This window comes from Rahnella sp. AN3-3W3, assembly GCF_003263545.1.
Taxonomy (GTDB): Bacteria; Pseudomonadota; Gammaproteobacteria; order Enterobacterales; family Enterobacteriaceae; genus Rahnella; species Rahnella variigena.
The window spans coordinates 1-42,301 of record NZ_JYDG01000066.1 but is presented as its reverse complement, the minus strand read 5'-3'; the positions used below and the strand labels follow the sequence as shown (position 1 = coordinate 42,301).

Genomic DNA, 42,301 nt, shown 5'->3' with positions numbered 1-42,301 from the left:
AAATCTGCTTAAGCTCCGGGAGCAAAAAATTATTTAAACTGTGCCTGATTAAAAATCAGCGAGCCGTCGGCCAGCATATAGACGCCGGAAAGGTCTTTGCTTTTGCCGACCAGATTGTCCGGTACGCCGAGATAGGCCACCGGTGCATCCGCCCACAACAATTTCTGGGCATCGGCATACGCCGCTTTGCGTTTTTCGACGTCAGCGGTTTGCAGACCGGCGGTGATCGCCGCATCCACCTGTTTGTTGCTGTAATAAGAGACGTTATACGCCGACGGGATCCAAGATTCGGTGGCAAACAGCGGACGCAACGCCCAGTCTGCATCGCCGGTCGAGGCCGACCAGGCGCCGTAATACATTTCTACTTTCGCCTCTGCCGGTTTCGGTGTGCTCCAAAGACGCTGCGTCAGCGTACCGGAATCCATCGGCACCAGTTTCACCCGCACGCCAATCAGGGAAAGCTGTTGTTTCAGGAACTGCGCGCTGCGGATACGGTCGGTCTTGTTCGAGCTCCACATTTCAACGTCAAAGCCCTTTTCATATCCGGCTTCTTTCATCAGCGCTTTGGCTTTGGCAATGTTATAGCTGTAATCCGGCGTGGTTTGTTTCTGATAGAACTGGACATTTTTCGGCAGCGGCGAAGTGGACGGCGATCCCAGACCGGCGAAACCGACTTTCAGCCACAGATTGCGGTCGATGGCGTAGTTAATCGCCTGACGGACGCGCACATCCGAGAACTCTTTTTTCTGCGTATTAAAGGCGATGTAATACAGATAGATGCCCGGATCCTGCGCGATATCCAGCTTCGGATCGCTTTTCACCGTATCCACCAGATCGGACGGCAACGGATAGACCGCGTCCACGCCGCCGGATTTCAGTTTTGCCACCTGTGTGGAATCTTCCGGCGTCGGATACAGCGTGACGGAATCCACTTTCGGCCAGCCTTTCTGCCAGTAGTTGTCGTATTTCACCAGCTTGACGTCTTTACCCTGCTGCCATTCCACAAACTTGAACGGGCCGGTGCCGACCGGATGCACACTCAGATCCTGCTCATTCGGATATTGTTTCAGGGATGCCGGGCTGTGCATGACCGCAGAAGGATGCGCGAGGGTGTTGATCATCGCGCCGAACGGTTTGTTGAGGGTGATTTTCACCTGGTACGGGCTGACGGCTTCGACGGATTTAATCATGCTGAACAGCGAGTTACGTTTCAGGTGACTGGCCGGATTAGCCAGACGATCTAGGTTAGCTTTTACCGCGTCGGCGTTGAAGGGCGTACCGTCCTGGAAGGTCACGTCGTGGCGCAGATTGATGATAAATTCGGTGGCATCGCTGTTACTGGTGTAATCGGTCGCCAGCACCGGCACGACGGCCATCTTGCTGTCGAACTGGAACAGGCGTTCAAAGATGCCGCTCTGAATGGAATAACTCAGCGTATCGGTGGTGTCGTGCGGGTCGAAACCAGTCACGTCCGCATACATGGAAATACGCAAATCTTTGGCCTGAGCGGACGCCGCAAAGCAAAGCGCCAGTCCGGCGGCAAGCAGGCTCTTACGCAGTAAAGTCGAATGCATGGTGTTCTCCTGTGTGTCCCAAAAAAGAAAGTTGAGTTATCCCTGTGCGACCCAGTGATGTTCACTGACGCGGGAATATTTGAGTTTTTCTATCTGTACACCCGCCGGATGCACCGGCGATTTCACTTCCACATCATCGAACTGACGCAACGCACGCTGCGTCGGATCCGCCACCGGCACCGAACTGAGCAGGCGTCGGGTATAGGAATGTTGAGGATTACTAAACACCGCATCGCGGGGACCAATCTCCACAATCTGTCCGCTGTACATCACCGCTACGCGGTTGGCGATACGCTCCACGACGGCCATGTCGTGCGAAATAAACAACCACGCCACGCCGGTATCGCGCTGTAAATCCATCATCAGGTTGACTACCTGCGCCTGAATCGACACATCCAGCGCCGACACCGCTTCGTCAGCAATAATCACCTGCGGCTGCAACGCCATCGCGCGGGCAATGGCGATACGCTGACGCTGTCCGCCGGAGAATTCGTGCGGATAACGCCGCGCATGGGAAGGTTCAAGACCGACGCTTTTCAGCAACTGATTCACTACAGGCGTGGCATCAGCCAGTGACTTTTTCAGGCCGTGCAGTAACAAGGGTTCGGCAATGGAAAAGCCGACGGTCAGACGCGGATTGAGTGAAGCGTAGGGATCCTGAAACACCATCTGGATCTGACGGCGCACCGCCTGAAACGGCGTGTCGCGCATCAGGGTAATTTCTTTGCCTTCGAGATGAATGCTTTCGGATTCACTGCCGACCAGCCGTAAGATTGCGCGGCCTGTGGTGGATTTCCCGCAGCCACTCTCGCCCACCAGCGCCAGCGTTTCGCCCGGCCAGATGGAGAAATCAATTTGCTCAACGGCATGGACTTCTTTGGTCACGCGTGACAATACGCCGGAACGGATCGGATAGCAGACGCGCAACCCGCACACGTCGAGCAGCGGTGGCGCAGCATAATCAGCGGTTTTCTGGTCGTCTTCCGCTGGCGGAATGTGAGGCAGATCACCTGCAACCGATTGCTTTTCGGGCGAAATATTTTGACCGGTTTTGGCGGCTAACAGCGGGAAGCGACGCGGCCATTTCAGCCCCTGCATATCACCCAGTTTCGGTACGGCGGCCAGCAATGCGCGGGTATACGGATGCTGGGCGTTGGCGAAAATCTCGGTCACGCTGCCCTGCTCCACGACTTTGCCCTGATACATCACCACCACACGATCGGCGATTTCCGCCACCACGCCCATGTCATGCGTAATGAACAGAACCGACATCTCGGTGCCCTGTTGCAGGTCGCGCAGAATTTGCAGAATGCGCGCCTGCACCGTGACATCCAGCGCGGTTGTTGGTTCGTCGGCAATCAGCAATGCCGGATCACAGGCCAGCGCCTGCGCAATCATCACCCGCTGACGCATACCGCCGGAAAGTTCGTGCGGATAACATCTGAGGATGCGTTCGACGTCAGGAATGCGAACCTGTTTCAGCAATTCACGGGCTTTATTCAGCGCCGTGGCTTTACTGGCGATGCCATGATCCAGCAGCCCTTCGGTCAGCTGATCGCCAACGCGCAGCACCGGATTGAGCGAGGTCATCGGCTCCTGAAAGATCATCGACATTTCCTGACCGCGCAGCTTCCGGCGTGATTCTGCGGACATCGACGTCAGCGCATGACGCGTGCCGTTACGGCCAAAAAATTCGATACTGCCCGCGTCAATGTGCGCCGAATCCGGCAGCAGCCCCATGACGCTCAGTGAGGTGACGGACTTACCAGATCCGCTTTCGCCGACCACCGCCACCACTTCACCTTTATTCACCGAGAAGGAAACGCCTTTCAGCGCCTGCGTTTTGCCTTGCCGGCCGGAAAACGTCACCGACAAATCGTTAATCTGCAAAATGGGCACTGTCATCAATAAACGCCTCCTTTATAGGCTGAACTGTTAAAGCCAGACTTCACCGTTTTCATAACGCAATGCCGGTTCGGCATCCTGCGACAGCCAGATTGGCCCGTCGAGATCGACACGTTCCGCCTGCACCGCCACCGGCAGCGCGGCTTCCATGGCGATGGAAGAACCGAGCATGCAACCGACCATAATCCGCAAACCGAACTGCCGCGCCACGCCGGTCATCGCCAGCGCTTCTGTCAGGCCACCGCATTTGTCGAGCTTGATGTTGATCATCTCGTAGCGGTCGCGCAGCCCTTCAATATCGGCACGCTCATGACAGCTTTCATCGGCGCAGACAGGAATGGGATGCAAACAACGCACCAGATCGTGGTCATTACCGGCAGGAAGTGGCTGTTCGATCATCGCCACGTTCAATTCATGCAGCGCCTCAAACACACTGCCTAGATCTAAACCCGACCAGGCCTCATTCGCGTCTACCACCAGCGTGGCGTGTGGCGCAGCGGCGCGGATTGCCGCCACTTTCTCTATTATCTGCTCGCGGTCGAGTTTGATTTTCAGCAACTGCGCGCCACCGGCAACGGCCACTTCTGCCGCTTTCGCCATATTTCCCAGTGAATCCAGGCTCAGTGTTTCCGCGGTAATCACGGAAACAGGCTTCGGCATATCAAGCAGTTGCCACAGGTCTTTGCCCTGTTTTGCCGCATCAAGACGCCACATTGCACAATCGAGGGCATTACGCGCCGATCCCATTGGCAACGCCTGCTGTAATGCGTCGCGGCTCAGCCCCTGTTCCACCTGCGGGCGGATAAGCTCAAGTTGTTCGCACACGCTTTGTGGCGATTCCTGATAACGGGCGGTCGGCGTGCATTCTCCGACGGCGGTAAATTCGCCGTCGGTCAGGGAAACGCGCACCACCGTGACAGCGGTGCGTGTACCACGGGAAATCGCAAACGGCTTTGCCAGCGGCAGTTCGACGGACTGGAAAGTCATCTGAGTCATCAGCCGTTGTCCTTAATCCATTGCGCGATATTTTTGATGCCAAAACGCACCGGGTCAGTGGCAGGCACGCCGAATTCTTCGCTGATTTCAGCCAGCGCGATTTTCGCTTCTTCTTCGCTGACAGCCGACGTATTCAGCGAGAAACCGGCGATTTTGACATCCGGGCTGGTGAGGCTGGCAGCCGCCAGATTGGTATCAAGGCACTGACGCAGCGTTGGCATAAACTGGTGTGGCAGATGGCGCATATGCTGGCGACCAAGCTCATGACACATCACCAATAAATGCGCCTGCGCGCCGTGGATAAGCCCCATGCTGACACCGGCAAAAGACGGGTGATACAGCGAGCCCTGACCTTCGATGATGTCCCAGTGATCGTCGTCATTGGCCGGAGACAGCGCTTCAACCGCGCCGGAAATAAAATCGGCAATCACTGCATCAATCGCAATGCCCGCCCCCGCCACCAGCACACCGGTCTGGCCGGTTGCGCGGAAATCGGCTTTTAAATCCAGTTCACGCATGGCCGCTTCCAGCGCCAGCGAGGTGTACATTTTGCCGACCGAACAATCGGTACCGACGGTGAGAATACGTTTACCGCTGCGTTTTTTGCCGGTGCCGGTATCGAGTTCCGGTTGCATGTGACGCACGTCAAACAGCGCTACATGATGCTCTTTAGCCAGTTCAACCAGCTCAGGAATGTCGTTCAGCCCCTGATGCAGGCCGTTGGCGACGTTAAGCCCGGCGCGGATCGCCGCTTTGATCGAATCCAGCCAGTGTGTCGGTAATTTACCGCCGGAGTTCGCGGTGCCCAGCACCATGGTTTTCGCGCCCTGCGCTTTGGCCGTTTCGATGTCGAGTTCGGGCAATCCCAGTGACACAGAATCCGTCGCCAGACGAATTTGCCCGACGCAGGCTTCAGGACGCCAGACGTGAATGCCACGCGCGGTTTTCGCGGCCAGCGGATCCATCACATCACCAAGGAATAAAAGATACGGCTTTGGAATTTGCTGCATGTCAGTTTCTCCGGGATTCTTTTTTTAATGGGTTTTAATAAGACCCGGTCAATATTCCACGGGAGAAAGCAGCTGACGAATACTTGTTTGGCCTTGGGGTATAACCTGCGGCTATAGGTTTAGCTGCATGAATTTATTATGGTTATTTGAAAATGAGGAACGCGGTCAGGGAGGGAGAAATGACAGGCACAAAAAAAGGCAGAGCCAATGAAACTCTGCCTTTGCGATTACCTTTTTCAGACACAGAATGGGGTAATAATTTAGTTCACTAAGTTAGAAGCGGTAAGTCAGTGCTACAGCAACGATGTCATCAGAGCTTACGCCCAGTTTGTTGTTGTCATCGATCTGGTTGATCATGTAGTCAACATAGGTGTACATGTTTTTGTTGAAGTAGTAAGTCGCCCCGATTTCGAAGTATTTAACCAGATCAGCGTCGCCAACGCCTTCAACATCTTTCGCTTTGGACTGTACGTAACCGATTGACGGACGCAGACCGTTTTCGAACTGGTACTGTGCCACTAACTCATAACCCTGAGTTTTGTTCGCGTAGCCGCCTGGGATTGGTGCCAGGTTACGGGTTTCGTTATACATCGCAGACAGATAAATCTGGTTAGCATCGTATTTCAGAGCCGTTGCCCATGCAGACGCTTTATCACCGCCGCCGATAGCGGAGTCACTTTGTGCGTTAGTACGGTCAGATGAAGAACCTGCGATAACAGCACCGATGCCGGAACCTGCGATATCTTCATAATCGATGGATGCGCCGTAACCGTCGCCGTTAGCTTTAGTAGATGCACGACCGTCGCCTTCGTTTTTACCCTGGTATTGCAGGGCAATGTTCAGGCCAGTGACCAGACCGAAGAAGTCCTGGTTACGGTAAGTGGCCAGGCCGCCTGAACGACCTACCATGTAGTTATCGGAGTTAGCGGTATCACCACCAAACTCTGGCAGCATATCGGTGAAGCCCAGTGCGTCGTAAACCACACCGTAGTTACGGCCGTAGTCGAAAGAACCGAAATCTTTCACTTTCAGGCCAGCAAAGCCCAGACGGGTTTTGTTACCCAGGTCGCCCTGAGATTCTGCATGGTTAGCCTGAATGTTATATTCCCACTGGCCATAACCGGTCAGTGTGTCGTTAATTTGAGTTTCGCCTTTAAAGCCCAGACGCGCATAAGTCATGTCGCCGTCAGAACTTTTGTCATCGGAGAAATAATGCTTAGCGGTTACGCGACCGTAGAGGTCCAGTTTGTTACCGTCTTTATTATAAATCTCAGCTGCATTCGCGGTAGAACCCACTGCAATTAAAGAGACCGCTAAGGCCAACACACTGCGCTTCATCATTATTTAAGTTTCCTTGATTTTTTTATAAAGGATTTCTCATGCCCGTTCTTTTATAGGACTGAAATATCGGGCTGTGAGTATTTGTACATGTTTTAAAATACGTCTGTCTGTAAAACGATTTGAACCTTAACACTGAGCACGAAAAGTTAAAATGGAAAAGTTCGCCTCGATAAGTCTTTTTTGAGTAAAGAGTTGTAACACAATATTTCTATCATAAGGCGCTAAGCCCCTGATTATATGCGGTTTTCGCATAACAATTTGCACCATCACAGTGCATTGCACCATTAATGTGCAAGTAGTTTGTAAATTTGTAAAGTAGTTGCAAGCGGGATCACCTTTATCCAAAGGTTTTTTTCTGTTAACAATCGTTAAGGAATTAGTGCTATCTGAAAAGGCGTTGCATTTAAATAGTGCATAGCATGGTAATCATTTTGATGTGAACTTCATTATCTAATTAATAGAAAAAGCAGCCATAAGATTTTTGTACTACGCAATTTTTTGCCGATTAGGATTTTTAATAAGGATGCTGAACAAAATAAAGCCAAAATCAGAGAGGCAATAATTACCTGAGTGATTAAATTGAACGAAGTTGAATATTTCCCGTTGCCCATATTGGGTTATTTTTATTCAAAACGGGCTTTTGTTTACAACGGGCATATTAAAAGAAAGAGCATATCTCAGGCGGATCAGGAAATTTTCGGGGAACATTTTGCTGTTGAGTGGCGAGAAATCCGTAAGACGGCCCTCCCCGTTACCAGGGAGGACGCTGAAGATTAGCGGAACTGCGCGGCGTGAAGTTGTGCGTAACGACCCTGTTGAGCAAGCAGAGACTCATGCGTGCCCTGCTCAATAATACCTTCTTTATCGACCACAATAATGCGGTCGGCATTCTGAATAGTTGCCAGACGATGAGCAATCACCAGCGTGGTGCGGCCTTCAGAAAGTTCCGCCAGTGACTGCTGGATGGCCTGTTCGGTCGCCGTATCCAGTGCGGACGTCGCTTCATCGAGGATCAGGATCGGGGGGTTTTTGAGGAATATCCGCGCGATCGACAAACGCTGTTTCTGACCGCCGGAAAGCTTCACGCCCCGCTCACCAATTACGGTGTCCATGCCCAGCGGCAACGCGTCAATCACGTCATCAAGACGTGCGCGACTGGCGGCCAGGCGAATTTCCGCTTCGCTGGCATCGAGCTTACCGTAAGCAATGTTCTCGCGGATTGTCCCGCCAAACAGGAAAACATCCTGCTGCACGATGCCGATGTTATGACGCAGCGAAGTCTGGGTCATGTCACGGATATCAATGCCATCGATGGTAATGCTGCCGCTGTCCAGCTCATAAAAACGGGGCAGCAGCGAACATAAGGTGGTTTTCCCCGCACCGGAAGGCCCGACGAACGCCAGCGTTTCTCCGGCATTAATAGAAAGCGTGATGCCGTTGAGAATTTTGCTCACCGGCGTGTAGCCGAAGACGACATTGTCGTAATGAATGTCACCGCGTAAGTGACTGACCACCTGTGCGCCCGGCCGGTCAGTGATATCCGGTGAGGTATCGATAAGCTGCGTGAAGCGTTTAAAACCGGCAATCCCTTTCGGATAGCTTTCCAGTACTGAGCTGATTTTCGCCACTGGTCGGAAAAACACTTCCACCAGCAACAGGAAACCGACAAATCCGCCATACGTTAGCTGGTCATTAATCACATACCAGGTTCCGGCGATCATCACGATGATCTGCACCAGACGGGTACTGAGGTAACTCAGCGTCAGACTTGCGGTCATGATTTTGTAGGCTTTCAGCTTAGTGATGCGGTAGTTATTGTTATCCGACGCAAACAGCTTTTGCTCATGATCTTCGTTGGCAAAGGCTTTCACCACGCGAATACCACCGATGCTTTCTTCTATACGTGCGTTGAAATTACCCACCATCCCGAACAGGCGTCGCCAGGTGTCGGTCATCTGCGCGCCATAACGGCTGACCATCCAGGTCATTGCCGGAACAATAATGATGGTCATCAGCGCCAGCTCGACATGTACCGTCGCCATCAGGATAAACGCACCGATAAAGGTCATCACTGCGATGAACACATCTTCAGGACCGTGATGCGCAATCTCCCCCACTTCTTCCAGATCTTTGGTGACGTGGGTAATGATGTGACCGGTTTTGGTGTTGTCGTAATAACGGAAAGACAGTTTCTGTAAATGGCTGAACGCCTGAGCACGCATGTCAGTTTCAATCCCGACGCCCAGCGCGTGTCCCCAGTAGTTCACAATCGCCATCAGTAAGGTGTTGATCACATAAATCAGCAGTAAACCGACGGTCGCGCCAATGATCAGCACCCAGTCGTGTGCGGGCAGCAACTTATCAATAAAGGTTTTGATCGCCATCGGGAAACCCAGTTCCAGTAACCCGGCCAGAATGGCGCATCCGAAATCCAGGAAGAACAGCTTTTTATAAGGAACGTAATAAGAGAAGAAACGGCGGAGCATCAGGCATCCTCATAGAAACGACCCGAAGGCGGGCAAGTCCGTCAGTCTAAATGAAAATGGTTATCGATAAAGATAATTTTAGACCCGCCCCGCCGGAAGACCGTTTTCACAGAAGTTTGCGTACACCGTTTAAAATCACGGCAAAGGCCGCATTCAGTGCCTGCCAGGCGATCTCCTCGGTGATCGCTTCATAGGTCGCCAGCACCGCCACAAAGGTGGATTTCTGTGTCGCCAGCAAAGATTCATATTCTCCCGACCGGAAACTGCCTTTACCTTTTTCAATCTCCCAGGTCAGCTGAAGTAAGGCTTCAATCTGCGGGACGGCACTGTTTGCCACCGTATTCCAGTTTGTCCCCAGTGAAGCTTTTGCGGCCGCAATAGCCCTGTCTTTAACATCAAAAATATCACTCATCGTATTCACCTTTATTATTTATTGACTGCTTCTGTACCATTTTTTAATACCAGCTCATAGGTCAGCATCGACTGCATAATCACAGCAACCTGTTTACGCTGAAGAGTGATATACGCCGGAGAATCCTGTTGCGAACAATGCTGCCTTTTATATTTAATCTGATAGAAGATATTTCTCAGGCCAGACATCTGCTGTTCAATAGCAGGATTGTTATTTAAGATTTTGGTGCGGGATTCAATCAGTGCTAAATCCGTTTCAGCGGAATTAAAGAACGCACTGTCGGGTTCCGAAAGGGGGGAAATCAGCAAAAGCGGTTGCCCTGCGACCACGGGCGCCGCATGGCAGGCGACAACCGGCGAGGCGGGTTGCGTATTGTCAGTCATTGCCTGCGCAGTCCAGGCCACAAATTGACGGTCGGCTTTAACCTGGAAGTCAGTAATTTGTTTATCTAAAGCGGGATCATACTGATGCGTGGAACAACCGGTGATCGTCATTACGACAATAAAAATCGCGATCCCGGTTTTCATTATTGATTTCAAAATGCCTCTCCTGTGACTGATTCCGAAGGTGGACATTATTCCATTGTCCCTGCCATCAAAAATTAGTCACAAGAGAAGACCGGCGCAACCGGTCAGTTAATCATTTCCCATCAAATGCTAAGGTCATTTTTATCATTAAAATAAAAAACATGCGGATGATTATTTTAATTTCTGGCTGGCTTGCCATCGCGTACCATTATCATTGATAACGTCGTATTCCACTTTATCTGACAGGTTTTTCCCTGCCGGAATTTCCACCCGCTCTGAAGTGAAAGGCGCCACCATCACACCGGGTAAATCCGTCTCTCCCGAACGAAGTGAAGAAAGCGTCAGGTGCCACGGCATCGGATTTTGTATCAAGAGTGTTTTACTGCCCGACTCACGGTCGATGCTGAACTGCAATTTCTGTGCATCACTTTCCTTAAGCTCCCCCACTTTTTCTGGCCTGATAAACACCTTCATGCGGATTTTTAACGGCAGCACGACGCGTTTTTCATCTTTATGCTGTGTTTCGGTATTTGGCGGAATTTGATAAATATTCAGCCAGTAAAGACTTTCGCGATCCTGTGGCAGACTTCCGGCTGAAACCATCAACAGCCGGATATTGCGCATTTCCCCCGGTTTCATTTTAAATACCGGCGGATTGATCACAACCGGCGTATGGACCTTATCCGGGCTCACCGTAGGGTCTCCGTTATCTGTCCAGACCTGCACCACTACCGGTTCTTTCTCGGAATTCACTAATGACAGTGATTCCGCGATACTTCCCGAGTTGAACACCACGCGGGTCTTTTCCGCATTAACCACCGCGCTGGCGTGAAACGCCGTGCAACCGAGCATAATCCCCGCCGCAACGGTGACTTTATTGAAAACTGACCACCACTTGTAACTGCGCATTGACGCTCCCCGCTGTCACTGTTTCGCCACTGATTGCCTCCAGAGACGCCGTAAAATTTCCGGTGTACGTGGTGACACCGTCCGTAGAGTCGCCCTGACTGGTAGTCAGATCTTTATAGGCGTACCAGCCGCCCGCATTTCCAGTCGCGGTAGTTGTTTTCGACAACAGATTCAATGCCGTGCCACTTTCGTTATAAATACGAATCCCCACACCGGATGCAACACCAGAGCTACCATAATTGGTATCAAGTAAATAAGTCACACCGTTAGTTGACGTCAGGCCTAAATTACTCGCGGCTGTAACCGCTGTAGCCTCATTAACTAAGAATCCCATCGCAACATTGGCTGATGTCGTTGTAGATGCACTCACACTGGATACGGCTGTATCTTCACAGCTTAAAGTTATACTAAATGACTGTTGGCTGACCTCACCATTAACTATTTCCGGGACACTGATTGAGGGCAATATAACTATGGTTGGATAATCTTTAACAGAACACATTGCTCCCCTGACAAATGTAACCCCCCGATAGAGTGAAAAGGCACCAGGCCAATTTGCATACCATCCGGAAGTTCCACTGCCGCCATCGGATGAGAGACCATCAGCAAGTGAAGCGCTAATCCCTGGCCCTTGAAATGCAATATATCCAGCCGGGCCAGCATAACTATAATAATACGCATTTCGGGAGTTAGTAGAATTCCTATAGTAAGTTGTATCGTTGATTTTAAATAGTTCAGCGTATACATCACTGAAAGCACTGGCTGGAATATAAATATAAGTACTATCTTGCACCCAGTCGTCGGACGTCAACGTTCTTGACTGCCAATATTTTGAGAAGTAATTTCCAGTTTTAACGTTAGTCAGACGAATTGCAACATTTGCCATGGCTGTATAATAAGCCCCCTCAACTTCTTCCGTTTCGTATCGACCGCCAGTGTCATCATCACCATTCGTTGCGTAGAATTCCAGCAGGGAACCTGCATCGGCAAGTGCACAGCGATATAATATTTGGTTGGCAGCATATCCCGTACTGTAGCCACCGGTGAGGAACGTTGCCGTACTACTTGCGAGCAGTGTTCCGGAAGGCGTGAAGGATGAAGTACTTAAACTAATCGTTGCGGGGAATCCCAGATTGCCTGAATTAGCATCTGATCCCCCGGACCAACTCGTGGCAGTATATCCCGCAGCAATAATTTCACTGGATAACCATGAGGTGCTTGTAACTCTGTAACAGGTAGCATTAGATGGAATGGATACCGTTAACAGCATAAGCATAAAAAAAATTTTTAATTTAAGCATAAGTTTATTCCAGAATCACATTTCACATGGCAAGGTTAACTGAACAAATTCATTATCTTCAGTTGCTGCTGGCAGCTGATAATTAATACGACATTGTTCTAAATCACTTTCCCCCCAGGAAACAAATAACACTCCTGAACGCTCGTTAATTCGTGCATAAATTTGCCCTGCCTGTCCGACCATGCCTAAATTCGTACCGTCCTTATCAGTTACATCTGCACCCATCGGGATCATTCGATTATTTTTCAGCGTTGAATTAATCAATACCTGCTGGCCAAACACGGTTTCAAAATTAATCTGCACGATGGCTCCGGCATAGGGTACAACACGCTGGCTTCCTCCCTGAATATCCACTTTGGAATCTAAGCCTTTAGGATCCAGACTTACCTGGTTATAACGGTAAGGGGATAAAGACGGCATAATGGCATATCCAAAACTGTCTATTTTTGCGCCCTGCCCGTTTTTAATCTCTGCCCCTTTGGCGCCTTTGGCTTTCACCAGCGCAAACGTATCACTGACATAAGGTCCGTAGGTTACTCCCCCCGGATGAATAAGCAGCGTACCCGATGTACCCAATCCATACTGTTTATAACCCGTGCCCTGCGAATAAGATCCACGGAACGTTCCTTTAGAGGTATTTTGTTGCAGTGAACCACCCCAGGTCATTTTATTACCGTTTTCCTGGTAATTTTCTACACCGCTGTATACAGAATAAGAAGAATTACTTTTCTCACCGAAGCTGCCCGATACGCTGGTAGTCGCGGACTCAGAGCTTTTATTTTTCGCCACGTTGAATGCTACATTCGAACGTGAATCCCCCCAGTCCAGCGGCATTGAGAAACCGATTGAAATGGTGTTCTCTGTATATTTCTGACGATTATCACTGTTATCCACTTCACTGTAGTAGTTGCTGCGGGTACTGTAACTGGTGCGCTGTCTGCCAATGTTGATGTTATAACTGATCTTTTTAAAGCTATTGCTGTAGCCCAGCTGCATCTGAGTAATACGTGAATTATTACTGTAATAATCTGAAGTGCTGGCATTCAGCGAAAGTGACCCGAATGTATTAAAACTTTGGGCGATGGTCGCGCTGAACTGATTTTTCTGATTCAACGTATCCGAATAGTAAGTGGTGGTATTTTCAGCGGCCCGCCTTACACCCAGCACATCCTGCAAATCACGGAAACCTTTAGTCGAGTAGCGGTATGCCGCCAGCGTCAGATTAGTGCCGGTTGTAAAGGTTTTGCTGTAACTGGCTTCCGCACGCCAGCCGGATTGGGTTTTATTATTTTCAGCGACGGCATATGAATAAGTGGTATTGAGTCCGATAGTCCCAAATTGTGTTGCCATGACGCCACCCAGCAAATATGCCTCGTAGTCTTTCGCCAGACGAATACCGGCATTACCCGTGAATCGATTGCTTATCCCCCGTTGCAGGACACCTTCTACAAATTCATTATCCACACTGTAATACTGCCGCACTTTCCCAAGGGTAAGTTCATAGTTCCATGAGCCAGGGCGAATAGAATCTGGCACCGCAGAATAGGGAACGGTAAAAGAGGATGTCTGCCCGTTAGCTTCAATGACCGTGACCTGAAGATCGCCCTGGCCTTTGGTATTAGACAAATCGTCGATTACAAAGGGACCTGGCGAAACCACGGTTTCATAAATGGTTTTTCCGAGCTGGCTGACCACAACGCGCGCAGTGGTACTGGCAACGCCGCGAACTTCTGGCGCATAGCCGCGTTTACCCTGAGGCATCATTCGGGTATCACTGGCGAGTTTGACGCCATTGAAAGACAGGCTGCCAAACAGGCTGCTGTTGGTATAACTGTCACCCAGCGTCACCAGGGAATTAATTGATGGCAGAGGTCGCTGTGCATTGGTGCGCACGCTGGTCCATTTATGACTGGTGCGACCGTTATTATCGGTATAGCGCAGATTTGACTGATTTCTTAATTGCCAAAGACCAATATTGGTGCCGCTGTTCAGTCCGCTCCACAGATTTTTAGTTTTATAACCACCGGTGCTACTGGTCTCATAATAGTTGGTATTGTGCTTAACAAATAACCCCAGGCCGCCGCTGTCCCACTGAGATACCGGAATATAACCGCGTGGCTGACGGTAAAGTAAGCTCTGCGGGATCAGCAGTTTCAGTTTCTGCGTTGACTGTTCCAGTTCCCATGATGAGGCTTTTGAGAGATCGGAAAACCACATACACTGTTTACCAACAGGTATTAAGCTGACTGCGTCCACTTTTAACTGAATCAGTTTTATAGCTTCAGCATTCAGGCAAGGCTGAACAGCGACATTATCACCCTCAGATTTACGGCTAAAGGTGATCTCAGTATTTTCTTTAACGAGCTTATTATTGACATAGAGATCTACGCGATAGGTTCCCGCATCCGCCGAGACAATTTTTTCGTTAAGTTTATCCAGATTCACTGATACGCCAGAACCCTGCAGCAAGCTGGGATCAAAATAGAAATCTTCAGCTAACGCCATGGGAATGTAAGTAGAGAGAATACATAAAGTTAATAGCGATGGCGTCAGTATTTTATGATTAGTGACTAATCTCATATTCATGGCTTATCCTTGCACCCTGATCATTGAGATAATCGACAATAACTGTCGCTCCTTTAATATCCTGGTTTTTTTTGAACAGAACACTTCCTTTAGAAAATGGTGCAATCATTTCCGCTTTTTGTTTGTAAACCTGTTTTCCGTGTTTAATTCTCACATCAATCACTGATGCATAAAATGGGGAGTTATTTTCAATGTTGATAACTGTCCCACCATTTTGTAACTGAGAATTGACATTAATTTTATCAAAAAATGTTTTACTTCCGGAGGCAATGGCAACGGGTCTGTAAAAAACCTTCACACGGTTTTTTAACATGATTAGCATTTTATTCTTTTGCTTAGCACTTTCTTCACCCGCATTCACCGGGGGTATTTGCAGAAAATTAAAGTAAAAAACAGATTCCCGGTCCTGCGGCAAATTTCTGCTGCCATTAAAGGCAATACGGAGCACCTGTCCGCCGTTTGCTGCAATTCGAAAGAGTGCCGGCGAAGCAAAAAACGGAGCCTTACCTGTTGTGGGTGTTGACTCAGTATCTCCATCATCCAGCCATGTTTGCACCGCATAAGGAATGATATCTTTATTACGAAATTCAACGTCTACTGAAGCGTTATCTGAGGGATAAATAATCCGGTTGCCAATCATAGTGACACTGGCAGATGCCATTACAGAGAGTAGTGATAATATTAACAACAGAAATAGACCAGTTGTTTTTCTAATCAGATTGCGATTATTAAACATATGAACATTAAACTCATAATTTTTTCGGATATCAGTGGCACGCCGCATGATATAAAATAAGATGGCAGCGTTCTGCCATCTTGCGATTATTTAACGCTTACTGATAAGTCACTGCATATTGCAGTGAAGCCGCAACAGTACCTGCTGTAGCAACATCAGTCGCATAATATTGAGCGGTATATGTCGCGGTCGAAGCAGTGTCACCTGCAGCTAAAGTCAGATCGCCTTCGGCCGTATAGGTTGAACTTAAGTCAATCTCAGTGCCTTTTGTATCCAGAATTTGAACTGTTACGTTTTCTGCTGTACCAGTATTACCTAAAGTGCCATTTGTCGTTTCAACCAAATTGCCGACAAATACCGTGCTAATAGCTGTTGAGTCAGTACTACCTGTGCAACCGCTCACACCCATTTCGAACGTTGTCGCGCCCGCTACGTCACCTGACGCAGATAAATCAGACGTTGAGACAGTAGGTAATAAAATAATTGGCGCAGTGTCATTACCATTTACGGTCAATGAACAGGTTTCATCGGTGACTTCGCCCTGAAACGAAATAGTGTTATCAGATACAGCAGACGCCGTCATTGAATAACCCGCTACCAGCAAACCACAAGCCACTAAAATTTTCTTATTCACGTCTTTTCTCCGTTAGATTAATTTCCTTCTGGCAGGTCCCATAGCGGGTTGCGCTGCCAGTGCCAGTCACTATAAAGTCACGAGCTTTTTCGGCAATCAATCTCGTCAAAAACGCATAAATTAGTGAATTATTCTTCTGATGTGAGTTATTTAAAACACTAACTCACTAAATTGATGTAGATCCGCTTTCCTGGCAGAGAAATAATCTGCAATTTTCATTAACATCTAGAAAACATTTCCCATCTTTACGATTTCCTAACTAGGAATATTCTAAATATAATTAAACGATTACCTATAAACTGCGTCATTAAGATGATTAACAGATCGCAAAATAATCATTCGGCGTGTTATTTAACCGGAAGATATCAATTACAACCAGATTGAATATTTTCAGAATGATGTTTATGTCAGGACTGAGTAAATATTGATGTCGCTCAAGAATCACCAAAAACGTTCAAAAGGGAAAACCATGGCGACATTGATGTGCTTTAGACAAGCAGATGCGAGATAGAAGATGGAAATCATGAGAGATGAAAATAAAGCGGATTGAACAGATGATGGAGGTACAAAGATAAAAGGGGCACAAGGCCCCTGTCTGACACGCTCAGGAAGTGATTTTATCAATATCCACCGGCCTGCCGTAAAACCAGCCCTGTCCGACAATGCGTGGATATTCTTTCAGGAAGAAGTCCGCCTGATGCTGTTCTTCTATTCCTTCCACAATAATGGTCGCACCGGTCTGGGCGAGCATTTCCAGCATCATTTTCAGCATTTTGAAACTGACTGACTGGCTGCCAATAGAATCGGTGAAGATCTTGTCAATCTTAATAAAATCAAACGATAACTTGCTCAGATAATCCAGATTGGAATAACCGGTACCGAAATCATCCAGCGCAATGCGGTAGCCGTAATCTCTCAGCCGGGCTAATGACTCTTTGAGCAGCCGATGGTCTGCCGTCGAACGTTCCGTGATTTCTAAGACGATTTGCTTACGGTGAAGCCTGCTTTTATCGACCTCTTCTTCGAGAAACACCCTGAAATTTGCCTCAGTCACATCCGCGGTAGTGATGTTAATACTCACAAATAAAGCGTTATTCTCCCGCAAGTGTGGTGCGATTTCTGTCAGCGTCCGCGTGACGACAGACCGGGTGAGCGCCTTAATCTGATGTGTCGACTCAGCCAGTTTGATAAATACATCCGGTGGTATATTGTCGCCGTTTACCTCTTTCCAGCGGGCCAGCGCTTCGTATCCAATCACCCTGCCGGTAGCAATATCCACAAAGGGTTGATAGTTGATATAAATGTCATCCCGGCTGATCGCCATCCTGAGTTTATTCTGTAATGAACGGGTATTACTGATGTATTGCAGGAGTGCGAAAGTAAACATTCCACCGGCTGCTAATGCTGCAAGAATAATAAATACTGTCGCCGTGGCTGAAAGGGAGAAAAGTCCGATCTGTGTGTTTCTGGCCATCACGCAAATATCATATCGTTTACTGCATTCCGTGAACCGGGCTTTGTGCCACCACGCAAAACCTTGGATTTCGTTAACATCCCGCACCAGTCCGGCGGTATCGCCAAAAAGCCTGAAGACATGGTCGTGCCGGTGGTTGATCAGCACGGCACCGAAGCCGTTATACGGAACATAAATGTCACGAAATGCGGCCGGTGTCGGGAAAAGCAGAACGTTCTTCGATTCCATCATATCGGCGGTGATCCGCGGGTCTACCATGCCGCTGAAGGATGTCCATATGCGCTGACCATAACGGGTGATGGCATCGGGCACCGACATCGTCACCGGCTCCGGTAAACGGCCGCGCATCGCCGTACATTTCAGCTGGTGATCACGGATGTAGCCAATGTCTGAGATAAATACCGAGGTAAATGAGAGATAACGAATTTCATCAAGAAATTTATCACTGCATGTTTCATCGCGTATGGCATTCACTTTACTGACGATTTTACCGGACTCATCAGCAACTTCCAGTCCGCGCGTCATGATGTGTCGGGCATAGGAAGCCAGATAGTCGCGATCATACGTCGCGATAACGAGATGTGTGACAATCAGGATAAATGTGGCTACCAGCAAGGTACCTGACAGAAATAATAAAGGCCGGCCAACAGATTTTGCGGTTTTCATGGTGTGCCTGAAATGAAAGTGTTTATACGGTATTATTTTAAAGAAACCGGCGGATACTCGCCAAACTTGCTTCCGGCAAGTGCCATGAACTGACTGAATGCCACATTATTACTCACTTTCAGTTTATCCATAATGATGTGCTTCACCCGGCTGATGCGTCGATATTGGGTTTTCATTTTCGTCGCAATTTCAGTAATGCTCATTTGCTGGCTGAACATAATCAGCACTTCCCATTCATAATCGCTTAGCATTTCGAAATCGTAACGAAGTTTTCTGTCTTCGTAAAAGAGTACGCTCACCATGCTCGTTGCATTAAGGATTTGCGCTGCGGAAGCACGACAGCCCTCAACACCTAATTGTTTCATATAGATAGCATCTGCATTACTCTGAATCAGTAAAGCAGGAATTTCTATTTCAGTATGAATAATCATATCAATGGCGGGGAATTGTGCTTTAAGTTTTCTTAAGAAATCCAGGCCTTCAATAATAGACGTATTGACATCATAAACCTCACTGAAAACCACATCCAATTTTCGCAATTCCAGCAAAGACTTGAGGGATATGAAATTAGAAAGTGTGCCTTCAATAATAATGTCACTCTCTTCTCTCAGGATCTGCGACATTACATCACTGACCATCGAAAGTGGTTCCATAATTGCCACTTTCTCTCTTCTTTTCCACGCCATTAATTATTCCTTACTTTGATTAAATCCTCGCTTTATTTTATCAAGCCACTTTTGGAATTTTGATCTGGGAATAAATTTTAAGATTAGGTTAATAATTTCGAAAAAACCAGCGAGCGCGGGCAATATCCCAAATAATGTCAGATGTTTGTATTATTTCAGGATAAAAATCTGCCGGGATCCTGACTAAACAAAGTTTAAACAAGATAGTAATAGAATGGCAACTAGGAATATTCTTATTGAAATTAAACCGGGTGGAATTTTTTTTGCTGCCAAAGCTGGCCTCAGCAGGCCAGTTTGGGTGTGAATTTTGACAGTGAGCAACCCGGCTGGCTCTTCAGCGAATTAACTCAGAACAACTCCTTTTGCCATATGTACGGCTCTGTCGCACATATGGTCAATCACGTCCGCATCGTGGCTGACCAGAATCATGGTCAGGTCACTGCTGGCTTTAAGATCGTTGAGCAGGTTAAGGATTTCCGCCTGCACTGACATATCGAGCGCAGACGTGGGTTCATCGAGCAATAACAGCTTAGGCTTAAGCAACAGCGCGCGCACAATCGCCACGCGCTGGCGCTGGCCGCCGGAAAGCTGATGCGGATAACGGTGCATCAGCGCCGGATCCAGCCCGACCTGACGGAATCCTTCAGCAATCTTTTGTTCGATATCCTGCTCTTTAAGGATTTTTAACGGTTCAGCCAGCGTGCGCAGCAACTTGTGTTTCGGGTGCAGCGAGGCATACGGATCCTGAAACACCATCTGTACGTCACGGCGCAGACTGCCGGTGAACGGCTTGCCGGGTTTTACTTTATGATCGAGCAGCGTCAGACCGCCGTCCCAGTAACCGTTCAGCCCCGCCAGTACCCACAAAAGAGAAGATTTACCGCAACCGGACGGCCCGACCAGCCCGAAGCACTCACCTTTATTAATCGTCAGATTGACGTTATGTACCACGGTGCGGACTTCAACGCCCTGACGGTGGGACACGCTCAGCTGGTGCAGTTCAGCAATTGCCTCACTCATGATTCGGCTCCTGTTTTAAAGAGGCCAGCAGCGCACGATCCAGCACCGGCAGGCGTTCGCCGTGGGTAAATTTGCTCGGTCTGCACGACCATAACGTGTGGGTATACGGATGTGTGGCATGTGCCAGCTGATCTGCAGGCAATTCATCGAGCAGTTCGCCTTTGTACATCACCAGCACACGCTCGCAGTAGTGCGCCACCTGTTGCAAGTCGTGGCTGATCAGGATCAGCCCCATGTTGCGCTGTTCGACCAGACGCTCGATTAAGCCCAGCACTTGTTCGCGCATGTCAAAATCCAGCGCTGACGTCGGTTCATCGGCAATCAGCCACTGCGGATCGTTGATCAGCGCAATCGCCAGCATCACGCGCTGGCCCATCCCGCCGGAAAGCTGATGCGGATATTGCTGTTGCAGAAAAGCCGGATTGGGCAAACCGACGGCATTCAGCATATCGGCCACTTTTTCCTGACGCTCTTTACGCCTGAGACGCGTATGCAAACGCAGCGGTTCTTCGACCTGTTTGCCGATTTTTTGCGTCGGATTCAGCGCATGTTTCGGATCCTGCATCACCATCGAAACACGGTTGCCGCGAAGTTTGTTCCATTCGCGTTCCTTTAACGTCGTCAGGTCGTGATCGCCCAGCGTCAGTTGCGAAGCACGCAACTGACACGGATGCGGCAGCAGCCCCATCAGCGCGCGGGCGGTCAGGGATTTGCCGGAACCGGATTCGCCAACCAGCGCCACGCGTTCCTGCCCGACGCTGAGTGAAAGGGATTTCACCAGTTCCAGCGGACGTTCGCCCGGCAGATAAATGGTGAGATCTTTCGCGACAAGTTTGTCGGTATTTAAGGAATCAGTTGCCATGTCGTGGATCCATTTTGTCACGCAGGCCATCGCCCAGCAGGTTGAAAGCCAGGCTGGCAAACAGAATTGCCCCACCCGGTGCAGCGGCGACCCACCACTGGTCGAAAATCACTTTACTGCCTTCGGCAACCATCGAGCCCCATTCAGCGGTCGGCGGCTGAATACCCATGCCGAGAAAGCCCAGACCGGCGGATGCCAGAATGATGCCACCGAGGCTGAGTGCGGACCGCACCACGGCGCTCGGTAAACACAGCGGGAGGATGTGGCCAAACATCAGGCGCAATCCGCCGATGCCCTGCATACGCGCCGCGGCCAGATAATCGCTGCGGCGCAGTGCCAGGGTTTCCGCCCTTGCCTGACGGGCAAACGGCGGCCAGCTGGTAAAGGCCAGCGCCAGCGCTCCGTTCATCAGGCCGGGACCGAGAATAGCCACCAGTGCCAGCGCCATCACCAGACTTGGCAATGACATCACGATGTCGGTCAGACGCATCAGAATGCGCTCGAACCAGCCACCGATATAACCGGCGCTGATGCCGATCAGCAGGCCGACCGGAATGGTCAGCACCAGGATCAGTGACACCAGCAGCAGCGTCGGACGCGCGCCGTAGATCACACGGGACAGCAGGTCGCGGCCAAAACCGTCGGTGCCCAGCCAATGCTGATGTGAAGGCGGCAGTAAGCGCAGTTCGATGTGCTGAATATTCGGATCTAACGGTGCCAGTAAAGGTGCGAGCAGCGCGGTCAGCACCAGAATGGCGACCAGCACCAGTCCGACGCTCAGCGTGGTAATGCGACGCGCAGGCTTCCAGACGTGAGTCTCGATGTCGACCTGCGCTGGTTGTTCAGGGATCATTTGTTGTGTCATAAGCGAAAACTACCGGGTCCGCGGATCGAGCAAATAAGTAAGGGCGTCAGCCAGTGCGTTCAGCAGCACGAAACAGGTACCAATAAGCAGCGTGGCGCCAAGGATAGCTGGCGTATCTGCCGCGAACAGCGCGGTAGTCAGATAACGTCCGACGCCCGGCCAGGCGAATACGGTTTCGGTCAGTACTGCGCCTTCGAGCAGGCTGGCGTAGGAAAGCGAAAGCACGGTGATCAGTGTTCCGAGCACATTCGGGAAGACGTGGCAGAGTAAAACCCTCGCCCTGCCCGCGCCTTTGGAACGCGCCAGAATCACGTATTCTTTATTCATTTCACCGAGCATGGAGGCGCGCAGAAGACGGGTAATGCCCGCCATCGACAACATCGCCAGCACGGTTACCGGCAGCCACAAATGGCTGATGGCGTTGTAGAACATGTCGCGGTCGCCGGAAAGCCAGGTATCAATCAGCACAAATCCGGTGCGCGGCGTCATGGTGTACATATACAAGTCGTCCAGTCGTCCCGGACCGCCCGCCCAGTGAAGCACCGCGTAAAACAGCAAAAGACCGAGCAGGCTCAGCCAGAATATCGGCACGGAATACCCGAGCAGCGACACCATTCTGGCGACGTTATCCAGCCAGCTGCCTGGTTTCCAGACCGCCAGCAGCGCCAGCAAAATGCCGAGCGATCCGCCAAGCAGAATGGCACAGGTGGCCAGTTCGACGGTCGCCGGGAAAGTGCGCATCAAATCGCTGGCGACCGGCTGCGCGGTGATGCGGGAAATCCCCATATCGCCGTGCGCCAGATGATCCAGATAACGGGCGAACTGCACCGGTACCGACTGGTCGAGACCTAAATCACGACGCACCTGCGCATAGGTCGCTTCACTGGCGTGATCGCCCGCCACCTGAAGTGTCGGATCAATCGGGGCAAGATGGGAAAGCGTAAAGGTGAACGCCAGCAGGCCGAGCAACGTCAGCGCCAGCGAAATCACACCGGTCAGCAGACGGCCTGACCAGCGCCAACCCTGCCGGACAAATCCGGCGGGCGTTGAACTGTCTGTCATTACTTGGTGACCTTGCTGTAGAAGACCATGTCAGGGTTGATGCCCTGCACGTAGCCCTTAATGTTGTCACGCACGGCGATCAGGCTTTTAGCCTGTAAGCCGATGACAAACGGAGAGTTTTTCTGCACTTCCAGTTGCAGCTGACGGTAATCCGCCACGCGTTTAGCCTGATCCGGCTCGGCAATCGCCGCCAGTGTCAGTTTATTGAGCGCAGGAATCGACCAGTTGGCGCGCCATGCCAGCGTTTTGCTGCCATCTTCCGGATTGAAAGCAAACGCGGAAGCATTGGTGTTCGGGTCAAAATAGTCCGGGCCCCATGAAGACATATAGGCGTCGTATTCATGCGCTTTCACTTTAGTGGAAATCTGCGAGCTTAAACCCGGATCGAGTTTAACGGTCACGCCGCCCTGCGCGAAGCTGGCCTGCAACGCCTGAGCGATATCCAGATACGGCGGCTGGTTGGCGGTAGACAACGTAAAGCTGACGTTGGTCAGCCCGGCTTTCGCCAGAATCGCTTTGGCTTTGGCTGGATCGTAAGTGTATGGCGTATCGTTCAGCGCCCCCAGATAACCTTCCGGCAGGAAGGCCTGATGCACCTGGAACTGGTTTTTCATCAGGTCATGCGCGATGTGGTTATAGTCGAACAGGTAACGCGCCGCTTCCCAGAAGGCCGGGTTGCCCAGCGCCGGAGACGCTTTGGCGTTGAACTGCATGAAATATAACGAGGCATATGGCACGGCAAGCGGTTTCACGCCTTTTTTGCCTTCGAGCGCCGCCATCTGATCCGAACCGAGGTTGCGTGCCATATCCGCATCGCCCTGCTCAATCAGCAGACGGCGAGCAGCCGGATCCGGTACGTTTTTAATCAGGATAGTTTTCAGCTTCGGCGCGCCTTCAGGAGAGGTCGGGTTGGCAGAGAGGATCACCACTTCATGCGGAATATAGTTACGGATCTGATACGGACCGGAACCGGCAGAATGGTTGCTCAGCCACTGATGACCGAGGTCGTCAGCCGTCGCGTTAGCTTTCACCAGTTTGCTGTCAACAATCGAGGATACCGGCGCAGACAGCAGGCTCAGCACGAAAGACGGGCTGACATCAGCAGTCCAGCTGACTTTCACATGCTGATCATCGACTTTCGTCAGGAAGGTATCGACGTTTTTATCTGTCCAGCCCAGTTGAGTCAGAATGAAAGAGGGCTCGAGATTAAGTTTCACCACGCGTGACAGCGAGAAAATCACGTCATCGGCGGTCAGCGGATTACCGCTGGCAAACACGGCTTTCGGCGACAGGGTAAACGTCAGGCTGCGGTTATCTTTGGCCGCTTCCCAGGAACTCGCCAGCGTGGGTTTCAGATCAATCGGGTTATTAGGATCTGACTGCACCAGACGCTGATAAATATTGTTGAAAGCCTGAACCGTGGTCAGCTCAAAGCCCTGCGCCGGGTCAAAGCTGGAAGTGTCATCAATGGACTGGGCGATGACCAGCGTGTCCGGCGGTGTGGCGGCCTGAACCGCGAAAGTAGCCGCAATAGCCGTAAACAGGACGGACGGTAATAAAGCTTTCATCAGGTCAGACTCTCCAAAGTAGCGAAATTGCTAAAGTTTTGTTGAGTGTAAAGTTTCTTCAACTTCCCAGAAAGTCTGATAAATACTATCGTTATGCTAATTTTGAATAAGGTTATCTGATTGGTTATTAAAGCCGCAGGACGGGCTCTGGCGGGGCATTGTTACTGTACAAACGGGGACGAGCTCGGGCAAAGCGGCAGACACTAATACAAAGGCCATCGGCGGCTGATTATACGGGGATATGAGTCATTTCAGCAGCCAAACCCTGCGGTTTTGGCATACACTTCATTCCTAAATTTCATACTGAGTTATGTGGCGCAGATCACATCTTAATTGTATGATGAATGCATCATTCAACTGGGTGAAACACCATGAGCAATGCAACTTCTCTGGCATTCCAATATATCCGGGCATTTATTCTGATTTATCTGTGTTTATTCGCCGGGAATGCCATTTCATCTCTTCTGCCGCTGACGATTCCGGGCAGCATTATCGGTATGTTGATCTTATTCGCCCTGCTTTCCACGCAAATTCTGCCGTTTAAATGGGTCAAACCCGGCTGCAACATTCTGATCCGCTATATGGCGCTGCTGTTTGTGCCTATCGGCGTCGGGGTGATGAACTATTACGAGCAGCTGCGCACGCAGTTCGGCCCGCTGGTGGTGTCCTGTCTGGTCAGTACGATTATCGTGTTACTGGTTGTCGCGTATTGTTCCCACTATATCCACGGTGAACGCGGCGTGGTGACAGACAAAGCGGAGAAAGAAAATGATTGATATTTTGTGGTCGCTGCCGCTGACCCTGCTGGTCTTTTTCGCCACCCGCAAACTGGCTATCAAACTCAAAATGCCGCTGCTGAATCCGTTACTGATGTCGATGGTGGTGATTATCCCGTTACTGCTGGTGACCCATATTCCTTACGCCCGCTATTTCGCCGGCAGTAAAATCCTCAATGATTTGCTGCAACCGGCTGTGGTGGCACTGGCTTTTCCGCTGTACGAACAGCTGCATCAGATCCGCGCCCGCTGGAAATCCATCATCAGCATCTGCTTTATCGGCAGCGTCGTGGCGATGACCACCGGCACCGCCATTGCATTATGGATGGGGGCAACACCACAGATTGCCGCCTCGGTATTACCGAAATCCGTCACCACGCCGATTGCGATGGCGACGGCACAGTCCATTAACGGCATTCCGGCCATCAGCGCGGTCTGCGTGATTTTCGTCGGCATCCTTGGCGCCGTATTTGGTCATACGATCCTGAACATATTAAAGATCACCACCAAAGCGTCACGCGGACTGGCAATGGGCACCGCCTCACACGCCCTCGGCACCGCCCGCTGCGCAGAAATGGATTATCAGGAAGGCGCCTTCAGCTCCCTGGCGCTGGTCATCTGCGGGATCATCACCTCCCTCCTCGCTCCGTTCCTGTTCCCGGTATTACTCGCCATGTTTGGTCATTAACGAATAATCACCTCACTCTACGCCCCTCAAAATAGTTCGGATTGGATCAAGGCGGCAACTGAGCGAATCCCCGGGAGCATACAACAAGTATGTGACCGGGGTTCGCGAAGGCAGCCAACGCTGAGCCAGTCTGAAATATGAAGAGGGAAAAAGATGTATGTCGCCAAACCTTAGAAAGACGACATACAAAGCTGAAAGTACCCGGTTTAAGTACAGTCAGAAAAATGCCTGCCGGCCCGCGTTTGGCGGACTGGCAGCAGATTATGAAGAGGATAAAACGGGCGCGCGATGCGGGCGCGCCGGAGGGATTACGAGTTCATCTGGAACAGCGACATACCTTGCATGGAGCTGTAGGTCTTGTATGACGCCTGAAGTGCAACCTGTTGCAGCGTGTAGGTCGAAATCGCTGAGGTCCACTCGGTATCAACCAGATTGCTGAGCTTGGTGGAGTTGGTCACGTCGCGGTTATCACCGAGCGTATCGAGGCTGTCGAGCTCACTCATTTGCGTACCGAGCTCGGAACGCACGGACAACACGTTGTTAAGGGAGTTGCTCAGGCCACGGTTGGCTTTATCGATCGCGTCGGAATATTCAGTATCCGAGGTGTAATCCGCTGAAGGCGTTTTCAGTGCGGTCAGCGCGCTGTCGATCGTCTTAAAGATATCGGATTCGCCGGTCGTGCCGTCTGGCTCTTTCTTCGCATCACCGGTCAGGGAATTGAAAATCTGATTACCCGTGTGGTTGATGGTCATGGTACGGCTGGCATCAACCTGCTGGGTGATCGCCGTATCGCCGCCGGAATACGTCACCGCACCGGTGGTCGGATCCTGTGTATAAGGCGCGGTATCACTTTTATAACCGGCGAAAATATAGCGCCCGTTACCGTCGGTGCTGTTCGCCATATTCACTAACTGCGATTTCAGACTTTCCAGCTTGGTGGCCAGAGAAGAACGGTCATCGTCACTCAGCGAGCCATCACCGGCCTGCACGATCAGCGTCTGCGCATCCTGAATAGTGGATGTCACGCTCGACAGAATCGATTCTTCCTGACTCATGCTCTGGTTAGCAAAAGTACGCGCAACAGAGAACTGGCTGTTTTCAGACTGCGCCTGTCGCACGAGCACGGCCTGTGAAGCCGCCAGCGGATCGTCAGAAGGTTTACTGACTTTGGAGCCGGTAGAAAGCTGTAAACCTGTCGCCTGGAAACGGTTCTGCCCATCCAGCACCGCATCCATGTTTTGTTGGTAAATTATATTGGTACTAAGGCGCATGGCATCAGTTCCTTATCAGTTCACATTTTACTTTATTAATACCTAAATAATTCGCGATGCAGGAAGGCGGCAAGTTAACGAATCCCGATGAGCTGACATTGAGTCAGTGATTCGGGTGAGCAAACGTAGCCAACGTACCTGCAACGTGGAGTATGACGGTATTAACGAAGATTGATGATGGCGTCGAATATGGTGGATGCGGTCTGCACCACCTGCGCGTTAGCCAGATAATATTGCTGATAACGCTGCAGATCGCCGTATTCCTCATCGAGGTTAACCCCGGAGATCGACTGCTGTTGCGTCGTCAGCTGCGTCACGATATTGCTTTGCGCGGTGCTGGTGGTGGTCAGTGTCGCCACCTGGTTCCCGACGTTACTCACCAGGCTGGCGTAAGCACCGGACAGCGTAGACTTGCCTTCCACCAGTTTGGCGGTCTGCAAGTTCAGTAATTTTTGCGCGTTGGTGTTATCACTCACACCGCTGTCGGCTGCGCTGGCAGCGGCAATCAGTGAAGAATCGGTGATCGCCACACCCATGCTTCCCGCCACGTTGCTGACGGTTTTGATGGTGAAGCTGTCATTGGTCGATGGCGTGCCGGAAACAGAAACCGATAATCCGTCGAATTCCATGGTCGGATTGCCGCTGCTGTCGGTGCCTGCCGTTGGCATGATTTTTGCGCCATCGGAAACGCGGGTCACATCCCAGCTGGTGCCGTTATAGGCCATAGTGTAATCACTGGCTTTCACCGCGGTGGTATCTTTGTACGCCACGCTGACATCGGCAGTGCCGGTGTTTTTGGTGTTACCTACGGTCGTTGCGCCGGTGTAAGAGAAGAAATCTGTCCCTGCGTCACCGTTGAGATCAAAACCGGCTTTGTTGGTGCTGTTGAACGCATCAGAGAAGGTCAGCGCCAGTTGCCCGAGCTGATTAATGGCCGGCTCGAGGTTGTCTTTACGAAACGCCAGTGTGCCGCCGAGAGATCCGGTGGTCAGACGGCTTTCCTGAATTTCAGAAACAGTGCCGTCCGGCTGAGTCATACCGACGGTCAGTTTGGACGGATCCGCGCTGGAAGCCACGGCCACCACCGTCTTAGAGTTGCCGCCGCTCACCAGTGGCGTGCCGTTAGCAAAGGAGACGTTGTACGTGTCGCCGTCCTGCTGTGTCACGGTCACACCGGTAATGTCGTTCAGCTGGCTGACCAGCTGGTCACGCTGATCGAGCAAAGCGTTAGGTTCCTGACCGGTGCTGCCACGGGTTGCCGTGATCTGCGTGTTCAGTTTGGCAATCTGCGCCGCATAGGTGTTGATCTGGTCAACGTTCTGCGTGATCTGCTGATTCACCGCGGTGTTCATGTCGTTCAGGTATTTCGCTGAACTGTTGAACTGCGCAGTTAAGCCCTGCGCTTCGCCGAGAACCGCCTGACGTGCCGAGCTGTCGCTGGCATTGCTGGTCAGGGTTTGCAGGCCTTTGAAGAAGGTGGACATGGTGGCGTCGATGCCGGTTGAGCTGTCGCCCAGCAGGTCATCAATTGAGCTTGCCTGATCCAGCTGCGTTGAGAGCGCGCTGCCGGTGGCGCTGGCGCCGAGCAACTGGGTCACTACAAAGGAATTATATTCACGGTTCACGCCGGTCACGGTCACACCGTTACCGATGTAACCGGCGGAGGTGGAGTTGCCGTTGCTTTGGGTGATGATCGCCGTCTGACGGTTATAGCCCGCCACACTGACGTTAGCGATGTTGTTCCCGGTGGTACTGAGCGCGGCCTGCGCTGCGTTCAGTCCGCTCATTGCGGTATTAATTAAGCTACTGGACATGAGTGACCTTTTGTCTGCCGGTGACCTTTTTTACCACCGTGTAATTAAGGGAACTGAATCGGGGCTTTCCCCTTTTCCCATTCTGATCTGGTTATCGGCCTGCACCGCCAAAACTTGAGAAAAAAAACGAGGATTTGGGGATCTAAAAGATATCTTTTAAATCATGGCCATAAGCCTTAACCGCCTGCTCGCCTGCCCCTTTAATTTTCTGGATAACGCTGACCAGTTTGTCGGCATAATTCGGGTCGGTGGCATAGCCTGCGCGTTGCAGTTCATGCGCGGCTTGTTCAGGGGTATTGGCGGAGGCCACCTGGGCATAACGCGGGTTGCTGGTCAGCAGTTTGATGTAATCGCTGATGGCTTCCACATATGAACCGTAAACGCGGAAACTGGCCTGGACTTTTTTCGCCACGCCGTTGGTGTATTCGGTAGTCGTGATATTGGTGGTCGGGCCGTCCCAGCTGCTGCCCGCTTTGATACCAAACAGGTTGAAGCTGCGTTTGCCATCAGCGGTCGGTATTTCGCGCTGTCCCCAGCCGGATTCCAGCGCGGCTTGCGCCATGATCAGCTGATGCGAAATCCCGCTGTCTTTACTCGCTACCTGCGCCGGAATGCTCAGGCTGGACACAAACTGTCCGCTGTCAGCCGGCAGCGGCGCGCCACTGGTGGTGCGGTCCGGGGCGGTCGGAATGACTTTACGCAGATACTGTTCCATCGCCTGCACCGGCATACTTTTCAGCACTTCACCGTCAAGCACCATCGGCACCGTACCGGACAGCTCCGAAGGCTGTTTAGAGCCGCCGGTCAGCTGTTCCACCATCATATCGGCCATGCCCAACCCTTTGTCGGACATGTCCTGTGCAATTTGCTGATCGTACATCGATGTATAAAGTTTGGTGGACTGGTTATCGAGAATCCCCCCCTGCGGCAATGCCTGACGCATACTTTTCAGCATCATCTGGACAAAGACGCCTTCAAACTGTTTCGCCACTTCTTTGAGATGCGCCTGCGGATTTTGTCCCACATCCCGCTTCAGTTTGTTGAGGGAATTGGCATCGTACGCCGCCCCTTGCGGGTCGAAAGCACCGGACATCGACATCAGATCGCTCATCAGATAATTTCCAAATCAGCGCGCAGGCAGCCGGCTGTTTTCATGGCCTGCAAAATGGACATCAGGTCGATAGGCGTCGCGCCTAACGCGTTCAGGGTACGGACCACGTTATTCAGGCTGGCACTGGATCGCACCTGCTGAATAGAGCCACCGGACTGACGCACGGAAATATTGGTGTTTGGCGTCACCACGGTCTGACCGCCACCGAACGGCGTGTTTGGCTGGCTGACATCGTTCTGACGATCGACCACCACAGAAAGATTGCCCTGTGCGACCGCACAGTTATCCAGCGTCACGTCGCGATTCATGACCACCGAACCGGTACGGGAATTGATAATCACTTTCGCGTCCATCGGCCCGACGTTGACTTCAATATTTTGAATCTGCGCCAGAATGCGCACCTGCGACGTATTGCCGCGCGGCACGATGATCTGAATATTGCGGGAATCCAGCGCCGACGCGGTGCCCATCCCCTGACGGTTAATGGCGTCGCTGACCTGTTGCGCCAGATTGAAATCTTCATCGTTAAGTTGCAGGTTGATCACGCCTTCGGTGCCGAAGGTGCTTGGCAATTCACGTTCGATGGTTGCGCCGCCGGTAATACGACCGCCGGACACCTGGTTAACCGTGACGCTGCTGCCACCGGCAGACGCACCCGCCCCGCCGACCAGCACGTTACCCTGCGCCAGTGCATAAACCTGGTTATCCACGCCTTTCATCGGCGTCATCAGCAAGGTGCCGCCGCGAATACTTTTGGCGTTACCCATAGAGGAAACGACGACGTCAATCGCCTGACCGGCACGCGAGAACGCTGGCATTTTGGCAGTCACCATCACGGCGGCCACGTTTTTCAGCTGCATGTTGGTCCCGGCCGGAACGGTTATCCCTAACTGGGACAACATGTTGGTCAGGGTCTGAGTGGTGAACGGTGTCTGCGTGGTCTGGTCACCGGTTCCGTCGAGGCCGACCACCAGGCCGTAGCCGATCAGGGCGTTATCACGCACGCCTTGTACCGTCGTCAGATCACGAATACGGTCAGCGGATGCGGGCAGTACCACCAGGGCGGACATCGCCAGACAGATAACACCGGAAAGTAGTTTTCGCATGATTGCCTCGTTATAACGGCGATAAGTTTAGGAAGAACCGCTGCAACCAGCCCATGTTCTGCGCTTCATTGATGTAGCCGTTACCCACGTATTCGATGCGCGCATCTGCCACCTGCGTGGAGATAACGGCGTTTGCACCACTGATGGTGCGCGGGTTGACCACACCGGAGAACCGGATGAATTCGGTTCCCTGATTAATTTCGATTTGTTTTTCACCGACAACTTTCAGGTTGCCGTTAGCCAGCACTTCCGCGACCGTCACGGTCAGGGTGCCGCTGAAGGTGTTATTGGCTGCTGCGCCGCCTTTACCGGCGAAGGTATTGCCACCGGACATATCCAGATCGGCGCGGGCATTGCCGAACAGCCCTTCCAGGTAGCGCGGCGTAGTGGCGGCGCCAAAGGTGGTTGACCCGTTGCGGCTGGCGTTCGCCGAGGAGCTTTTGCTCGCACTGACGTTTTCCTGCAAGACGATGGTCAGAGTATCCCCGATGTTACGTGGACGGCGGTCTTCAAACAGAGGCTGATAACCATAGTTCATCGGCTGAACGGACTGGAAAATCGAACCGTTAGGCACCGGCGGTGCGGCGGGTGCAGGGGTCGCTGTGGTGGTTCCGGGTACCAGCGGGGTATGCGGCATATACGCGCAGCCGTTCGCCAGTAACGTGATTAACAGCGGCAGCACCAGCTTGCCTGGTCGGTCTGTATAAGAAGTCATTACCGACGTTATTTTTTTGCTCACCACAGTTTCGCCTTAAAAAAATCGACCTGGTAGGGATCTGAACCGGTTCAGGACTGATGCCATCTGGCCCCAGTCCTCTTGTTTTTGTGGCTGCCCGAATCTGCGACAGCCACTTTCACTTTGTTGTTACGTACAAAAAGTTGTTACGTACAAAAAGTAATGACGTACTAAAAGTTATGACGTACTAAACACTTACAGCTGCGAAAGTTTCTGCAGCATTTCATCCGAGGTCGACACGGCTTTACTGTTGATTTCGTACGCGCGCTGCGTCTGGATCATGTTGACCAGCTCTTCCGCCACGTTGACGTTCGAGGTTTCGACATAACCCTGATACAACAGGCCGGCACCGTTAAGTCCCGGAGTACTTTCGGTTGGCGCGCCGGAGCTCTGGGTTTCCTGATAAAGGTTTTCACCCATGGATTCCAGACCGCTGTTGTTGATAAAGGTGCTCAGCGTCAGCTGACCGACTTGTTGTGCCGCCGTCTGCCCCTGCTGGGTCACGCTGACGATACCGTCACGACCGACCGTCAAGCTCAGCGCATTGGTCGGAATAGTGATGGCCGGGATCACCTGATAGCCGCTCGACGTCACCAGCTGACCATTCTGATCCACCTGGAAAGAACCGTCGCGGGTATACGCGGTGGTGCCGTCCGGCAGCTGGACCTGGAAGAAACCTTCGCCTTTGACAGCGATGTCTTTACTGTTGCTGGTCTGCGACAGGTTGCCCTGCGAGAACAGACGTTCAGTCGACACCGGACGCACACCGGTACCAATCTGCAAACCGGATGGCAGGTTGGTCTGCTCAGAAGACTGCGCACCTGGCTGGCGGACAGTCTGATAAAGCAGGTCTTCGAATACCGCACGCTGGCGTTTAAAGCCGTTGGTGCTGACGTTCGCCAGGTTGTTGGCGATGACGTCCATGTTGGTCTGCTGCGCATCCAGACCGGTTTTCGCAATATACAGCGATGGGATCATGTCATTACTCCTCTGCCATCATCAGCTCATTGACAGCAGATTGTTGGCACTCTGTTCATTTTCATCGACGCTGTGGATGACTTTCATTTGCATCTCAAAGCGGCGGGCGTTGGCAATCATGTCAACCATGGTCGACACCGGATCCGCGTTACTGCCTTCAAGTGTTCCCGGCATCACGTGAATGGTCGGGTCAGCCTGTAAAGCGGCACCGCGCGCCAGCGCCGTGGCCGGGGTCGGACGGAACATGCCGTCGTCGCCACGGGTCACTTCGCTGTTTGCGGCTTTCACCAGCTTGAGCTTACCGAGCTGTCCCATGGTGTTCGGGTCAGCGCCGGCTTCGAGCACGGCGATAGTGCCGTCCGCAGAAATCGTCAGCTGTGAGTTCGGCGGAACCTCGATCGGGCCGTTATCCCCCATTACCGGATGACCTTGTACGGTCAGCTGGTTAGTCGGTGACACCTGCATGTCGCCGTTACGGGTATAAGCTTCAGTGCCATCAGGCATCTGCACCGCAAGGAAACCATCCTGCTGTAAAGCCACATCCAGCGGACGGCCGGTGTAGTTAAGTTTGCCTTGCGTCATGTCTGCGCCCGGCGTGGACGCCGTGACCAGCGTACGGGTCGGCAGGCTTTGACCTTCTACCGGCACCGCGCGCATGGCTAAAAGTTGCGAGCGAAAGCCGGGTGTATTGGCGTTAGCAAGGTTGCTTGACGTGACCGACTGCTGAACCAGTGTCTGGCTCGCTGCACCGCTCGCGGTGTAGATAGCGTGATCCATAGTGCTGCCCTGTTCTCAAAGTAAAAAAGAGCGTCTTAACGCAGGTTAACCAGCGTGTTCAGGATGGAGTCCTGAGTTTTGATGGTTTGCGCGTTCGACTGATAGTTACGCTGAGCAACGATCATATTCACCAGTTCAGCACTCAGATCGACGTTGGAAGATTCCAGCGCACCACTGGTCATGCTGGCAAAACCACCCGCGCCTGCAACACCGTTAACGGCCTGACCGGAAGACGACGTTGCCGTCCACACGTTGTTGCCTTCAGATTGCAGGCCTTCCGGGTTAGAGAAGGAGCTCAGGACAATCTGTCCCAGCAGCTGCGTTTTCTGGTTGGAGTAAGTGCCGGTGATGGTGCCGTCATCATTGATGGTGTAACCGGTCATCTGGCCTGCGGCGTAACCGTCCTGAGTCAGGGAACCGATGCTGTCGCTGCCGGTGCTCTGCTGGATACTGCCGGTGAAGTTCAGGCCAACAGACTGCGGCGTCACGGTGCCGTTGGTGGAGGTATTCATCACGATCGGCAGGGAACCGTCAGCATTGACAGTGCCGTCAGCCTGGGTTGCGCTGGCGAGTGCGCCGCTGGTATCAAATTGCAGCGTACCCATTTTGGTGGCGGCAGAACCGGCCACACTGCTGTCGAGCGAGTACAAATCCCAGTTGTTAGACGCGGTTTTCACGAAGTACACGTTGTTATCGTGCGCGTTACCCTGAGAGTCATAGGTGGTGATGCTGTTGACGTAGTTATAGGTGGTGTCGTCGTTAGCATTGAACGTCTTCGCCGCCGGAATAGCCGTGTCAGTAGAGTTCAGGTTAGCGACCATGGTGGCTGCGGTAGTGGCTTTCGCACTCATCATGGTGGTCGGAACGCTCAGCGCGGTAGGCTGCGCACCGGCGGCGATGGTCGGCGGCGTACCCGTTGCCGGATAGCCTGTCACGCTCAGACCCTGCGAGTTCACCAGATTGCGGTTAGCATCAAGGGAGAACTGGCCGTTACGCGAGTAATAAACCGTACCGCTGCTGTCGGCCAGACGGAAGAAACCGTTGCCGCTCAGCGCCACGTCCAGGCCACGTGACGTGTTGGTCGTGGTGCCATCGTTAAAGTTCTGCGTAACAGCCGCGACTTTAACGCCCATGCCTGCCTGAGAACCGGCAAACATATCGGCGAAAGAAGCGGTCGCTGTTTTGAACCCCACGGTGGCGGAGTTGGCGATGTTGTTACCGATCACGTCCAGGTCGGTGGATGCCGCGCTCAGGCCGCTGACTGCTTGGGAAAAGCTCATGTTAGCTCCATTTTACTGTGTGTAGTTGCTGCATGAAGTTAAGGATTTCAGCTCTTCTTCCTGCGAAGGAAGTGAGCCAACGGCTTACAAAATCTGGCGAACTGAATCGACGGAAGCGGTTCCCCGCACCCCGAGATCCAGCGCTGTGGTGCCTGATGAACTGGTGGTGACACCATTGACCAGCGCATAGTTAAGCGGGGTCGCGACCATTTGCTGTCCGTTGTTCAGGGCATTGATGCTGAAGGTGTAGCCGCCATCCGGTGCTTTGGTGCCATCGTCCTGCGTACCATCCCAGGTATAACTGTGAACACCGGCGGTCTGGCCGCCCAGCGAGATGGTTTTCACCACTTTGCCGGTGGAATCGCTGACGGTGGCCGTGGTGGTATCGGATGCTGTTTCCAGCTCAAAACCGAATGGCGTGGTGCTGACGGTGCCGTCAGTGTCACTGCCGACCAGAATGGCGCTGCCGGATACCATGACGCCGTGACCAATCAGGGAGCTGGCCTGTACGGAAGAACCGCTGGTGATTTGCCCCGAAATGCTGCCGAGTGTGGTATTGAGTTTTTCAATCCCGCTCACGGTGCTGATCTGTGCCAGCTGACTGGTCAGCTGACTGTTATCCATCGGGTTGGTCGGATCCTGGTTTTTCAGCTGTGCGACTAACAGCGTCAGAAAACTGCTGGATAAATCATCGGCAGAACTGGCGCCCGTAGTGGACGAACCGCCGGAACTGGTGCTGGTGATCGTGGTGTTGTCTGTGGTGTCATTAATCGACGTGGTAATGGCCATGGTTCGCTCCGCTATTGCCCCAGAGTGAGGGTTTTCATCATCAACGACTTGGTGGTGTTAAGCACTTCGACGTTGGCCTGATAACTGCGGGAAGCGGAGATGGTGTTCACCATTTCGCTGACCACATCTACGTTTGGCATCTTCACATAGCCCTTGGCATCCGCCATCGGATTGCCCGGCTGGAAGACCAGGCGGTCCGGAGACGGATCATCAACGACCTGCGCCACTTTCACGCCGCCCGTTTCCTGCCCCGGTGCCGCATCCACCTGAAAAACAACCTGCTTCGCTTTGTACGGCTGGCCATCAGGGCCGGTCACACTGTCGGCGTTGGCCATGTTACTGGCACTGACGTTCAGGCGCTGAGACTGCGCGGCAAGCGCAGAACCGGCGATATCAAAAATACCGAGCATTGACATGGGTTATTATCCTTGCAGCACCGACATCATCCCTTTGATCTGGCCGCCGAGGACGGTCAAATCGGTCTGATAGCGCACGCTGTTATCCGCGAAATTAGTACGTTCACGATCCATATCGACCGTGTTACCGTCGGCTGACGGCTGGTCAGGGATCCGATACATCAGATCCATATCTGCAGGCTGGACGTTCGACGCCGGAATATGGCGATCGGATGTCAACGCTAAAGACATACCGCTGCCACTCGCGCGCCCCTGCTCCATCACCTTCTGCAACTGACTGGCGAAATCGATATCGCGCGCCTGATACCCTGGGGTGTCGGCGTTGGCAATATTGGCTGAAAGTATTTCTTGCCGCTGGGCACGCAGGTTGAGCGCTTCCTGTTGGAACTGTAGTGCGGCGTTCAATTTGTCGAGCATGCGCCCTCCGCAAAGTGAGATTTTGGAGTCGACAGCATAAATGCGAGTGTCAACTGCCTATCGTCTGAATAAGCGCAAAATCGTCCGCTATTTGTTCCTTTAGGAATTGAAAAGTGCGCGTAGACTTGTCGCCAGTAGTAAGTTGGCACAAAGGTGAATTGCGTATGAACAGGCAGAGAATCCGTCGTTTCGGCATCACACTGGGCTGCATCTTTTTGGGTGCGACATCCGGTGCGGCGAGTTATGCACAGTCTGTGCCCGTGAAAAACGAGCAGGTCACAAGCGTGCCAGCTTCGGCGAACAGCGATACACTGCTGTCCTCGCAAATCCAGCAGTTCTTCCGCCAGCAATATGCGCAAAGCGGAATGCAGGTGACGGTGCTGGTCACCACACCCGCGGCGCGTCAGCCACAGTGTTTATCACCACAATTTATGCTTTCGCCCAACAGCCGTACCTGGGGCAATGTGTCAGTAGCGGTGAACTGTAACGGGCAAAAGAGTTATGTGCAGACCAAGGTACAGGTCAGCGGCACCTACTGGGTCGCGGCGAAAAATGTGCCGTCGGGCGCGCATCTGGCAGAAACGGATTTGCAGCAAAAAACAGGCCGTTTGGATTTATTGCCACCGAAGGCGATTCTCGACAGCAAACAGGCAATTAACGGCATTACGCTGCGCAATATCAGCATTGGTCAGCCGTTAACGCTTTCTATGTTACGACGTCCGTGGATGGTGCATGCAGGACAGGAAGTGCAGGTTCAGGCAACAGGCAGTGGATTCAATGTGTCGAGTGCCGGAAAGGCGATGAATAATGCAGCAGCGAATGACTCGGTGCGGATCAGAATGCCGTCAGGCGTGATTGTGAACGGGATGGTCGGCCCGGACGGCTCTGTGACAGTGGAGATTTAGCCCTGTATTGCAACCACTTTTGGACAAAAAGTTGCAATAAAGGCTAAAGTTATTTCGCCACATGTCGATAACAAACGTATCAGAGTCGTCTCACGACGGCATTTTTAGGGTTTTTGTGTTAATTAACAGCCCTGAATACCCTAACCGGAGAAAAGATTATGGCTATCGATCGCACGCAAGGTGTTTCACCTTTAACTTCGATCCAGCAGCGCGATCCTTCTGAAGCTTCTGTTCAGACTGCGCGCAAAGAAGGCACCGTTTCTGGCACCACCACCAGCGGTACGGCGGTGACCCTGAGTTCAGCGCAAGCGTCTCTGACTCAGTCCAGTGCTCAGGACATCAACACGGCACGTGTCGACGAACTGAAACAAGCTATCCGTGATGGCAAACTGACCATGGATACCGGCAAAATTGCCGATGCTTTGTTGCAGGACACGCAGGATTATCTCAAAGGTCTTTAAACTGAGGCTTCAGGATTAAAGACGATAGTTGGAAGGTATTAAGGCCCGATGAAGAACTTTATCAAGACCATGACTACCTTGGTTGAAACGTTGCAAGCTCTGGATCAAGTGATTAATCACGAACAAACGATACTTTGCTCGGGCCGCGTTAATGGTGCTGCCCTGCAACATATCACCGAGCAGAAAAGCTCACTGTTAGCTACGGTAGACTATCTTGATAAGCAGCGTCGTCAGCATGACGAGCGCCTGAAACAAAATGCCCCCTACTTAGATCCACAAGGGCAGCGTCAGCCGGAAATCACGGCAATGTGGGAAGAAGTCGTGCAACTGACCACTAAACTGAGTCAGATCAATCGCCATAACGGCATGTTACTGGGCAAACAAATTGCCTATAACACCGAGGCGCTGGCTATTCTCAATGCCAGCCAGACGCAGAAATTCTACGGACCGAACGGGCAGGAAACCGTGTCGGGGCAAACCGTACGCAAGATCTCTGTGTAGAGCCAGACGGGGGGAAACGCTTTCCCCTCAGCACGTCTCCCGCACGACAATTCATATCCACGATATTTATACCAAACCCGCCAGCTGCTCTAATGTCGCCGGGTCTTTTTCGACCAGCTTTATCAGCAAAATGGCCTGACGGTTAGGTTTCGCTCTGCCCTGTTCCCAGTTCTGATAGGTTGTCAGCGCGGTTTGCAGGTAATAGGCAAATACCGCCTGCGAAATATTCAGGGAGATATTCAGCGAGATAAAAGATTGCGCGGAGGGCCCGCGCAGTTTGAAGGGGGAAGTCTTTAACTCAGGCCGGGCACATCAAAGCCGGGCGTGACCGACAGCAGCATCCGCACCTGTTTTACCAGTTCGCTCATGCAGTCATCACGCATGCCGTAATTGTTGAGCTCTTTTTCCAGGGCAAACAAATACTGTGCGTTGGTGCCCAGCGGACCACTGGCCTGCGCAATCAGGGGCGCGATAACCTGATAATCGGTATCCGCTTCGTACTGCGGGTGTGAGGAGTCCATGATAAACACCAGCGCTGTCACCGTGCGGCCATCATCGAGTTCTAACTCGCACCAGGTCGGACGATAGCAGCCGGTCAGCATTTCACGCTTCCACAGCAATTCGAGTTCTTCGTGCAGTTTGTCTTCCGGCAGACGGAATGCCAGCCCGGTGGTCTGCCCGCCATCACGCAGCGCCAGCATGCGGCCCGGTTGCGCATGGGTTCCGCGCCCTGAAGTCAGACGTAAGCAGAAGGCACGGTGATAGCCGCGCAAAATGGCAGGCCGCGCCTCTTCGGAATCGAAAACCGGATTCCACATCAGCGAACCGTAGCCAAAAATCCAGACGGGGCTGTTATCGGGGCGACGCGCCAGTGTGCAGCTCAGTGAGGCGGCACGTTGTTCAGGGGTCAGGAGCATCGATTCGTCAATGCTGCCGAATGCTGTTTTACAATCTGCGTTACGCAGGAAATCTCGAGTTAACATTCATTCCCCCTTCGGTACGACTTACTTTTGAACATGCCATGCTGTTGACGCTGTGTTCTCCGCTATCGTGGTTGTGGACTGATCAGGTTATCGGACAGTTTTCGCCTTAACTTGAGGCGCTGACAGGGTTGATTCGGAATTTTATTATCACCCTGTCTGATGAAACCTTATTCGTTTCTTTCGTTGCAATCAAGATTGAGAGCGATCACAAAACGAAAATAAAATGATTATTTTGTGAACATTGTAAGAATATTGACATTTAAGAGGGAAATGACAGCAAAACCGGCAGGATACAGGCGGAAGTGTGAGAGATAACGGGTCAGGCGTTCCCCGACCCGCCGCCGACATCAGGATTTTTTAGGATGCCATTTGTCGTCATCGCCTTTTTTATAGCTGTGTTTTACCGCGGCCCACGCGACTTTGTGCGCGGTCTCTTCGCGGGAATCATCACCCTGACGATCTTTTGGCTTTGCATACTCATCCCACGCGCTGTTAAAGGCTTCTTTATAGATATCCTGCGCATGTGCCGGAAGAACATGACGAACAGAGTCAGGCAACGCTGAGCGGTTCTGATAAGGCATAACTTGCTCCTTTTTCATGGCGTTCATGATCGTTACATTTAATGTGTGCGCTTCAGGCGCACAGGGGTAAGTCTAGCGGCTAACCTCAGGTGACTCAGCCAGATTATTCCAAATCTCAGCCTGCGGGCTAAAAAACGCCAGATTTCTCCGATTTTTCATGTGGGTATAGGGATGATTTACAAAAATTGACGCATTACCCGCATAAACCCATTATTAAAAATCAAGCCATTGTTTTTATTATGTTTAAATAATTAACAATGAATATTAAGTTGAGTTTAAACTGACATTTATTTGATTCATGCAACAAAAAATAGCTGTCATAACAGTTTTTATAGATGAGTCATGATAATAATCTGTTAACAGATTAATTTATCTACTATACTTAACGAGTTACAATTTTATGCTGCTATGCATTTTGCTTACAACCGACAGACAGGCGGTTGTAAATTCGTGAGTGTTTATAAGGAGAATAATCATCATGGTGTCTTCACAGGAACATCCAAAAGTAAAAACCCGCCATCAGGAATACTCCCTGATTTTCCCTATTGCTGCCCTAATCGTTCTCGTCTTCTGGGGCAACAGCAGTAACTTTGCCTCAGTCGTCGGCATCAATTTAATCGCGCTGGTCGGTATTCTCGCCAGCGCCTTCAGCGTGGTACGTCACGCCGATGTCCTGGCACACCGTCTGGGCGAACCTTACGGCTCACTCATCCTCAGCCTTTCAGTGGTCATCCTCGAAGTCAGTCTGATTTCGGCCCTGATGGCGACAGGCGACGCCGCTCCGGCGCTGATGCGTGACACCTTATTCTCGATCATCATGATTGTTACTGCCGGTCTGGTCGGCGTTGCCCTGCTGCTCGGTGGCCGTAAATTTGCCACCCAGTATGTCAATCTCGGTGGTATCAAACAGTATCTGATGGCGATTTTCCCGCTGGCGGTGATCGTTCTCGTTCTGCCTGCCGCCCTGCCCGCTGGCAACTTCTCCACGCCACAGGCCTTGTTCGTTGCGGTAATTTCAGCGGCGATGTACGGCGTATTTCTGCTTATCCAGACCAAAACCCACCAGAGTCTGTTTATTTACGAGCATGAAGATGAAGGAGAAGAAGATGGACATGGAAAACCGTCTTCGAAGAGCAATCTGACGCACACGCTCTGGCTGATTGTCCATCTGGTGCTGGTCATTGCCGTTACCAAATTCAATGCCAACCCGCTGGAAAGTCTGCTGACCGAACTGAACGCCCCTGCACAGTTCACCGGCTTCCTGGTCGCGTTGCTTATTCTTTCTCCTGAAGGTCTGGGTGCCCTGAAAGCGGTACTGAAGAATCAGGTACAGCGCGCCATGAATTTATTCTTCGGGTCCGTGCTGGCAACGATCTCACTGACCGTTCCTGCGGTCACCGTGATTGCCACCCTGACCGGTCAGGAACTGATTTTCGGCCTGGCGCCGGCCAACATAGTGGTGATGCTGGCGGTTATGATCCTGTGCCAGATATCGTTCTCGACCGGGCGTACCAATGTGCTTAATGGTACTGCGCACCTGGCGTTGTTCTGCGCGTATATGATGCTGATAATGCTGTAACAACAAGACCTTGGGTTGCCACCCAAACTGGCCCTAAGAGGCGCCTGTCGCCGCGCCTCTTAGGAATCTCCGGCTCTTTCACTGCGCGCTCCGCTCGCTGGCTATGTTTCAGGTATCGCAGCGGCAGGCTGGAAAGCTTGCCGCTGCGCGGTTCCTTCATTTCGGGATTGCAGCCTTGGGTCTGCAACCTCTCATTCAGCAAGCTTTCTGAATCGCCCGCACGATCTTAAATTCAAAACCGATGATTTTAGTCTTTTAGATAAGTTTATTGGCGTGATTAAAATTCAGCTGAACGGAGCGGCTTCAAGACCTATGGCTTGAAGACCGAGAGAAGGCAGTGCGAAGCACCTGGATTTGCGCCACTCACCAATGCGCCAGAACATGTCCGTCATACCCGCGACAGCGCGCAGTGAAAAAAGCGCGGAGTCCAGAGGCCCGCGCGTTACCGGGTCTCTGGTCGGTGTGGGCCGACGCCCACGGTCTTGCAGTTGAAGTTGAAGTTGAAGTTGAAGT

General features: G+C 51.8%; 39 protein-coding genes and 1 pseudogene. 6 read left to right on the top strand and 34 right to left on the bottom strand.

All coding sequences use genetic code 11. The annotated features are described in order from the left end of the window. Positions 1-29: 29 nt before the first annotated feature. The 20 genes from UC15_RS18020 to UC15_RS17920 form a co-directional block, all read right to left on the bottom strand. Positions 30-1,574, bottom strand: a complete 1,545-nt coding sequence (locus UC15_RS18020; protein ID WP_112289849.1) for a glutathione ABC transporter substrate-binding protein — start codon at positions 1,572-1,574, stop codon at positions 30-32. A 36-nt stretch (positions 1,575-1,610) separates the two neighbouring features. After that, complete coding sequence (locus tag UC15_RS18015) at positions 1,611-3,479, bottom strand: ABC transporter ATP-binding protein (RefSeq protein WP_112289847.1); 1,869 nt, start codon at positions 3,477-3,479, stop codon at positions 1,611-1,613. Between the two features lie 30 nt (positions 3,480-3,509). After that, positions 3,510-4,475 carry an N-acetyl-D-Glu racemase DgcA gene (gene dgcA, locus UC15_RS18010; protein WP_112289846.1) on the bottom strand — a complete coding sequence of 322 codons (966 nt, stop codon included), beginning with the start codon at positions 4,473-4,475 and terminating at the stop codon, positions 3,510-3,512. After that, the gene (gene dgcN, locus UC15_RS18005) at positions 4,475-5,485 is read right to left on the bottom strand and encodes an N-acetyltransferase DgcN (protein WP_112289844.1); all 1,011 of its coding nucleotides are present in this window, start codon (positions 5,483-5,485) and stop codon (positions 4,475-4,477) included. Before dgcN ends, dgcA begins: the two co-directional genes overlap by 1 nt. Positions 5,486-5,758: 273 nt before the next feature. Beyond that, positions 5,759-6,826 (bottom strand): porin, encoded by a 1,068-nt coding sequence (locus UC15_RS18000; RefSeq protein ID WP_112289843.1) that lies wholly within the window; start codon positions 6,824-6,826, stop codon positions 5,759-5,761. A 773-nt stretch (positions 6,827-7,599) separates the two neighbouring features. Further along, positions 7,600-9,312: an ABC transporter ATP-binding protein gene (locus tag UC15_RS17990; RefSeq protein WP_112289839.1), complete on the bottom strand. Its 1,713-nt coding sequence runs from the start codon at positions 9,310-9,312 to the stop codon at positions 7,600-7,602. Positions 9,313-9,418: 106 nt separating this feature from the next. Further along, complete coding sequence (locus UC15_RS17985; protein WP_112289838.1) at positions 9,419-9,724, bottom strand: hypothetical protein; 306 nt, start codon at positions 9,722-9,724, stop codon at positions 9,419-9,421. A gap of 14 nt (positions 9,725-9,738) precedes the next feature. Then, complete coding sequence (locus tag UC15_RS17980) at positions 9,739-10,263, bottom strand: hypothetical protein (RefSeq protein ID WP_198659727.1); 525 nt, start codon at positions 10,261-10,263, stop codon at positions 9,739-9,741. A 159-nt stretch (positions 10,264-10,422) separates the two neighbouring features. Beyond that, complete coding sequence (locus tag UC15_RS17975; protein ID WP_112289835.1) at positions 10,423-11,160, bottom strand: fimbria/pilus periplasmic chaperone; 738 nt, start codon at positions 11,158-11,160, stop codon at positions 10,423-10,425. Further along, positions 11,126-12,460 carry a fimbrial usher protein StbD gene (stbD, locus tag UC15_RS17970; RefSeq protein ID WP_112289833.1) on the bottom strand — a complete coding sequence of 445 codons (1,335 nt, stop codon included), beginning with the start codon at positions 12,458-12,460 and terminating at the stop codon, positions 11,126-11,128. Before stbD ends, UC15_RS17975 begins: the two co-directional genes overlap by 35 nt. A 15-nt stretch (positions 12,461-12,475) precedes the next feature. Then, positions 12,476-15,046, bottom strand: coding sequence for a fimbrial outer membrane usher protein (locus tag UC15_RS17965; protein ID WP_112289832.1), 2,571 nt, complete (start codon positions 15,044-15,046; stop codon positions 12,476-12,478). Next, the gene (locus UC15_RS17960; protein ID WP_198659726.1) at positions 15,024-15,782 is read right to left on the bottom strand and encodes a fimbria/pilus periplasmic chaperone; all 759 of its coding nucleotides are present in this window, start codon (positions 15,780-15,782) and stop codon (positions 15,024-15,026) included. The genes UC15_RS17965 and UC15_RS17960 overlap by 23 nt, the downstream gene beginning before the upstream one ends. A 97-nt stretch (positions 15,783-15,879) precedes the next feature. Next, positions 15,880-16,365, bottom strand: a complete 486-nt coding sequence (locus UC15_RS17955; protein WP_112289852.1) for a fimbrial protein — start codon at positions 16,363-16,365, stop codon at positions 15,880-15,882. Between the two features lie 655 nt (positions 16,366-17,020). Continuing rightward, positions 17,021-18,556: an EAL domain-containing protein gene (locus UC15_RS17950; RefSeq protein WP_112289829.1), complete on the bottom strand. Its 1,536-nt coding sequence runs from the start codon at positions 18,554-18,556 to the stop codon at positions 17,021-17,023. 32 nt (positions 18,557-18,588) lie between these two features. After that, on the bottom strand, positions 18,589-19,242 hold the full coding sequence (locus tag UC15_RS17945; RefSeq protein ID WP_112289827.1) for a response regulator transcription factor: 654 nt from the start codon (positions 19,240-19,242) through the stop codon (positions 18,589-18,591). Positions 19,243-19,584: 342 nt separating this feature from the next. Further along, a complete protein-coding gene (locus UC15_RS17940; RefSeq protein WP_112289826.1) occupies positions 19,585-20,262 on the bottom strand; it encodes an ABC transporter ATP-binding protein in 678 nt (225 codons plus the stop codon). After that, positions 20,255-21,124 (bottom strand): ABC transporter ATP-binding protein, encoded by an 870-nt coding sequence (locus UC15_RS17935; RefSeq protein ID WP_112289824.1) that lies wholly within the window; start codon positions 21,122-21,124, stop codon positions 20,255-20,257. The genes UC15_RS17940 and UC15_RS17935 overlap by 8 nt, the downstream gene beginning before the upstream one ends. Then, the gene (locus UC15_RS17930) at positions 21,114-21,977 is read right to left on the bottom strand and encodes an ABC transporter permease (protein WP_112289851.1); all 864 of its coding nucleotides are present in this window, start codon (positions 21,975-21,977) and stop codon (positions 21,114-21,116) included. The genes UC15_RS17935 and UC15_RS17930 overlap by 11 nt, the downstream gene beginning before the upstream one ends. A gap of 21 nt (positions 21,978-21,998) precedes the next feature. Beyond that, a complete protein-coding gene (locus tag UC15_RS17925) occupies positions 21,999-23,051 on the bottom strand; it encodes an ABC transporter permease (RefSeq protein ID WP_112289823.1) in 1,053 nt (350 codons plus the stop codon). Next, entirely contained in the window at positions 23,051-24,619 is a 1,569-nt protein-coding gene (locus UC15_RS17920; RefSeq protein WP_112289821.1) for an ABC transporter substrate-binding protein, read from the bottom strand. The genes UC15_RS17925 and UC15_RS17920 overlap by 1 nt, the downstream gene beginning before the upstream one ends. A 371-nt stretch (positions 24,620-24,990) precedes the next feature. On the opposite strand from UC15_RS17920, the gene UC15_RS17915 reads away from it, so the two are divergent. Both UC15_RS17915 and UC15_RS17910 read left to right on the top strand, forming a co-directional pair. Continuing rightward, on the top strand, positions 24,991-25,395 hold the full coding sequence (locus tag UC15_RS17915) for a CidA/LrgA family protein (RefSeq protein ID WP_112289820.1): 405 nt from the start codon (positions 24,991-24,993) through the stop codon (positions 25,393-25,395). Then, on the top strand, positions 25,388-26,083 hold the full coding sequence (locus tag UC15_RS17910) for a CidB/LrgB family autolysis modulator (RefSeq protein ID WP_112289818.1): 696 nt from the start codon (positions 25,388-25,390) through the stop codon (positions 26,081-26,083). Before UC15_RS17915 ends, UC15_RS17910 begins: the two co-directional genes overlap by 8 nt. Positions 26,084-26,391: 308 nt before the next feature. Here UC15_RS17910 and flgL read toward each other — a convergent pair whose 3' ends face one another. The 11 genes from flgL to flgB form a co-directional block, all read right to left on the bottom strand. Beyond that, the gene (gene flgL / locus UC15_RS17905) at positions 26,392-27,354 is read right to left on the bottom strand and encodes a flagellar hook-associated protein FlgL (RefSeq protein WP_112289816.1); all 963 of its coding nucleotides are present in this window, start codon (positions 27,352-27,354) and stop codon (positions 26,392-26,394) included. Positions 27,355-27,515: 161 nt separating this feature from the next. Further along, the gene (gene flgK / locus UC15_RS17900; protein ID WP_112289814.1) at positions 27,516-29,168 is read right to left on the bottom strand and encodes a flagellar hook-associated protein FlgK; all 1,653 of its coding nucleotides are present in this window, start codon (positions 29,166-29,168) and stop codon (positions 27,516-27,518) included. A 142-nt stretch (positions 29,169-29,310) separates the two neighbouring features. Beyond that, positions 29,311-30,279 (bottom strand): flagellar assembly peptidoglycan hydrolase FlgJ, encoded by a 969-nt coding sequence (gene flgJ, locus UC15_RS17895; protein WP_112289813.1) that lies wholly within the window; start codon positions 30,277-30,279, stop codon positions 29,311-29,313. Then, the gene (locus UC15_RS17890) at positions 30,279-31,385 is read right to left on the bottom strand and encodes a flagellar basal body P-ring protein FlgI (RefSeq protein WP_112289810.1); all 1,107 of its coding nucleotides are present in this window, start codon (positions 31,383-31,385) and stop codon (positions 30,279-30,281) included. Before UC15_RS17890 ends, flgJ begins: the two co-directional genes overlap by 1 nt. Before the next feature lie 10 nt (positions 31,386-31,395). Beyond that, positions 31,396-32,100, bottom strand: a complete 705-nt coding sequence (locus UC15_RS17885) for a flagellar basal body L-ring protein FlgH (protein ID WP_112289808.1) — start codon at positions 32,098-32,100, stop codon at positions 31,396-31,398. Positions 32,101-32,316: 216 nt separating this feature from the next. After that, the gene (gene flgG / locus UC15_RS17880; RefSeq protein ID WP_112289807.1) at positions 32,317-33,099 is read right to left on the bottom strand and encodes a flagellar basal-body rod protein FlgG; all 783 of its coding nucleotides are present in this window, start codon (positions 33,097-33,099) and stop codon (positions 32,317-32,319) included. A gap of 21 nt (positions 33,100-33,120) precedes the next feature. After that, positions 33,121-33,876: a flagellar basal body rod protein FlgF gene (locus tag UC15_RS17875; protein ID WP_112289805.1), complete on the bottom strand. Its 756-nt coding sequence runs from the start codon at positions 33,874-33,876 to the stop codon at positions 33,121-33,123. A gap of 35 nt (positions 33,877-33,911) precedes the next feature. Next, positions 33,912-35,156 (bottom strand): flagellar hook protein FlgE, encoded by a 1,245-nt coding sequence (gene flgE, locus UC15_RS17870; RefSeq protein WP_112289804.1) that lies wholly within the window; start codon positions 35,154-35,156, stop codon positions 33,912-33,914. 84 nt (positions 35,157-35,240) lie between these two features. After that, a complete protein-coding gene (gene flgD, locus UC15_RS17865; RefSeq protein WP_112289802.1) occupies positions 35,241-35,945 on the bottom strand; it encodes a flagellar hook assembly protein FlgD in 705 nt (234 codons plus the stop codon). Positions 35,946-35,956: 11 nt separating this feature from the next. Then, positions 35,957-36,361, bottom strand: a complete 405-nt coding sequence (gene flgC, locus UC15_RS17860) for a flagellar basal body rod protein FlgC (protein WP_112289801.1) — start codon at positions 36,359-36,361, stop codon at positions 35,957-35,959. 6 nt (positions 36,362-36,367) lie between these two features. Next, entirely contained in the window at positions 36,368-36,778 is a 411-nt protein-coding gene (gene flgB / locus UC15_RS17855; protein ID WP_112289799.1) for a flagellar basal body rod protein FlgB, read from the bottom strand. Positions 36,779-36,942: 164 nt separating this feature from the next. Between flgB and flgA the strand changes: the two genes are divergently transcribed. From flgA to UC15_RS17840, 3 genes are all read left to right on the top strand, one after another. After that, positions 36,943-37,683 carry a flagellar basal body P-ring formation chaperone FlgA gene (gene flgA, locus UC15_RS17850; RefSeq protein ID WP_198659725.1) on the top strand — a complete coding sequence of 247 codons (741 nt, stop codon included), beginning with the start codon at positions 36,943-36,945 and terminating at the stop codon, positions 37,681-37,683. A 158-nt stretch (positions 37,684-37,841) separates the two neighbouring features. Beyond that, positions 37,842-38,144: a flagellar biosynthesis anti-sigma factor FlgM gene (flgM, locus tag UC15_RS17845; protein WP_112289796.1), complete on the top strand. Its 303-nt coding sequence runs from the start codon at positions 37,842-37,844 to the stop codon at positions 38,142-38,144. 48 nt (positions 38,145-38,192) lie between these two features. Next, the gene (locus UC15_RS17840; RefSeq protein WP_112289795.1) at positions 38,193-38,645 is read left to right on the top strand and encodes a flagella synthesis protein FlgN; all 453 of its coding nucleotides are present in this window, start codon (positions 38,193-38,195) and stop codon (positions 38,643-38,645) included. A gap of 66 nt (positions 38,646-38,711) precedes the next feature. On the opposite strand, the pseudogene UC15_RS26065 reads toward UC15_RS17840, so the two are convergent. The 3 genes and pseudogenes from UC15_RS26065 to chaB form a co-directional block, all read right to left on the bottom strand. Continuing rightward, a pseudogene (locus UC15_RS26065) lies at positions 38,712-38,876 on the bottom strand (helix-turn-helix domain-containing protein); the annotation flags it as partial. A 62-nt stretch (positions 38,877-38,938) separates the two neighbouring features. Continuing rightward, positions 38,939-39,628 (bottom strand): gamma-glutamylcyclotransferase, encoded by a 690-nt coding sequence (locus tag UC15_RS17830; RefSeq protein ID WP_112289793.1) that lies wholly within the window; start codon positions 39,626-39,628, stop codon positions 38,939-38,941. A 347-nt stretch (positions 39,629-39,975) separates the two neighbouring features. Next, positions 39,976-40,209, bottom strand: a complete 234-nt coding sequence (chaB, locus tag UC15_RS17825; protein ID WP_112289791.1) for a putative cation transport regulator ChaB — start codon at positions 40,207-40,209, stop codon at positions 39,976-39,978. Positions 40,210-40,687: 478 nt separating this feature from the next. Here chaB and chaA point away from each other — a divergent pair, with 478 nt between their 5' ends. Continuing rightward, entirely contained in the window at positions 40,688-41,788 is a 1,101-nt protein-coding gene (gene chaA, locus UC15_RS17820; RefSeq protein WP_112289790.1) for a sodium-potassium/proton antiporter ChaA, read from the top strand. The last annotated feature ends 513 nt before the right edge of the window (positions 41,789-42,301 follow it).

Excerpts from the sequence above, each read along its gene's own strand:
- UC15_RS18020 (WP_112289849.1), bottom strand. The coding sequence starts at position 1,574 with ATGCATTCGACTTTACTGCGTAAGAGCCTGCTTGCCGCCGGACTGGCG.
- UC15_RS18015 (WP_112289847.1), bottom strand. The coding sequence starts at position 3,479 with ATGACAGTGCCCATTTTGCAGATTAACGATTTGTCGGTGACGTTTTCC.
- dgcA (WP_112289846.1), bottom strand. The coding sequence starts at position 4,475 with ATGACTCAGATGACTTTCCAGTCCGTCGAACTGCCGCTGGCAAAGCCG.
- dgcN (WP_112289844.1), bottom strand. The coding sequence starts at position 5,485 with ATGCAGCAAATTCCAAAGCCGTATCTTTTATTCCTTGGTGATGTGATG.
- UC15_RS18000 (WP_112289843.1), bottom strand. The coding sequence starts at position 6,826 with ATGATGAAGCGCAGTGTGTTGGCCTTAGCGGTCTCTTTAATTGCAGTG.
- UC15_RS17990 (WP_112289839.1), bottom strand. The coding sequence starts at position 9,312 with ATGCTCCGCCGTTTCTTCTCTTATTACGTTCCTTATAAAAAGCTGTTC.
- UC15_RS17985 (WP_112289838.1), bottom strand. The coding sequence starts at position 9,724 with ATGAGTGATATTTTTGATGTTAAAGACAGGGCTATTGCGGCCGCAAAA.
- UC15_RS17975 (WP_112289835.1), bottom strand. The coding sequence starts at position 11,160 with ATGCGCAGTTACAAGTGGTGGTCAGTTTTCAATAAAGTCACCGTTGCG.
- stbD (WP_112289833.1), bottom strand. The coding sequence starts at position 12,460 with ATGCTTAAATTAAAAATTTTTTTTATGCTTATGCTGTTAACGGTATCC.
- UC15_RS17965 (WP_112289832.1), bottom strand. The coding sequence starts at position 15,046 with ATGAATATGAGATTAGTCACTAATCATAAAATACTGACGCCATCGCTA.
- UC15_RS17960 (WP_198659726.1), bottom strand. The coding sequence starts at position 15,782 with ATGTTTAATAATCGCAATCTGATTAGAAAAACAACTGGTCTATTTCTG.
- UC15_RS17955 (WP_112289852.1), bottom strand. The coding sequence starts at position 16,365 with ATGACGGCGTCTGCTGTATCTGATAACACTATTTCGTTTCAGGGCGAA.
- UC15_RS17950 (WP_112289829.1), bottom strand. The coding sequence starts at position 18,556 with ATGAAAACCGCAAAATCTGTTGGCCGGCCTTTATTATTTCTGTCAGGT.
- UC15_RS17945 (WP_112289827.1), bottom strand. The coding sequence starts at position 19,242 with ATGGCGTGGAAAAGAAGAGAGAAAGTGGCAATTATGGAACCACTTTCG.
- UC15_RS17940 (WP_112289826.1), bottom strand. The coding sequence starts at position 20,262 with ATGAGTGAGGCAATTGCTGAACTGCACCAGCTGAGCGTGTCCCACCGT.
- UC15_RS17935 (WP_112289824.1), bottom strand. The coding sequence starts at position 21,124 with ATGGCAACTGATTCCTTAAATACCGACAAACTTGTCGCGAAAGATCTC.
- UC15_RS17930 (WP_112289851.1), bottom strand. The coding sequence starts at position 21,977 with ATGATCCCTGAACAACCAGCGCAGGTCGACATCGAGACTCACGTCTGG.
- UC15_RS17925 (WP_112289823.1), bottom strand. The coding sequence starts at position 23,051 with ATGACAGACAGTTCAACGCCCGCCGGATTTGTCCGGCAGGGTTGGCGC.
- UC15_RS17920 (WP_112289821.1), bottom strand. The coding sequence starts at position 24,619 with ATGAAAGCTTTATTACCGTCCGTCCTGTTTACGGCTATTGCGGCTACT.
- UC15_RS17915 (WP_112289820.1), top strand. The coding sequence starts at position 24,991 with ATGAGCAATGCAACTTCTCTGGCATTCCAATATATCCGGGCATTTATT.
- UC15_RS17910 (WP_112289818.1), top strand. The coding sequence starts at position 25,388 with ATGATTGATATTTTGTGGTCGCTGCCGCTGACCCTGCTGGTCTTTTTC.
- flgL (WP_112289816.1), bottom strand. The coding sequence starts at position 27,354 with ATGCGCCTTAGTACCAATATAATTTACCAACAAAACATGGATGCGGTG.
- flgK (WP_112289814.1), bottom strand. The coding sequence starts at position 29,168 with ATGTCCAGTAGCTTAATTAATACCGCAATGAGCGGACTGAACGCAGCG.
- flgJ (WP_112289813.1), bottom strand. The coding sequence starts at position 30,279 with ATGAGCGATCTGATGTCGATGTCCGGTGCTTTCGACCCGCAAGGGGCG.
- UC15_RS17890 (WP_112289810.1), bottom strand. The coding sequence starts at position 31,385 with ATGCGAAAACTACTTTCCGGTGTTATCTGTCTGGCGATGTCCGCCCTG.
- UC15_RS17885 (WP_112289808.1), bottom strand. The coding sequence starts at position 32,100 with ATGACTTCTTATACAGACCGACCAGGCAAGCTGGTGCTGCCGCTGTTA.
- flgG (WP_112289807.1), bottom strand. The coding sequence starts at position 33,099 with ATGATCCCATCGCTGTATATTGCGAAAACCGGTCTGGATGCGCAGCAG.
- UC15_RS17875 (WP_112289805.1), bottom strand. The coding sequence starts at position 33,876 with ATGGATCACGCTATCTACACCGCGAGCGGTGCAGCGAGCCAGACACTG.
- flgE (WP_112289804.1), bottom strand. The coding sequence starts at position 35,156 with ATGAGCTTTTCCCAAGCAGTCAGCGGCCTGAGCGCGGCATCCACCGAC.
- flgD (WP_112289802.1), bottom strand. The coding sequence starts at position 35,945 with ATGGCCATTACCACGTCGATTAATGACACCACAGACAACACCACGATC.
- flgC (WP_112289801.1), bottom strand. The coding sequence starts at position 36,361 with ATGTCAATGCTCGGTATTTTTGATATCGCCGGTTCTGCGCTTGCCGCG.
- flgB (WP_112289799.1), bottom strand. The coding sequence starts at position 36,778 with ATGCTCGACAAATTGAACGCCGCACTACAGTTCCAACAGGAAGCGCTC.
- flgA (WP_198659725.1), top strand. The coding sequence starts at position 36,943 with ATGAACAGGCAGAGAATCCGTCGTTTCGGCATCACACTGGGCTGCATC.
- flgM (WP_112289796.1), top strand. The coding sequence starts at position 37,842 with ATGGCTATCGATCGCACGCAAGGTGTTTCACCTTTAACTTCGATCCAG.
- UC15_RS17840 (WP_112289795.1), top strand. The coding sequence starts at position 38,193 with ATGAAGAACTTTATCAAGACCATGACTACCTTGGTTGAAACGTTGCAA.
- UC15_RS17830 (WP_112289793.1), bottom strand. The coding sequence starts at position 39,628 with ATGTTAACTCGAGATTTCCTGCGTAACGCAGATTGTAAAACAGCATTC.
- chaB (WP_112289791.1), bottom strand. The coding sequence starts at position 40,209 with ATGCCTTATCAGAACCGCTCAGCGTTGCCTGACTCTGTTCGTCATGTT.
- chaA (WP_112289790.1), top strand. The coding sequence starts at position 40,688 with ATGGTGTCTTCACAGGAACATCCAAAAGTAAAAACCCGCCATCAGGAA.